The organism is Brevibacillus nigriterrae (genome assembly GCF_049846925.1).
Taxonomy (GTDB): domain Bacteria; phylum Bacillota; class Bacilli; order Brevibacillales; family Brevibacillaceae; genus Brevibacillus_H.
Map to the genome: position 1 here is coordinate 1 of NZ_JBNCMT010000004.1, position 57,671 is coordinate 57,671.

A 57,671-nucleotide genomic window follows, 5' to 3' on the forward strand; every position below is an offset into this window, starting at 1 on the left:
CCGCCGCTAGGGTCCGAAGACCCTCGCTCGACTTGCATGTATTAGGCACGCCGCCAGCGTTCGTCCTGAGCCAGGATCAAACTCTCCAATAAAGTTGAGTTGATTCTAAACTGCAAAACAATTCACTTGGCTAGTGTTTTGATTCACTATAAAACGCTTTATTGTTCAGTTTTCAAAGAGCATTTAGTTTATTCATCAACCACCTCGTTTGAGAGGCGGAGTTATAATATATCATGTTTCGTTCTATCATTTCAACCCACAATATTTGGTAGGTTCGCCGCTCGATCGCTAGAAATTCAGTTCAAGAATCTCTTACTCTCGTTGGCCGGAAGATCAATATATCATGTTTGTCTTCCATAACTCAACCATCAATATATGGTAAAACCCACTTGGTTATACTAGCACCTCGCGGGTGGATTTATAATCTATCATGTAATAGACTCATAAATCAAATGCATTTTTTGGAAGAAAGAGCTTTTATGAAATATTTAATGCCGATATTCCCCTATTCAATCTAGTTATTCAAGTGATCGTGATCCCTTCCAACAGCAAGACTCTAGCTGGTGAAGCCTCTGTTCCCACTAATTTCAGAGGTGCCGCAACCATAAAATATTCCCCTTGCTCAATCTCATTTAAGCGTAGGCCTTCCATTATGATTACACCGTTTCCAAACAAAGTTTTATGCGTAGGATGACCTTCTTGACTTCTTTCGATTCCCAATGCATCGATTCCTACTCCACGTACCCCTACTTGAGCAAGGTATTCCGCTCCGTCCTCACTGAGAAAAATAAACTCAAAATTGAACTGACTTTCGAATGAATTTTTGGTTTTACAAAGGATAAAATCCCCCTTTTGAATTGCATGTTTTTCAAGATCTACCTTAGTGATCCGATCTTCCACTTCCGTTAAATCAAGCACTTTACACTTCCCAACTAGACTCTCCAATGGGATTGTTTCAAATGCTGCTCCATCTGTAACCATATGGAGAGGCGCATCGATATGTGTACCTGTATGGACATCAAGATCAATACGGGTTTCTGTTACGTAACCATTTGATACTGACTTTAATTTGGGCTGCTTTTCCGGTTTATTTTTATAAACAGTCATCCCTTCAAAAATGGAGCCAGTTACATCATAAATCTTCATTTTAAGACCTCCATGCTAAACGTATGGGTATTACGACACTGCCCCTCTAAATACTGATCATTACTATTAAAATTTGAAACAACAGCGCACCAAAAGCTGCAAATTTGTTCTCTCCGCCCGTTTTTTGCAACTTCTGTTCCCGCAAACCCTGTTCTTCCAAGTGGCTGATCCGTTTGATTTGCTTGATCGCATGTACGTAATAGATGATATTTGCGAACAATCCAATAGCGATTTTGGGAATAAGGGTTAAGAATAAAAACTCGAGTGGCAGCCCAATTCATGCCTATCTTTTTCTGTTTCCAACTTTCCAGATAATATGGATGGTGGTGTACAAATACGGCGACATCTCGTTGGTCTATGATTTGCGGAAAATTCATTGTCTCCCTCCTTCCGTGGTCAGCTAGTTATCCTCCATAATCTATTTCTTCATGATATAGCTTTCTATTCTATTCTTGGTTGAAGTATCCTTTTGATTTCCCCCTCTGGTACAAGCATCACATGAAAAAAACTGCACTAATTGGTTAAAAATAATCATATTGCACCAACAGGAGGACCTGCTATGGATATTTATCAAGCAATTTGGGCGGCGGATATGAGAGGCAATGGGATTCGGCCGATTTTGCCCTCGGATAAAGGGGACATGTCTGAGGGATACGTGGTTGTGGATACAGAAATATGCAATGCTGAACACCGCATATTGAAGGAAGTCTATATACCCGAGAGAAAGAGAACCAGTTACCAATTAATCGAAAAGCTCTTTGATAACTACAAACTGAATCAGACCAGAGAAGAACTGAATACGGTGAACGAATCGAAGGAAGTGGAAAAATTTTTATGCATGGCAATCGAGTCACACCCTGGCAAACTGGCAAAGGAATTTACTGAAGATAAAACGAACAAAACCTTTAATGATCAGCAATGGTACTCCTATTTACATGATTTATGGTTTCGGCAATTTTATTGGGAGAGCGGAGTCGATTTATCAGGCTTCGAGCATGTCTTTGTGGGCGAGCAAAAAAAACGAAAACTCGTAGGTCACCATTTTTGGTATAAATACTGGCTTGAAGACAATGCAGATGTTAACAACCTCCATCGAGACCAGATTGAAATGACCTGTGCCAATCACCATGAGCAAAATCCTGCTACACCGTATGCTGTTACCGTGGGCTATCATTTGGATGCCTTTGACTATGAAAAACAGCGTTTTGTTAAAATCATCAAGAAAAAATGCGCCTTCCTTGTCGGGATTAGTGCGGAGGGCCTGCTGGCCTTAGGAACGGTACGGGCTTTGCCTCAAGAGCACCTGCCTGAGAATTTCGTACTCAACGGCGTGCCTTTTCAACTTGAACTATTTAGCAGTCCTGACGGTAAAAGCATAAGAACCTTTTATCCGAATTATATACCTCCTTCCTCCATCTCTCTTACTGAGGGACAAACTCAAGAAAGATCGCCACATTCATAAGGAATGGTGTAGCGATCTTTTTTCTATTACCACCAATCCTTGCGTGCATTACGTTTTGGAGGTGGAGGGCTCATCTTTCTCAGGATTTGCATTTTTGATAAAGAACGCCAATAGAAGTGAAACCACTGTCAAGAAAGTGGCAATCATGAATGCGTCATCGATTCCCATCACTGTTGCCTGAGCCACTAGTGCCATCTCCCTTTCAGTGGAAGACGCAATATGTGGACCTACTGTAAAATCCCTTACATCCGCAGTTGCTTGACTCTTCATCATAATCATCTGATTGGTTGAAGCCACATGTTGTTCCGCGGCTATTTCCTTCATGTGAGCCGCCGTTTGGTTTGTCATGACCGTGACGAAAAAAGCCATGCCAACAGCGCCTGCCATCATCCGCATGGTATTGACCATCGCCGTTCCATGTCGATTCAAGGAAAGTGGCAATGCATTTAACCCAGCAGTAAAAATCGGCATCATGAGAAGCGCCATGCCAAACATGCGGGCAGTGTAAATCCCTGTTACATAGCCAAAGGACGTTTCCGTATCCAAATCAGTAAGCGCATAGGTCGTAATTACCGTAATCACCAGACCCGTCACAGAAAGCCATTTGGCTCCGATCTTATCAAACAACCTCCCCGTGATTGGTGACATCAGCCCCATCAATATGCCCCCGGGCAACAGCATCAGCCCCGATACCAGCGGGGAAAAGCCCCGGACGTGCTGCATGTAGATCGGAATGAGAATCATGCCGGAGAATAGTGCCATCGTTACGATCACATTAATAACCGTAGTAAGCGAAAACATCGGGTAACGAAAGATCCGAAATTCCAGAATCGGGTTTTTCACGGCAAACTGTCGCCAGATGAACAGGATGAGGCTGATACCACCGATCAAAAGCATGGTGATTACTAGTGAGTCACTCCACCCTTTAATTCCGGCAGTCGCAAAACTGTAAAGGACACCGCCAAAACCAATCGTAGAAAAAATGACACTCCATACATCCAATTGAGGGCGGCTTGTTTCAGAAACATTTTTGATAAAAAAGAACGAAAATACCAGATTAGCCAAAGCAATCGGGAAAACGATATAAAAAAGCAGCCGCCAAGAATACGTTTGGACAATCCACCCTGACAAGGTCGGACCGATTGCTGGTGCAAAATTGATCGCAATGCCCAGAGTTCCCATCGCCGCACCTCTCTTATGAGGTGGAAACAACGTAAAGATCACATTTGTGATGAGCGGCATCAGGATACCTGCACCTACTGCCTGCACAACCCGTCCTATTAAAATCGTATAAAATCCGGGGGCGATCGCACAAATGAACGTACCGATCGTAAAAAAACTCATACACGCGATGTACAACTGTCGGGTTGTGAATCGTTCCAGCAGAAATGCAGTAATCGGAATGACAATCCCGTTGACCAGCATGTAAATCGTAATCAACCAATCGGCAGTCGCCGCTTCTATATGAAAATGCTCCATCAATTGGGGTAAAGCAATATTAATTAGTGTTTGGTTCAAAAAGGCAATAAATGCGCCAATAAACATGACGCCAAATAAAGGTCCCGTCCTGATTGCTTTCTCAGTCTGTGTCTGATCTTTGTCCATTGCCGATATCTTCTCCCTATGCAAGGAAATTCTGGTATCTGTACGTCTTCGATGTATTCTGTCCAGAGTCAGATCAGGTATACAGATGCTTTCTTATCGCATAAAAAAAGCACCGATCCATCGATCAGGTGCTCTTTCATTCTCCTAGGATTTCATTGACGAGGTGCATTGCTTGTTCTAAACGGTGTTGATAGTTTCCTGAAATCGTCTTGTATGGAACCCCATATTCATTCAATAACCCTTTTAGCATCTCATGATTCATCTCACGAACCTGCTGATCACCGAATGAACGGGTTCCATCATCAACCCATTTGATATCGGGTTCAAGAAAAAGCCAGAGGTCATACTTTTGCAATCGGGCGATCTCATCCAGTACAGCGTGACGTTTACCGAGATAAAGCCTGGAGTAATACTGCGTGACAATTGCTTCCGTATCAATGAAAAGCACTTTATTTGCCTTGGCTACTTGTTCCTTTTCATGATATTTATGTTCAAATGCAATCTCGGGATAATCATCTGGCAGCGTGATATCTTCACAACTCCCTAGCCTTTCATAGTAGACTCTCCCCCTTTCCTCTACGTACGTCGTGTTATAGAGGGTAGCGAGATTGCGAACCAAAGTAGATTTCCCGCAGCTTTCCGTGCCGACAACCACTACCCTTTTAACAAAATAGGGTTTCACGATCTCGGGTATCATGTCCCAGTGTTTTATGACTCCATCTGTTCTCAGCATTGTTCCTGAGATTGGATAGGTGACTCTTTTGGCATCAATCACAACGTGTTGTGCATCTGGATATAACTGACGAAAGATATCCGAATAGGCATGCTCGGAACTAAATACGATATCAATCGGCTTTCCGATCGCCGCTAGAATCCCTTCGGCACCACGGTACCAATCAGAAATGTCTCCTGTTTGTTCTTCATAGACGGCATGGACATGAACATGTGGCAAATCCTTTGTCAGTTGAGACCACCAGCGTGTTCGGATGCGTGCGGGAATATGCGGAATTTTGGAGTCTTTGCATAGTATTTTTTCAAATTCTTCATCATACGAAACGATAACATGTAATTCATCCACCATTGTTGAAGCTCGTATCATCGAGTAAACATGCCCCATATGTGGACAGGGAAGAAATTTCCCACCATACATGCCTACCTTACCCATTGTCATAGTTGAGCTGCCTCCTGAACTCTGCTGAGCTTAATCCAGTTGTAATAGCCATATAAAGAGTTAATAAGAAAAGCTGACCACATGACTACCATATTAAAGTCATTACCGCCCTGGGAAACCAGCGTCACGATCCAAAGTGAAATGGATAATACATTGACGGTGATCCAGAGTGCCCATTGTTCGGCATATCTCTTCAGCATCAATATTTGTGCGATAATCGAAAGGACAACGGCTGCCGAGTCAAGACGAACGGCCTGACCACCGATCGTATGAAGCAGTTCTGCGTACAAGGTACTCCCCACAACGGCTGTGAGAACAAGATACATCCACCCTCGCTTGCCGAGCCTCCTAACCGCAACATCCTCCCCTTTTACACTGTTTTCGGTACGATTTTTGTTCCACATGTAAATCCCGATAAACTGAACAGGCAGGTAAAACAAGGCATTCAGCATCGCCTCTCCGTATAAAGAATAACCGTACGAAATATACGCATAGGTTGCCGTTTGAATGATACCGAAGTAATAATTGGAGATCTTCCCCTTCGCTACCAGCACGACGCACATCATCCCGGTTAAGGAAGAAATCAACCCTAATAAGGAATCTTCAAACGCAAAGAAAAGATAGATATTAATGACCGTAAATATTGCTAACCACATTTTTTCAAATAACGTCCAATCCTGAAATACTTTAAAGTCCACTCCCATTCTCTTTTCCCCCTTTTCCCGATACACGCTGCCTCTCTAATGCATAAAGAAGCCACTTTATTGTCTATTTGTTGTTATCGATGTGTTATTAACAATTTGTTAATAACAAAATCATATTGCACAATATTGCCTTTGTCAACGTTTATTGGAAAAATTCTCATGTGCTTTCACTATTTCGTGAACTGCGCTACAGAACACCTTGGAAAAAAGTGTTATTTTAATTATGCGAACAAAAGGAGGTGGAGGATCGTGAAAAAGTTTTTACTTTTATCAGTAGTTATCGGAAGTCTATTGAGTGTAATTCCGAGCGCTTCTGCACAGGAGCCTTCTTGCTGCGTATGGAGTCATGGGTGGTATGTTTGCTGCACGTAAGTAACAGGCTGTTAACAACCTTTTCCTTAGACTATGCTGCAAGGCTTAGTCTCTTTTTTTTTCAATGGTTGGCTTCACACTTTTTGAAATGGATGGTGTATCTTCTCTTCATTCATTTTAAAATTGCTCTTGGTAATGAAGGAGGTGAATGATGGTGCGAAAATTTGCGTTTGCACCGACACATACATGAAAAGGCTCAATCTCCCGATGAGAGAGATTGAGCCTTCTTCTAGTTCTAGTTAGCGATGGTATCTACTCTTTCAGCTACGCCTTCGTTAATCTTAAGAATCTTAGATGATAGGAAATAGACGAGCACCGAAATTCCCACGATCAACAACCCTACCGTATGGAAGAGCTCTTTTGCTGTCACTGCTTCCCCGATGTAACCAACCAGAGCGTAAATGAAAAATCCGAAGATCGACGTCATCGTGTAAATAAAGCTGTTTACCCTTCCCTGGTAATGTTGCTCTACATTTTCATGAATGGTCGTACTGTACAAGGTTCTTGCTTGCAAAAGGCTGATTCCGAACACAAAGAATATCACGGCCCCACTGCCCAATCCTTGCATAAACGGAATGATCGCAAAGGTTCCCCCCATCAGCAATAACCCAATGGACATAAAGTTTTTACGACCGATCCAGTTCACGATAGCCGTCAAGGTCAAGCCACCAACGATGGCACCCCATGCAAAAAACGTATCGAGCAATCCGAGAATCTCCGGCCCCATGTTCATTTCATTTCGGACAAAAGGAACGCTCAAAATATTGTAAATCTGAATCGTAAATTCTGTCAGAGCTACCAGAATCGCTAAACGCAAAATGATGATGTTTTGTTTCAGGTAGGTAAGCCCATCCTTGATTTCACCGACAAAGGATTCGTATTTCTTGCCGACTTCATTCTTGGGCAGAATAAAGCCTTTGCGAATAAAAAAGACGATGAAACTTGATGCAAATGCTAGAAAGGCGTTTACCATGATCGTATAGGGCCCACCAATTTGAAAGATCAGGAAACCAGCCACGGCGGAGCCGATCATCATCCCGATTTGCATGGCTACGCTCGCCATGGAATTGGCTGATAGCAACTCTTCTTTCGTCAGAATCTCTCGCATCAGGCCTTTCGATGCCGGGAAGTATAAGCGCTCGGCAATCGCCGCCAAAAAAGAGATGCCGTATAAAACATAAATACTGAGAGAGCCTGAAGCAAACAGGAACGGAATGGAGAGAAACAGCAACCCTTTTACGAGTTGAATAAACACAACAATATAGCGCCGATCCCAGTTGTCGACGAATACCCCGATAAAAGGAGAAAGCAGAATCGCAGGCAGTGACGAAATAGAGAGCAGCCAACCTAGCGAGGCAGTAGATTCGGTCAAATCCAGAACCAGCCAGGAGAGAACAAACAAATGGATTCCCAGCCCTACACTTGAAACACTATGGTTTAACAGATACAGGAAAAAAGAACGTTTTTTTAACAACTGTAGCATGGAAGCATCCTTTCTCGCATACAGAATCTATCGATACGCATGTGTACTTTAGACCACTTGGAACAGAAGTTTATCAGCCGACCGTTGTGCATTGGATAGCGCATCATCCCGGTCGGTGCCTGTCGCAATGACATAGGCCGTACGAGAAAAGGAATCCTTCATGCCCTTGAGCTCCGTCCCTGGCTGCTGCAGTACTTCGATTTGCACAACTCCTGTCTCCGACTTCGCTTCCTCCACGCCTTGTACTTCCTCCAGTTTGCCGATGACTGGTGGAGTGACGTACCAGATCGCTGCCGAGGTTTCCATTTTGCTAATTTGCGGAACCTGATCCAGAACACTTTCTCCATAGGCCTGCTTCGCCCATAGATCCAATGTGTCTACACCACTTACCAGTTTGATCAGTTCAGGAATGTAATCTCCGCCCAGACGGGTATGTGTCTCTATGATTCTAGGACCGTTTGCCGTCAGCATAATTTCAGTATGAGAGGGCCCTTGAGTAATGTTCAACGCATCCAGGGCATGACAAATAAGCTCTTTGATTTCCAACTCTATCTTTTCTTCGTAAGGCTTATACGGAACGCAGTGACCTACCTCGACAAAATGCTTCTCTTCCTTGAATTTTTCCGTGATGCACATAATGACATGCTTTCCGTTTTCCGAGAAAGCCTCCACACTGAATTCTTTCCCTTCCAAAAACTGCTCGACAATCATTCCTGAGCCAAAGTTTGCTTTTTCGAACCAGATAAGTGCTTTTTCCAAATCTTGCTCAGTCATGATTCTTGCAACACCGATGCTTCCCCAGCCATCAACAGGCTTAATTATGAGAGGATATCCGTTTTCCTGCGCAAAGGAGACGATCTCTTCCTTGCTTGTGACCAACTGATTTTTAGTCAAATCAACGCCTTTTTCACGCAAAATTTGCCTCATGATATTTTTGTTGCGAGTAACCTGAATCACGTGTGGGTCATGATAGGGTAACCCCAAGGCTTTAGCAACATTTGCAGCGTTCTCCTGATCCATCTCATGAAAGCTAGTAATTCCATCAAACGGATCGAGCTTATGCAAGCATTTCGCCATCTCTATCCATTCCTCTACGGTTGAGTCTGCAGGGATTCCTACTACCCGATGATAGCTCTTATCCTCATTCTTTTTTACCTCTTCTGCTTTGATCATGACAGTCATGCGGGCTCCATAGTTTTTCAAAATCTTGTGCATGATACGAAACCCACCAATGACGAGAATATGTTTATCCATTTACAACAACGGCCCCTTTCGTTCTTAACCCTTCAGATTCTTTGATAAAGAGAATAGGATCTTTGATTCTTTCACTTTCATTAAAAGAAAATGATGCATTTCTAAACTTGTGTTTTCTTACTTTTGGCGGTAACGGTAGAATTACACCAATTTGCCGTGCAACAGCCTCCATCCATTCGTACTGCAATCCTCTTTCTGAGTGCCACTTCTCCAGCTCTGTTTTGTCCATGGACCTGTTTTTTTGCAGAGCCTTGCGAAATGCCTTGCATTCATGTGAAATTTGTTTGGACGCTCGATTCAACTGAGTGGAGATTAAATCCACCATCTCCTCCAGTCTGTCCGTCCCCTCTAGATGAGACAGCCCATGGCCCAATTCATGCAAACATTGATGTGCTGACTGAACCAGTTGCAGGACCAGCTCCCTGGAAAGCTCTTTTCCCTGGATGGTGCCCGCAAGCTGTCGAAGCATCTTTTTCATGGCATGCCCTGCTCCTTTTGAGCCAAGCTCTGCCCCGTCGAGTAGAAGTGCCACAATCGAACGGAAATGATTTGCCCATAAAAACTTGTCGGTATGGGACAATCCAGAAAATTCAGACGAGCTTCTAACCACATATGTCAACGGATAGAAGAAGCGGCTGGAATAGAAAGATGGCAGGTTCTCTCTCACAAAAGAAAGTCTCTCTAAAAAGAACGCACTATCAACTGCCAGCTTATCATTCATTTTCATGAATCCAATGGAAGCGACCGGGATAATTCCATGGCGGTACGGATAAAACACCTTCACGTAATACCCAACGGGCCGATCTTCCCCAAGATTCGTCTGCAGACTCTGATCCCAACTGATGACCCGATCTGCCGGAATTCCTAACCGCAACACATCACTTCTCAGATTCATTTCATGCGGAGCGAGAAAAACAAGTCTGTCTGCTTTGATATGCAATGCTTTCTCCAGGAATTCAAGCGTGAAGCTGAGTGCTTCTCTGCCATCTGTGTCCCCAAAACGGAAGAAAGAAAGCATCACTTCAAAGGATGTCGCTAACGGATATTTCCCAATTTCTTGCAGTCTTTTGCTGGAAAAAATCCGCTGCGCAGTCACATATCGTGCAGGAAAAACATGATACCCAGGTTCAAACAGGTGCATATTCGCCATCACGGCTGAACCGACAAAGTAGGTATCCTGGTTTTCACGAAGCAGTGAAGCTTCCGGCAGTACCTCATAACCTCTTTCACGACCCATTGTTAAAAAAATATCCCTGATCAAAACGTATCCCCCATTTTCTGACTTCGATAATTTCCTGTACTGGCTATGCTTCCAGGCACACAAGTTAAGAATATGTGAATTTTTGATTGTTATGTACTGGAAACTATAGCAGTGATTACCAAGATGATTCTGTGAACCGTACTACAATTTTCACATTTAATTTTCATTAACAAACGAAATCATTGATATGCCAAAATTCTTAAATTGTTCCAGTTTTTATAAAATAAATTTCCATAAATTGTGAATTGGACTACTGTTTTTTCCATTTTTGATGTGTTACTTTAGTGCTCGTAGCTAAAAAGGAGGTGAAATTCATGAAGGACTTGATCAAAAAAGAAGGCAAAAAACCGTTGGTAACTGGTGCAATTGGCTGCTGCAAGTAAACTTAGGAATCTCTTTGGGGGAACCTTTGTTCTTCATGAACTTAGGTTCTCCTCCTCTCTTTTTTTGCCTTAAATCTTTGTGACTCGTTCGTAGGAGGATGTTATGTTTACTAAACTAGAAGATGGTTTGCTTGCCAGATTTGAACCCCATAACAATCAGATTTTTGTCTTGTGTGACAACGAGCTATATACATTTGACGAAGCATCGCCAACCTACACAAATATAAAAACAATGCTCCCGGAACCGAGCACGTGGAACGAACCTTACTTGTCTACTCCCTACAGCGTCCAACTTCAGTTGACCAAGGGCTGTAATTTTAGCTGCACGTTTTGCTATGCCAATTCTCAAAGAGGAAATCGAACGATGGATATGCCCATCGAAAAAGTAAAATCAACAATTGACTCGCTTTTCGAGTGGGGTGTGCCCAATGTTTCGTATGTAGGCGGAGAGATCTTTTTCCGTAGTGATTTGCCGGAAATTATTGACTATGCCCATCAGCTAGGGCTGTCTCAGACGATGATTACAAATGGGATCATTCCCGGTTCACAGCCGGATAAATATAAATCTACTCTTGAAAAATTCCACAAAATTCAGGTTTCGATGAATGGCGTTCATGAAGTCTACGATGAGTCTGTTCAAACGAAAATGTTTGATCGTTTTGTTGAATATGCGAGGAACATTGCAAGCATCAATCAGAATGTCTGGATTAGCTGTGTGATCAATGAAAATAATGTGATGCAAATCAAAGAGGTATTGGAGACGACTCGCAAGATTGGAGCACGGGGAATTCGTTTTGCCGTTGTAGCCAAACAGGGGCGTGGAGCAGGAGCCGAAGCAGATTATTTCCGTCGGATTTTACCTTTGGCAGAGCAGGAATTACAAAAAACGATTCACGATTATCCCGAATTGGAGATTGAAACACATTTTAACCCACAATTAACGGTGCAAAAAGGTGATCCACTGCCACCGTATTTGCATTTCCGTGGAGAAGGCCACTTGGCCCTCTATATCAGCATGGAAGGTCATATTTATCCGTTCCCGTTTTTGGAAAGACCTGAGTTCATCGCTGGCAATGCCTTTACCGACGACCTGCCAACCGTTTGGAAAACAAGTGAAGTGCTGCATACCTTCCGTAACCCCGAGATTGTGAATAGCAATTGCAAGGAATGTCCTACCCCCTGTTCTCTCTCTTCTCTCTCTATGTCGTACCTATGGACGGGATCGCTTTCTGGCAAGGTTCCTTGCTACCGATGGGATTACCAGGCGTAAAATAAAAAAAACCACCCGGCACAAGCTAACGCTCGCGGTCGACTAAACGCAACATCCGTGTTGCATCGTCTTCACTCGAACGTCCTTGGCATCGTCGGGTGGGGCTCCAATGCCGAGACTAGCTCGGCAAACTTTTTATGGTTGAGTGGAGAAGGTAATATCTTCGAATAAGAATACCCCTTCCTCCTTATTAAAGGATAGCGAAGTAATATTCTGATTATCTTTCTTGATGCGCTCTATTAATTCCGCTTGGGTCGGATACGGTTTCGTCTGGACGGCCCCTTTTCCGAATGCATAAAGCGTTTTCCCATGTATCCCTGCACTACTTGCATTTGAAGCCAGTTTTTCATAAGAGGTATAGAGAAATCCGTCAAAATCAAATCCTTTGGTATCACTGATCAAAATTCTCCCTCTAGCCCGATAGGCGTACCGTACCCAGATCTCCCCATTGGCCTTATATAAGAAATCGGTATAAGGCGTGGTTTTATATCCTACCGAGTTGGCAAACATCGGATCGGTAAGTAGATCCAACTTGGTAATTGATTGCGTGCTGATGACAGAACCACCTTCAGCAGTCGGGAGATAAAACAGTGCGGGCTGCGCATTTTTTTGATAGATTGATCTGTTTAGGCTTTTGTCCAGGGCAAAAACATGCTGATAATTCCCTGTCTCAGCAATCTTTTGCAAGCTGTACGATGCAGGCTGTTGCCCCTTGTATCCACATACATAGATTCCATGATCAGCAATGATAACTGTTGTATTGGCAGAAGTAGCTGCAGATCGAACGTTTGCCAGCAGCCGGGTTGGTTTGCTCACTTTTTTGGCATTCTGAATCCCTAATTGATTCAGATTATTAGCACCCATCACGTATAAATCTCTGTTGGTCGTCAAAAACAAGATTTCATTTCGCCCAGTCATGACTTTTTCGACAGAAGTGATTGGCAACGAAACGGGCTTTACAGATGTTAGTACTGGCTTTTGGAAGTAAGTCATATCGCTTTGATCATACAAGGTTCCCTGGAAATACACTTTCTTATCGTCAGTCAGGAATACCATGAACTTTTCACCGGGAATGAGGTCTTTCACCTTCACAGGGATGGCGAGTGGCGTAGTTGATTTGCCTACGTATACCTTTCCACTTTTCAATACGTATGACTGTCCGTTAAGCTCTTCCACGTCCTGAATTGTGACCGTTGGTTGTTTTGCAGTTGATTGAGCAGGTGCAGGAGTTACAGCATTAGCTACAGGTATGTATGCAGTCAGAAGGAGCGACATGAGAATAGAGGTAGCGACGAATGGTTTCACGGGTAATGACTCCTTTCTACTTATTGATTCATTATTGATCTAGAATCCCCCGAAATAAAAAAAGGGCTACTATTAATAGTAACCCATTACAGCTCGATCGTAATCATTTCTTTCGGGAAGGTAGTCAGTACTTCAACGCCCTCTTTTGTTACCAGTACATCGTCCTCGATTCGGATACCGCCAATTAGAGGATTGTAGATTCCCGGTTCGATGGTGAAAACCATCCCTTCCAAAAGCTCTCCGGGAGCTCGACCATGAACAGACGGGTATTCATGAATTTCCAACCCGATCCCATGGCCCACCCTGTTGATAAAATATTCACCATATCCTTTGTTCCTGATGACGTCTCTCGCAACCCGATCTACCTCAGAAATTGGGGTTTGGGGGCGGACTGCTTCAATCGCACGCAGATTGGCTTCAAGCACCGTGCTGTACATGTCCATGAGCACATGGTCCAGCTCACCAATAGCAAAGGTTCTGGTCAAATCAGATACATACCCGTCTACGAAAACCCCTGCATCGATCAACAGCACTTCGCCTTCCCGAACCGTACGGTCTCCCGGAGTTCCATGCGGCATGCCTGCTTTTTTTCCGGTCAGTACGATTGTGGAAAAGGATGGCCCTTCCGCTCCCAGCTTTTTCGTTTGATATTCGAGCTCGGCAGCGATGTCTCTTTCGCTAACCCCTCTTTTTACCTTGGGCAGAGTAAGGCGAAGCCCCTCTTCGATTACCCAGATCGCCTTCCTGATTGCTGTCAGCTCTTCCTGGCTTTTGATCTGACGCATGTTTTGCAGCGGCTCTTCTACATCCACAATTTCTTTCGGACGCAATGCCTCTGCAACAGCCTTGTAGTTTCTGGCCGTGAGATGACCGGTTTCCACACCAAGACGATCAATCGTGGATGGCAGATGGCTCTTCCATACCTCATATGGGTTTTCGTCATCGTTATAGGTGTAGATTTTGGTTACCAGCGATGACTCTGCGGCTTTATCCCTATCCAATGCAGGCAGGAAGAGAAAAGGCTCCTCACCCTTTATCAAAACGAGTGCCATAAATCGTTCATGTGGGTCGGTAAAAAAGCCGGTCAGATAAAATACATTCTTCGGATGGGTAATCAATGCAGCATCAATCTCTTTTTTCTCCATATAGCGCAGCATGCGGTTTAGTCTGTCTTGCATATTTTTCACCTTGCTTTTGAAATTTAGGATAGTAGCAGTAAAGCTAGAGAGAAACGTGCTGTCCTGCTCCCAACTGAATGGCACGGTCATAAAGCAGCTTAGCGACAACGATATCCATGGTAGCCAGCCCCACAGACTTGAACAGGGTGATCTCTCCCATCCGCTCCCGCCCTGCTCGATTACCCGCAACAATCTCCCCTAGCTCTGCGTGGATTCGCTCCGGCGCAAACAATCCCTGAGCAATCGGGATGACGAGGTCTCCGGTTTCTTCCAAGGCTCCTTCTCGTGATTCCACCACAACTTTGTCCGCCATGGCGACTAGCTCCCCTGGAAGTTCCTGCATGGTTGGACGGTAAGCGCCGATGGAATTGATATGCATCCCCCGTGAGATGTTTTCCATTGAAAAGACCGGGTGTTCCGCGTTAGTCGCCGTGACAAGTATATCGGCTCCAGCAACTGCCTCATCCGGGTCAGTCAGTACACGCACCTGCTTGCCGACAGCGGCACCTTGGGCGATCTCTTCGGCAAAAGCCTCCGCTTTGGCCTGACTTCGGTTGTAGAGTTGAATCTCCTGAATGGGACGGACGGCCAGTATTGCTTCGATCAGACCGCTTGCCTGTGCACCGGTCCCAATCACTGTCAAATGGCTGGCATCCATCCGGGCTAGATGGCGAGTAGCAAGACCTGACGCAGCTCCCGTACGCACAACAGTCAGATAGGATGCATCCATCAGAGCCAGCGGTTCTCCTGTATTCGCATCGATGAGTACCATGATCCCATAGATGGTTTTCTTGCCTAACTCCCTGTTCCCGGGAAAGACGGAGACGAGCTTCATCCCCAGACTTTCCCTGCCAGGCTCACTTCCTGACACATAGGCTGGCATGAACAGAGAGAGACCGTTCGCCTGCTCTACCGGAATCGAGGTTCGCAAGGGTGTGATCGTTCGGTCCAGGGAGTATTCCTTGAGGGCTGTAGCGACCGCCTCGATTACGTCCTCCATTTTCGCCAGATTGCGTTGGTCCTCCCCTGTTAACAACAACATGCTCATCCCTCCTGCCTTATTTTCTTATCCGAGCAAGAAACCATCGGCCAACGGGTCAGTCGGATCAACGACAAATTGATGCAAACCAGTGATAAATGCCTTGCCTTCGATCAGAGGGATGACAGCATTGTGTGGACCGACTTGGGTGGTTCCGATTACCTTGCCGACAAACTGACTGTCCACAATTCCTTCATGAACAAACGAAGCACCTGCTTCCAGCAATCCGTGATGGTACAAGGCAGCGATTCGGGCAGCCGTACCCGTTCCGCAAGGGGAGCGATCGACTTGCTGATCGGCAAAAATCGTTACATTGCGCAGATCAGACCCTGCCTGCCTCGGCTCATCCGAGAAGATTACCCCATAGATATCTCGCAGCTTTGGCTCTAGCGGATGATAGACATCCATCGTCTCTTCAATCCGCTCCTTGATCGCCCTGCCCCAATCCTGCAATGCCGCCAGTTGCTGAATATCCACCTGAAGCCCTACGTCCTTTGCGTGGACAATCGCATAAAAGGCCCCTCCATAGGCAATGTCTACCGTTAATTCAAGTCCATTTACCAGAAGAGACACGCCGCTGGCCCAGACAAATGAAGGAACATTTTCAAAGGAGACCGATTTCACCTCATCACCTTCCATGTGAGCGTAGGCAATGATTTTTCCCGCAGGACTATCAATAATGACTCGTGGGCGATCGCCGTTTACCTGCAAATATCCCGTTTCAATCGCCACTTTTACGATAGCAATAATTCCGTGACCACACATGGAGCTAAAGCCTTCATTATGCATAAACAAGACACCGAAATGGGCATCCGGGCTGACTGGCTCCGTGATGACACAGCCGTACATGCCGTGATGTCCACGTGGCTCGAACATCAGCACGCGCCGAATATGGTCGTACATTTCACGAAAGTGCGCCCGCTTCTCCAGCATGGTATTCCCCTTGAGCGGAGGAAGCCCGGACTGGATAATCCGCAGTGGCTCCCCGCCTGTATGGGCATCAATGGTGGTAAACAATTTGTTTATTTTCATATAGAAATACCTCCACTCTTATGCCCTTGCTACAGGGAATATTTGATTGCGCACGTCTTGAGTTCACTATAAAAGTCCAATGCGGCCTGCCCTTGCTCTCGTGTGTGTGAGCTGGAGAGCTTCATCCCGCCAAAAGGAGCCTGATACTCAACACCTGCTGTCTCTTGGTTGACACGAACCATTCCTGCTTCTGTTTCCTCGAGGAAACGATGAGCCATTGCCAGATCACTTGTAAACAACGAGGCACTGAGTCCGAATACTGTCTGATTGCACAGATCGATGGCATGCTCAAAAGTCTCTGCCTCCAGAATGACAGCCAGTGGGCCAAATACTTCTTCCTGAACCAGCGCATGCTCGGCCTTCAAGCCTTTGACGACCAGCGGGCTGATATAATATCCTTCCTGCTCCGTACTTCTTTTGGTCTCAGCGACAACCGTTCCCTGCTGTTTTGCCATCCGGGAATAGTCGCCCACCTTTTGGAATTGGTCGGCTGATGCCACTGGTCCGAGATAAGCCGCTGGATCGAGAGCTGGAGCCAAGGTGATGGCCTCCATTGCTGATTGCAGTCGTTCCTGAAATGCAGGAAGAATACCTCGTTCGACGATGATGCGGCTGGTCGCCGTGCACTTTTGTCCCGCCGAGCGAAAAGCTCCGCTGATCACCATGGGCACAATCTTGTCCAGATTCGCATCGTTCAGAATGATCGCTGCATTTTTTCCGCCCATCTCTGTTTGATATTTGATGTTTCGCTTGGCGCAGACAGCCGCAATATTTGTGCCCGTAGACGTGGAGCCAGTAAAACTGATTGCGTTGACACCAGCCTCCTCCAGCAAGGCATTTCCAAGAATTCTGCCTTTTCCGATCACAAGGTTGAGCACACCAGCAGGAAGTCCCGTTGCAGCAAATATTTCAGCCATGCGTGTCGCTGTCAATGAAGCAATTTCTGCCGGTTTCCAGACTACCGTATTGCCACAGATTAAAGCGGGTGCAATCTTCCAAATCGGAATTGCTACAGGGAAATTCCATGGCGTGATGATTCCGACTACCCCAAGTGGAACTCGCTTCGTATACTGCAACACGTCCGTGTCGGAGGAAGGGATGATGCTTCCGTTTGCCCTGACTCCTTCCGCCGCATAATAGCGGAGCAAATGCACGCCACGCATTACTTCTCCACGCATTTCAGTAATCGGTTTTCCCATTTCTGTACTGGCAAGTGTTGCCAGTTCGTTCAAATGTGCCTCCAATGCTTGGGCCATGCGAAACAGGTACTCACCACGGGCAGGCCCGGCAAGTTTTCTCCAGGCCGGATAGGCTGCGCGAGCTGCTTGACTCGCCTCCATGATATGCAATGGTCCCGAGCAATGGATAAGCCCTACTTCCTCATTTAGGGCAGACGGGTTTTTGACAACAACCTGTTCCTGCTTGGGAGTCACCCATTCTCCGCCAATCCAGTTTTTGCTTTCCATTTTCATTTGCCCCCGATCCTAATTCTTATTTGCTCACTGCAAACTGGTATGCCTCACGAATCTTGGCGTATTCAGCTTCGTCGAGTGACAGACGTGGCGGACGAGTTGGGCCAACCGGGAATCCGCTAAGCTCCATCATGTATTTGATCGCTTGAACGAGCTGTGGACTAGCATCGAATTTGTAAAGCGGCAGCATGCGACGATACAGGGCAAGCGCCTCTTGCAACTTTCCTTCACGAGCCAACTGGAAAAGCTCTACGCCTTCCTTTGGCAAAGCATTGGGAACCCCGGAAATCCAACCAGTAGCTCCGACCAGCGGGCCTTCCATGGCCAGGTTATCGACACCCACCATCACTTCCAGATTGGTTCTGGCGAGAATTTCGTGCATGCGTCGAACATCCCCAGAAAACTCTTTAACGGCTACGATATTGTCGATCTTGGACAGTTTTTCCAACAGATCAGGTGTCAGGTCGGTTTTGTAATCATGCGGGTTGTTGTAGGCGATTATCGGCAGACCCACGGAGGCGAGTGCCTCATAATGGGCAATTACCTCTTTTTCCACTGGATTGTAGTTGATCGGTGGAAGAGCCATTATCCCGGCGGCACCTGCTTCCTTGGCGTGGCGTACCCAGCCCACAGCCTGCTGCGTGGATGGTGCCCCGGAACCTACTACGACTGGAACCCGTCCGGCAGCTGCCTTGATGACTGTCTCCACCACTTTCGCACGCTCTTCTGCGGTCAAAGATGCATATTCACCCAGTGATCCCCCTGGAATCAATCCGTGTACTCCCTGATCAATCAACCAGTTACTTAGCTCATGAAGCCGCTCATAATTCACCTCATAATCGTCGGTAAACGGTGTAACCAATGCAACATAAACTCCTTCAAAACGTGCCATGCTTGCTCTCTCCTCTCGAATGGGTAAGGTATGTTATTTTTTAGTCGTGGTCTTCTGCTGGCGGGATTAGCAGGAACCCTTCTGCCAGCTCATCTGCTGGATCGTAGAAAAACGTATGCATGCCCATCAACCAAGCAGAGCCACTGATTTGAGTCACACAGGCCGGCAAGCCCCCCACTTCGGTTTTCTCCAGCACCTGCCCGTGAAACAGGGAGCCCACAATGCTCTCATGTACGAACTCATCGCCGATGCCGATCTCCCCTTTGGCCAACATGACAGCCAACTTGGCAGATGTGCCTGTGCCGCAAGGAGAGCGATCAACCCCTCCTGGCGGTACAACCACCGCATTTTTTACATGGGCTTTCGGATGGGTCGGATCTGTATAGAACTCCACATGAGTCAATCCTTTGATGAATGGATACTCGGGGTGAACAACGGGAATCGTCCGATTAATCGCCTGTCGGATGCGTACCGCTGTTTCCACCACCTTGGAGGCATTCTCTGGAACCAGTGCCAATCCAAGCTTGCGAGCATCAGCGATTGCATAAAAATTACCACCGTAGGCAATATCGCAAGTGACCGTGCCTACCCCTTCTACCTCAACAGTGAAGTCCTGTTGGTAGAGGAATGCAGGAATATTACGAAAACTGACTTGCTTTGCCTTGCCGTTTTCCACATCGATTTGTACCTCGACCAGACCCGCAGGCGTATCCAGCTTCAACCTCGTGACAGGCTCCGTCACAGGGATCATCTCCGTCTCTACCAATGCCGTACAAAACCCGATCGTGTCGTGTCCGCACATCGGCAAATAGCCTCCTGTCTCTATGTAGATAACACCTACATCTGCGTCAGGATGGCACGGTTCCAGCAGAAGTGCTCCTGACATGACCTCATGTCCCCTTGGCTCAAACATCAGCACCCGCCTGATCCAGTCATGCTCTTCTTTCATTTGAATCAGGTTTTCTGCCATGGTCTTGCCCGTCAGCTTGGGCAAGCCGGAAATCACCGTGCGGGTTGGATTTCCGCCCGTATGTGTATCAATGGTGTGAAACGTTTTCCTTGCTCTCATCCTCTTGCCCCCTTTCATCAAAGCGGTCGTACCGAAGTGGTTCCACCGGAATAATTGTTTCGCTCTGACCGCACATAAGTTCCGATACCAGTTTTCCCGTGACAGCAGCCAGACTGATCCCGTCTCCCTCATGCCCAGCAGCAATGAAGAAGCCCGGAACCTCCCGAACCTCCGACACTACTGGCAAGTGATCCGGCGTCCAAGGACGAAGCCCGGCATAGGTGCGAATAAGGGTAAAGTCAGCCAGTTTGGGATAAAAGCGGATCATCCTGCGGGCAATACAGCGTGCAACCTCCGTATCTACCTTGGTGTTGAACCCGACGAATTGTCGTGAGCTGCCAATCAAAAAATTCTGACTCTCAGTCGGTTCAAAAACGAGAGCAACCCCGTATTTCTCGGTTTCCGGGTCCACCAGCCGTTTGCCACCAAATTTGGAGATGAGATAGCCGAACTCCATCACCTTGCGCAGTCCGATCGGCATCTGCCGGGAACCGACGATCAGGTGACCTTTCCGTGGTACAACAGGGATGTCGATCCCCACCATTTTTCCAATTTGCGGAGACCAGACACCTGCCGCATTCACCACTTGTTTGGCTGTCCATTCCCCGTTCGAGGTGTCGAGCTGAAAGGTACCGCTAACCGGATCACGTCGGATTGCTTTCACCTCTGTCCGCTTGATTACCCTTGCTCCATACCTTTTGGCCCCTTCAAACAAGGCAAAGGTGAGCAGGTACGGGTTGACTGTGGAGTCGGTAGCGCACTCCAATCCGCCGAGCAGATCGTCTGCGAAATAGGGTGACTCCTGCCGGATGTCAGAGCGATCCAGCATGCGAAAGGGCAGACCTGCTTCCTTTTGCCTCCGTACCCACTCTTCGGCTGCAGCCATCTCGTCCTCCGTCTCGCAAACCAAAATACTTCCTGGCGCACGGTATTCAAACGAATGATCAAGCTCTCGGCTCAACTCATCGACCAGTCGTTGACTCACAAGCGACATCTGACTGTCAAAGCCGGGGTCCTTGTCGATCGCCAGAATATTGCCGTCACAACGGGATGAAGTCCCAGAGGCGATCTCCCCTCGTTCCAAAACCGTCACCTGTTTTCCCGCTTTGGAAGCATAGTAGGCAATGGCACCGCCGATAATCCCACCTCCGATGACAATCACCTCAGCATGTGATGAATTACCCATAGTCGACTCTCCCCCAACAGCGTACTTTCGTCTTGCACATTTCACTTTTGGTCATTCACATCTCTTTTAAATTGCAAACCTTGTGCCAAACGGTTAAATCAGGGTTGAACTGTTTTTAATGTCTGAAAAAATTGACACAACACACTTTGGATGTATAACATTTTAGAAAGTGTATATATTTTTGAACACGATAAACAGAAAGGAGTGATTTCCTTGAAACACAAGCTTCCACCGATACAAAATGTCATGCAAATGGATTCGGGAGAACTGGATGCATCAAGGACTTATCCCTCTATTACGCTTGCCAGCCCGCTTTCCCAAGCGATTCCGCTGTTCCGACAAAGCCGCTTTGTCCTTGTGACAGACGAGCAAGGCGAAACTGTCGGTTATCTCGACGAACAGGAAATGTTGCAGGCTGTTTTCAGTGCCTATGAATACCTCGAAGCGTATTTTGAAACGATGATCAAAACGACAGATACCTCCATCTCAGTCATTGATGAAAACAGCAACATCATGGTCTGGACGGAAGGAGCCAATCAAATTTTCTCGGTAAAGACCGATGATGCGATTGGCAGGCCGATCACTGACTTTTTCCCTGTGGAAATGCTGCAGACGCTCAAAACATTGAAAACCGGCGAAGCCGTATACCGCCGCCAGCACCAGCCACGAGAAGATTTGTTTGTCCTGATTAATACCAATCCTATTCGACTCAGGGACAAAATCGTTGGAGCCGTAGCCGCCGAAACAGATATAACGAGCCAGGTTCGCATGAATCAGGAACTACTAAACGCCACCAGAAAGGTACACGACCTCGAGCAGGAAATGGCAAAACTGAGCCCATCCTCCGATCCGTTTCAACACATCAAAGGCACCAGTCCGGCAATTAAGCGGCTTAAAGTGATGATCCAAAAGCTGAAATCTACCGAAGCGACTGTGCTGATTCAAGGCGAAAGCGGGGTCGGCAAGGAGTTGTTTGCCAAAGCCGTTCACGACGTGCGAGAAGGTAAGGATGCACCGTTTGTAGCGATAAACTGTGGAGCGATCGCCCCGTCGCTGTTTGAAAGCGAGCTGTTCGGTTACGAAAAAGGAGCGTTTTCCGGCGCAGATCAAAAAGGGAAAAAGGGCCTGATCGAACTGGCCCGAGGCGGTACGCTGTTTCTCGATGAAGTGGGCGAAATGCCACTCGACATGCAGGTAAAGCTGCTGCGTGTCCTGCAAGAGAAAAAATACTATTCTGTCGGCGGCACGAAACAGATCGAAGCCGATTTCCGCATCGTTGCTGCAACGAACAAAGACCTTGAGGTGCTAATTCGAGAAGGAAAGTTTCGTGACGACCTGTACTACCGACTCAACGTGGTAACCCTGAAGATTCCGCCGCTGCGTGAGCGAATTGAAGACACGATTGAACTGGCTCATTTCTTCTTGTATGAGTTTTCTTTGCGATATAACCGTCCGATTCACTCCATCCTGCAAAACGTGATGCAAAGTCTGTTGGAATACCACTGGCCAGGCAACATTCGCGAACTGCGCAACACCATTGAGCGGCTGGTCGTATTCGCTACAGACGGAGTAATCAAGGAGGAAGATTTGCCTTATCCATTGCAGAGCAACCCTAGGCATATACAATCACCCGCAAGCGACGAGCTACTTTCTTTGCAACAGGAAATAGAAGAACACGAGCGTCGAGTCATCCTGCGGGCGATTGAGCTGGAGAAAGGAAACAAAATGGCTGCAGCCAAGCGGCTTGGTATTTCCAGAGCGACCTTGTACAACAAGCTGAATGGTTAGTCTCGCCTGCGCTTCGGCGGCAACAAATCAGCCAAGATACGGATCACTTCCATGACAAACCCCCCGTTTCCAGTCGTAAGCGTACTCGGAGCATGACCCCTCAAGCACCGAGGTACGCTTTGACAATCGTTTCATCTTCACGCAGCTTCTCTGCGGTATTCTCGATGGTGATTCTCCCGGTCTCCATCACATAACCACGATGCGCCAGTCGAAGTGCGGCCTTTGCATTTTGCTCAATGAGCAGAATGGTCGTTCCCTGCCGATTGATTTCTTTAATGATTGTCATAATTTCATTTACGATAATTGGTGCCAAACCCATGGAGGGCTCATCCAGCATCAGCAATTTAGGTCGGGCCATCAATCCCCGACAAATCGCAAGCATCTGCTGTTCTCCACCACTCAAGGTTCCTGCAATTTGCTTGCTCCGCTCCTGTAATCGTGGAAAGAGAGCAAAGGCCTGCTCAATACCCTGCTGGACAAATTGTTTATTCTTGCGAATGGTAAAACCACCAAGTTCCAGGTTCTCAATCACAGTTAATCCGGTAAAAATACGCCTACCTTCTGGCACATGAATCAAACCGGACTCAACGATTTTGTGAGGAGGCACCCCTGTGATTTTGCTCCCTTCGAAAAAAATTTCACCGTTATTTAGCCTAAGCAGGCCAGAGATCGTTTTCAGCGTCGTGCTTTTCCCAGCACCGTTGCTTCCCAGCAAAGCGACAATTTCGCCCTGTCTCACCTCCAGGTTGATCCCTTTTAGTGCCTGAATCTTTCCATAAGACGCCTGGACCTCTGTCAACGTCAACAACACGCTCACACGGCATCCTCCTTTCCCAGATACGCTTCCACTACACGGGGATTGGTAAGGACTTCGTCGGGTGTGCCTTCTGCAATCTTTTGCCCATAATCCAGCACAATCACGTTCTCGGATATTTTTTTAATCAAGCCCATGTCATGCTCGATGATCAGCACTGAAAGCTGGTACGTTTCCCGGATCAGGCGTATCATCTCGATGAGCTTCTCTTTTTCCTCATAGTTCAAACCAGCAGCAGGCTCATCCAGCAGCAGCACTTGCGGCCGAGTAGCCAGAGCACGAGCAATTTCCAGATACCGCTGTGCCCCGTAAGGCAGGTGCTTGGCAACTCGGTGTGCATATGCTTCAATCCCGACAAGCCGGATACAGTCCATTGCGGCATCTTCGATCAATCGTTCTTCTTCCTTCTGTGCCTTCGTTTGCAGCAGGGCGCCGATAACCGTTTGCTTCGTTCGGCAGTGTAAACCAGCCTTGACGTTGTCCAGTACCGTCAGATTGGGAAACAGACGCAGATTCTGAAAGGTCCGTGCGAGCCCTAGCCGGGTGATCTCACTCGGTTTTTTGTTCTTCAGCCGTACATGATTCAATTCAATCTCACCACTGGTCGGTTGATAAAAGCCTGTGATCATGTTAAAAACAGACGTCTTTCCCGCGCCGTTCGGCCCGATGATGCTGGTGATGGATTGTGGTTTCAGGGCAAACGAAAGGTCGTTCACGGCAACCAGGCCACCAAACCTAAGCGTTACATTTTTCACTATCAAGCTGGACATCGCTCTTCCCTCTCTCCCCAACCTCATTTTTTTCTGCCGTGTCTTTGCCATAACGGGCTGGCAGCAATCCTTGCGGGCGGTACAGCATCATGACGATCAACGCCGCTCCGAACAGCACAAATCGCCAATCCTCCAGTGAGCGAAGCAGTTCGGGCAAAGCAATCACCAGAACCGCACCAAGCACAACACCGGGAATACTGCCCAATCCACCGAGCACGACAGCAAGTAAAATCATGATTGACTGCATGAAGCTGAAACTGAGCGGAGCAATCGCACTCATTTTTACTGCAAAGATGGAGCCTGCAAGTGCGCCGATCACCGCACCGATCGAATAGGCAAGCAGTTTCATGTTGATGCGGTTAATCCCCATCGCCTCCGCAGCATCCTCGTCTTCACGAATATACATCCACGCCCGACCGATACGGGAGCGGCCCAATCGTGAGACAGCCAGCACAGAAATAATTGCCAAGATGAGAATCAGGTAGTAAAAATCCTGCTGCCCGGACAGCTTATACCCGGCGATAGAAGGGTGCGGAATTCCGTAAATACCCGAAGCTGATCCGGTGATGCTTAGGTTGATCGCCAATATGCGGATGATCTCACCGAATCCAAGTGTGACGATTGCCAGGTAGTCACTGCGTAGCCGGAGAGTTGGTGCTCCGATGATGACCCCAATAATCGCTGCAAATACAACCGCTACCGGAATTGTCAGCCAAAAGGACCATTGGTACACCGTCATCAAGATTCCGGTCGTATACGCTCCTACAGCGAAAAAGGCAGCATAGCCAAGATCAAGAAGGCCGGCAAAGCCTACGACTACATTTAACCCTTGTGCCAAAACCACATATATCAGTGCCATTGTGGCGACTTCCTGCCAGTAATTGCTGGCGACAAAAGGCAGCAGGCATGCCACGAACAAGACCAGGATTACTGCCCAGAATTTCACAGATCGTTTCATCTTACGCCTACATCCTTTCTGTCACCTTTGTGCCCATGATCCCTGTAGGTTTCAACACAAGAATCAAAATCAAGAGTGAAAATACAATTACGTCCTTCCACGAACCGCCAAACACAAACGTCCCAACTGTCTCAATCATTCCAAGCAGCAATCCGCCCAGCATAGCGCCAGGGATGCTGCCAATTCCGCCGAGGACGGCAGCGGTAAATGCTTTGAGCCCGATAATAAAGCCCATCATAAAATTGACTGTCCCATAGTAGGCACCTGCCATCACACCTGCCCCGGCGGCAAGAGAGGCACCGATAAAAAACGTAAGTGCGATTACTCGGTGAACATTGATCCCCATCAAGCTGCACGCTACCTGATCCAGTGCAATTGCCCGCATCGCCTTGCCGTATATGGTGCGCCCGATGAACAGCTGCAGCGCAAGCATCAACAATGCAGAAATGAGGATCATCGCTACTTGTGTATAGGTGATTTGTGCTCCAAATATATTCCACCCGGTATTGGAAAGCTGAAGCGGGTAGACCTGATACTGTGCTCCCCAAGCGATCATCGCTCCGTTTTCCAGCAATAAAGAAACACCGATTGCCGTAATCAGAATGGACAAACGGGGGGCAAGCAGAAGCGGGCGGTACGCCACCCGCTCGATCCCCATTGCTGCAATCCCGACTATCACCATGGATGCGAGAAAGACTACGGCAATGCCCATAATTGAGGCTCCGGACTTCCCGTCGTCAGTGAGCATACCAAGCAGACTGAATCCTACGAATGCTCCCAGCATGTACAGATCTCCATGAGCAAAGTTGAGCAGTTTGATGATGCCAAAAACCATTGTGTAGCCCAATGCAATCAGACTGTAAAAGGCACCGATCACCAAACCATCAGCCAGTATTTGTACAACGATATCCATGGCTGCATCTTTCCTTCCCCTCTATTTGGTCAGAGTGAATTTCCCTCCTTCAACCTGTAAAACAGCAAAATTCGAAGCGTCGAGCGTATTCTGAGCATTAAAGGTAATCGTTTGACCGAGTGCCTGAAAGTCCTTGGTCTCCTTGATCGCTTTTTTCAGTGCTTCCTTGTCTGTTGACTTTGCCCGGTTGAGAGAATCCGCCAACAGATTAATTCCATTGTAGGTCAAGGCAGAGAACGGTCCCGGGGAGAGGTTGTACGCTTGCTTGTACTCGCTGACAAACGCTTGCGCCCCCTCGATTAACTCCGCTGTAGGTGTAGCGGTAATAAGCAATCCCTCCGCATTCTCAGCACCAGCAATCTTGATAACATCCTCGCTAAAGGAACCGTCTCCTACCATAAACAGTCCCTGAACGTCCTTTTGCTTGAACTGCTTAAGCATCAATCCCCCGGCAGCATAATAACCTGTGAAATAGGTGGCATCCGGTTGCAGCCCTTTTAGCTTTGTCACCAGTGCATTGAAGTCTTTTTCTTCCGGATTGATGGCCTCGTAAGCGACAATGGATCCCCCGGTTTTTTCAATGGCGGCCTTCGCTGAGTCGGCAAGATCTTTGGCATACGCAGAGTTGTCATGGATGAGAGCTACTTTTTTGGCCTGTTTAGCACTCATGTAATCGGCTGCCTTTTGTGCCTGATCGGGAACCAACCCATTAATCAGAAACAACGTATCATAGCCTTGAGCAGGTAGCTTGGATGAGTTAGCCGCTGTTACAATCATCGGAATATTGGCATTTTTAAATACACCGGAAGCTGGTAGTGTCGCGCCTGAGCAATAGCCGCCGACCACTGCTACAACATTTTGTGAAACGAGTTTGTTGGCCGCAGCCGTAGCCATTTGGGGATCACAGCCGTCATCCGCTACTTCAACCTTCAGCTTTTTCCCCAAAATACCCCCTGCGTCGTTAATTTTTTTCACGGCCATTTCAACGGCATTATACATATCTTTCCCATCCGTAGCGTTGTTGCCGGTCATGGGAAAAATCACCCCAACCAAAATATCGCCGCTCTCTCCACTTGCGCCTTGAGAGCCAGTAGGTTGACCAGTGCACCCAACGAGAGCTAACGATACTGTCAATATCATCGAAGCAATCATGCTTCTCCATTTTTTCATAGCCATTCCCTCCTGTATTTAGCGATAATGAACCTTACTCGATAGAAGTCCATTTCCAGTCGATTCCGCCGAGCGCATCTGTCACAACGCCCTTGACCTTATCGTCCTTCACCCATGTGTGGGTGTAGAAATAAATCGGCATGATCGGCAACTCATCCATCAAGATTTGTTCTGCCTGTTGAAGAATTTCCTTGCGTTTTTGCGGGTCGGATTCAGTCGCAGATTGATTCAGGAGCTCCTTGTATTTCGGATTTTCCCAGCGGGTATCGTTGTTTCCGCCCTGCTTTTCCTTGAAAACTTCCAGGAAGTTGATTGGATCATTAAAGTCGCCCGACCAGCCCGAACGCCCCACCTGATAATTGCCCTGATGCAGCGATTCGAGGTACACCTTCCACTCCTGATTTTCCAACTTCACTTCTACACCCAGGCTTTTACGCCACTGGTCCTGAATCGCTTCGGCAATTTTCTTATGTCCTTCCGATGTATTGAAGGAGAGGGTAATCGGCGGCAGCTTGGAAATACCCAATTCCTTCATCCCTTCCTCCATCAGCTTTTTGGCAGTCTCGACATCATTGTCCTTGAAATATCCATCTGGATTAAGCGACATCGCCGGAGGAACGGCAGCCATCGCCGGTTGCTGATTCGCTTGCAAGACGTTGTCGATCAAGGCTTGTCGGTTGATCACGTAGGCAAACGCCTTGCGAATCTTGACGTTGTTAAAAGGCGCTTTTTCCGTGTTGAATTTGTACCAGTAGGTCGCGGCGACCGGATGAACCACCATTTTTCCTGATGCTTTCATGGCTGGCATGGCGTCAATTGGCAGTGAGCTGAGTGGATGCCCTGCCCAATCGATTTCTCCGTTTTCAAACATAGACAGCTCTGTATTTTCATCCTCCACCATGGAGAATTCGATACGTTCCAGCTTCACCGAGTCTTTATCCCAGTAGTTCTCGTTTTTCACGAGAATCATTTTGTTCTTATGCTCCCAGCTTTCCATTTTGAAGGGACCATTGCCTACATGGGTTTTTGCTTCTGCTGCCCAATTGGCATTGGCCTCGACCACTTTCCGGTTGATGGGAAAATAGGAGTGAAATGCCGTCAGCTCCAGGAAAAAGGGCGTCGCATTTTCCAGCGTAACTTGCAGCGTTTTGTCGTCTAACGCCTTTACCCCCACATCTTCCATCTTCCCTTCTCCCTTGTTTGCTTTTTCAGCATTTTTGACATAGTAGAGCTGATAGGCATAATTGGAAGCCGTTTTCGGGTCAAGAGTCCGCTTCCACCCATATTCGAAGTCGTGGGCTGTAAGTGGATCACCATTGCTCCATTTGGCATCCCGTAGCGTAAATGTATACGTTTTCAAATCTGCTGAAATGTCGATCTTTTCAGCAACTGCCTCATGTGGCTTGCCGTCTTCATGTATGCGGGTCAACCCGTCAAAAATTGCTTTGATGATGGCCATCGAGGTCGTGTCCTCTGCGATACTCGGGTCAGCGGTCGGTGGTTCTGAATGCAAATTCCAGCGAAGCACTTTTGGTTCGGCAGATGTTTCCGAAGCCGCTGGCGTCTGTTGTGCTGACTGTCCAGTCGCTGCTGGGGCCGACGTTCCTCCCACCTGACCTCCGCTTGCACAGCCGGACAATACAGCACCACTCATCATGAGTATGCTGGACAAAATGAACAACATCTTTTTCATTCCTATTCCCCCTGAAAATGATTTTTGAATATTTCGAATTGGATAAATTTGCAATACGTATGCCAACCTGTATACGCTCGCCTAGTACATCATCTGTGTCAAAAGATTTATACACCTTTATCAGACACCTGTATAAAAATCTAAACATCAAGAAAAACATTGTCCTTTTCCCCCTCTCATCCCCTCTCATCGGGGGACTGAAACGTCGGGGGGGCTGAAACGTTGGTATCCCTGACAGCTTGCATAGGAGTTAAAAAAACCCCGGCACTGTTACGTACCGGGACTTCGTACATCTTATAAAATAATCAATTCTCTTTTGGAGTGAGTAAGCAGTTCATTTCCTTCACTCGTAACCAGGATGTCATCCTCGATGCGGACTCCGCCTTGACCAGGCAAATATATACCTGGTTCTACTGTCAGCACCATGTCTGCTTTGAGCACCTTGTCGCAGATTTTTGACAAGAATGGTTCTTCATGAATGTCTAGACCTACTGCATGCCCCAGTCCATGACCAAAGCATTCCCCGTAACCATGTGAAGCAATGTAATCACGGGCAATGGCATCCGCTTCCGATCCGATGATCCCCGGCTTGATCCCGGCAATTGCTCTTTCCAGCGCACTTAGCACAATACCGTAAACCTCTTTCAGCTTGGGAGAAGGCTCGCCAATTGCCACCGTGCGAGTAATGTCAGAGCGATAGCCTTGATAGAGTGCACCAAAATCCAGTGTGATCATCTCACCTGTTTCGATCTTCTTGTCGGTCGCTACACCATGCGGAAGGGAGGATCGCACACCTGAGGCTACGATGGTATCAAACGCAGATGAACTCGCTCCCTGTTTGCGCATATACATTTCCAGCTCGTTTGCTACTTCCCGTTCACTTACTCCGGGTTTCAGCCATTGCAGGATATGGGTGAAAGCTGCGTCAGCAATCTGTGCTGCCGTACGTATTTTTGCTATTTCGTCCGTCGTTTTGATCATCCGCAAGCCTTCTACCATGCCGGATACAGGGATTAGTTCCTGCTTCCATTCCGCTTGCAATTTTCTGTGTTGGGCACTCGTCAGATGGTCTTCCTCAAATCCGAGCCGCTTGACTCCTGCCTGCTCTGCCAAGCGAGCTACTTCTGCAAATAATGACTCCTTGGTAACCAGCTTCAGCACTTCATAGCCTTGTGTCTGCTCCGTCGCCTGCGTCATATATCGAAAATCAGTCAACAGGATCGCCTTGTCCGCAGTTAGCAAAACAAAGCCATAGGTTCCGGTGAAATTGGTCAAATAGCGGCGGTTTTGCGTGCTGCTCACAAACAGACCGTCCATTCCTGCCTTCCCCATCTGTTCTCTCAAGCTTTGCAGTTTATCCATTCTTCTCTCTCCCTTCATGCGTTAAACACCATTCTAGAAATCTAGCAATTACCATACCAACCACCCTCTCCATGCTCGGCACGGTTATTGCATCACATTCGAGCAAAACAAGAGGAGGAGATCTCAGCATGGATCAGAATAACATGATCATTTGCCGATGCGAAGAAGTAACATTAGGCGAATTGCTCAAAACGGCGAGTTCCTATCAATGCACGGCTCGCGAGTTAAAATTGCGCACTCGTGCGGGGATGGGCTATTGTGGTGGGCGTACCTGCCGCACTCAATTACAAAGCATTTTAGAAAAGACAACAGGAAACCCACCCGATCACACCGTTCCACTGGCTTATCAGCCGCCGGTGCGCCCGGTCTCCTTTGGACTGTTTGGGGGGCAAAAATAAATGGATAGACGAATTATTGATCACCCAATTCTCGGCAAGAGAGAAGAAAAATCCACTCTCCACTTTCGCTACGATGGAAGTGTGTACGAAGCTTTGAAAGGAGAAACGATTGCAGCAGCTTTATTGGCAAGCGGTGTCCGAACGCTTCGGGTTCATGAAGAAACTGGTACCCCTAGGGGGATTTATTGCAATATTGGTCACTGCTTCGAATGCCGAGTGACGGTGGACGAAGTCCCTGGCGTACGAGCCTGTCTTACTCTGGTGAAAGATGGCATGGACATTCGCTCAGGTCAGGTTCTGCCAACTCCGCTCAAGAAAGGGGGCAACCACAAATGATCGATGTGCTTGTAGTTGGTGCTGGACCTGCAGGACTGTCGGCAGCGATAGCAATAGCTGAAAATGGCCTATCTGTACAAGTTGTGGATGAATTTTACCGCCCCGGCGGAAGGCTGTTGGGACAGTTGCATCAGGAACCGAATGGGGAATGGTGGAACGGTTTGGAAGAGGCAGCCAAACTATATGAGCGGGCAGTCCAGTTGGGTGTTTCACTCCTCTGTGGTGTCTCTGTCTACGATGTGCAGCAAGGTGATGACCGATGGACCATTTCTACCAGTAAAGGTGAAATAGACACAAAAACATTGCTGCTCGCAACAGGGGCATCGGAAACGCCGGTTCCTGTTCCCGGCTGGACACTGCCAGGCGTGATGTCCATCGGTGCAGCACAGGTGATGACCAACGTACAGCGAGTACGTGTAGGAGAACGAGGCGTGATTGCTGGAGTCAACATTTTGTCCGTGGCCATCGCTCGGGAGTTGTTGCTCGCCGGAATCAAAATCGATCGTATGTTGCTCCCCAGTCTGTCCATCGTAACCGAAAGTGCAGCAAGACCCATGGAAGTGATGAAGTCAATGCTGCGGTTTGCTCATCTCGCCCCTTCTCCACTAATTCGCTTCGGTAGCAGACTAATCAGTGGAACCTGGCTTGAGCCGCTCGGCATTCATTTCTATCCGAAAAATGGCGTGAACATGTGGGGAATCCCGATTCAACTGCGCAAGGCAATTGTGGAAATCGTCGGCAATTCCTGTGTGGAGGGTGTGCGAATCGCTGATGTCACTCCATCCGGCGAGGTGATTCGAGGGACGGAAGAGATCATCCCTGCTGACTTTGTTTGTATCGCCGGAGGGCTCAGTCCTCTTGCCGAGCTGGCAGCAGTCGCTGGCTGTCCGTTTGTTTATGAGCCGTCACTCGGTGGTCATATTCCCCTGCACAATGAGCAGATGCAAACTCCGTTGAAAGGGCTATATGTGGCTGGCAACATCACGGGTATCGAGAGTGCAAAGGTTGCAATTGCGCAAGGGACGGTCGCTGGTTTGTCCATCTCGGTTGAAAATGGCAAGCTTTCCACTAACGCAGATGAGTTGCAAAAGGCAATCCACGGCGTAAAATCAGTGCGTAGACAAGCAACCATTCAATTTCATCCAGACATTACAGAAGGTCGAAGCCGGGTAGCAGAGCGGTTTGCGGCAAATTGCAACAATTGACAGGCACTGGGCTCTAACCGGGCGCAGCTAGTTTTCCCCGAACTGCCAAGCTTTCAAGCCAATGGTTTCGCAAGTAAAGTTTTTGTCATTAGGGGAGCTGCAGCCCGTAATTTTTTTATCGTTTAATTCAAGTCGAATCCAGCTATACTCTGATCCTGCCAATTGGAACTCCATTGCCCACTTCTCTTTCGGAGAGGGAATGATTTCGAGCAGCTTTTTAAGCTCGGTTGCAGAGAAAGTTTTAGGCACGATAAAGGCGTAAACTTCCTCTTTTATTTGTGTGAATTTCTCTTCCGAGTACCCTTTGCGGAACGTTACTCCTTGAGGAAGTTGTTTGCTTTTTTCATCCATCAGCACGACATGGGGAGAATAGGTAAGCTGGTTTTTGAGTCCTAAGGGCGCACAATAATCTTTCTCCTCACCATTAGCTGGTGTCTGGCAAAGAAGCTTCCCCTTTTCGCTACGAATCGATAACTCCAACGAATCGATCTCAATAGCATAATCCACGATTGCATCTGGCTCTCCTACCCATTGAGTCAGCTTTTGAAAAGAGTCCTGTGTAAAGGGTTGTATGGTTTCATCCCAAACAAACGCCAGTCGCAGCGTAGACTCTTTGTCATGGAAAGGAGCGGGGTGCGGGTAATCCCCTACTGAATAGCCGTTCGAACGTATATCCAAAAATTCAACTCCAGAAGGCAGTTGACTCGTTTGTTTCATCAGTTGTTCTACTTTGGGATGCCAGTTGATTTCCCATCGATAACCATTTTTGTCATACCATTCGCTGCCGAGATAGGCAAGATAGGGGCTTATGATAAATACCGAACCAGCGAGCAAGAGCCCTACCACCTGATTTGCCAGTTTGGACATCAGCCAGCGATTGACAAAAATCAGAATGCCAAGATAGGTGACACTGAGCAACAAGGCCAGGAAGGGGTTTCCCTCACTCCCCATGAAACCAAATGCATACACCATGATGTATAGCCCAATTTGCAAAAGAGAAATGCCCATAATGGCATTAAACAGAACCAATCCTGCCCACCAGCGCTTCATACTATCCCCACCTTCAAAAACTGCTAATTTGTGGAGAAATTCGACATCTGTGAAAACTTTCCTTTTTTCCAGTCAATCTACCCTCATACGAAAAGAAAAGAGAATGCCCCGAGCGCAGGTTGCGCTGCCTGCGGGACATCCTCTACGGATCACTTATTTCTTCGTTTTGCTGCTTTTCAGTTCATAAGGTACATCCTTCGGCGCTCCGCCATTTGGCCAGTCATCTGCCTTCTTGGCGAAGTCTGGACGATCCTGGGAAAGGATATAGGCTGCCAAATCAGCCGCTTGCTGGTCTGTTAATGTACCTTGCTTGATTCCTCCCATTTCCCCGAGTGGCATGTTGCGCTGGATATATCCTGCCGCAGTAGAGATTCGGCCCATTCCAGCGCCAATATTAAATGAATTTGGTCCCCACAGGGCTGGCCCGGAAGTTGGTCCTGTACCTGACCCATCTGCTGCGTGACAGGTCATACAAGATTGCTGGTACAGTTTCTTTCCATTATCGATATTCGTCGTCGGTACGTTTTTCATGGAATTTTTAGCGATCCACGGTCTTTCCTTGGTGCCCACTGGCACATCGGTGGAAATGTAAGTCAGGTAAGCAACCATGGCTCTCATATCATCGCTGTTGTATGGAAGCGGCTTTCCATTCATACTTCTTTGGAAGCAACCATTAATTCGATCTTCGATGGTAAGTACTTTGCCTGCTCTTGGATTGTATTGGGGATAAACTGCGGTTACCCCGGTCAACGGCGAAGTGGAATCTAATCCAGCACTTCCGTGACAGCTTGAGCAAGAAAGTTTGTTGCCTACATTCTCCGGCAAAGCAGTACTCGTTTCATTCATCAGCTTATAGCCTCTCTGGATGGACTTCCCAACTGGCCCGTCTGGAACCTTATCCATACTAGGTGGCTTATAGTCCGTTAAGGCTTGTCCCGCACTTTTGGAATCTGCTGGTTTTTCTGCTGATTGGGTTGTCTCTTTGGATACCGGAGTAGTCGACGCATTTTCTGTAGCTGCGCAACCTCCTGCAATAAGAGCAGCAGCAGCGAACACGATCCACATGGGGCTTCTGCCAGGTTTTCTAAGTTTCATAGAATTCTCTCTCCTTTTTCTATCTTTTTTCCTCACTATGTACAGATAGCAATTGTGATGCCAACTGCTTTTTACTCTGGCATATGTGTAAAAAAGCCTGATTTTATCAGGTTTTCACAAGAGAGAGTGCGCTCAGGCTATGACAAAAAAACCATGACAAAATGTCACGGTAGGACAAAATGTCATGGTTTGATCTGGTACTCTTCGATTTTTCGATAAAGGTTCCGGACACTGATGCCTAACCTCTCAGACGCCTTCGTTTTATTCCAGTCAGTGACTTGCAGCATGCGGGCAATGTGCAGTTTTTCCAGATCCCTCAGCGACTCGACTTTGTCTACTTCTTCTACAGCAAGGGAGAACGCTTCTTCAACTGCTCCTACTGCCTCCACGCTTACTGCTGCTTCACCTGATTTCATTTTTGCCAGGGTATGAGTCGGAAACAGGTCTGATGCGGAAATATACTGCCCGAGCGAAAGCACGGCCCCCCGCTCCACAATATGCGCCAGCTCACGCACATTCCCCGGGTAATGATATTGCAGCAAAGCATCCTCTGCCTCTTTGTCAAAAAACTTGGTGATTTGGTTTGGCTGTAACCGATTGAGAAAGAACGACGCCAGTGGCAGGATATCTCCCTGTCTTTTACAAAGTGGCGGAATTTCCAGATCCACCACCTTCAGGCGATAGTACAAGTCAGAGCGAAACTGCCCATCCTCGACCTTCTGTGCCAGATTCAGGTTGGTCGCTGTAATAATCCGGGCATCAACCGTCTTTACGGTATTTCCCCCTACCCTGCGATACTCCCCACTTTCCAGAAAACGCAACAGCTTAACCTGCAGAGCATAGGGCATATCCCCAATCTCATCGAGAAACAGTGTTCCTTGATCCGCCATTTCCACCAGCCCTTTTTTCTGACTGATCGCACCCGTGAATGCGCCTTTTTCGTGTCCGAACAACTCACTCTCCAGCATGGTTTCCGGTATAGCCCCCATGTTGATCGGAATGAACGGCTTGTCATGACGCACACTTTTTTTCCAGATGAACTGAGCAAACACTTCTTTGCCCGTCCCGCTCTCCCCAGTCAGTAGAACAGGGTAGGGTGTCTGGGCGATCCGCTCCGCGGTAGACACCAACGCTTTCATCACGGGGCTTTCCGCTATAAAGGCTGGCATTTGTCCTTCCGTACGATCCTCGTTACTCGCTTGTCGTGACGCTTCTTCTTTTTGTTGTTGTTCCAGTGCTTTCGTAATGAGAGAATCCAGGTCCTTTAACTGATAGGGCTTTGTCAAATAATCAAAGGCACCTTTTTTCATTGCATCTATCGCCGTTTCAATGGAACCGTGTGCTGTTAAAACAATGACTTGAATGGAAGGGTGAGTCTCCTTGCAAATCTGGAGAAATGTCATCCCGTCCATCCGAGGCATCTTTAGATCCAGGAGTACCAGTTGGACTGATGTGTTTTTTATACATTCCAGTGCTTCAAGCCCGTCACCCGCTTCGAAGACTTGGTAGCCTTTGCGTGTCAATCGGGAAGAAAGCAGCTCCCGAAATTCGGGTTCATCATCGACAATCAAAATGTGGTGTTTCGCATCCATCTAGTGTCTCTCCTTTCGCACAGGAAGTCGAATGGTCACGGTTGTACTCATTCCCGATTGGCTTGTAATGTGCAGGTCGCCTCCGAACTTCTTCACGATGCCGTAGCAAACGGATAATCCCAGTCCAGTCCCCTTGCCTGCCGGTTTTGTGGTAAAGAACGGATCGAAAATTTTCAAAAGATGATCGGGGTGAATCCCTTTTCCATTGTCCACGATTTCCATGACTACTTCTGTGTTGTCCGGATTGCTTGTGTGAACCTGGAGAATCCCTTGACCTTCCATGGCATCCAGTGCATTGGTGAACAGATTGAGAAACACCTGTTGCATCTCACTGGTTGTGGCATTGACGAAAGCATCGGTTGCTTCGTAGTTTTTGATGACCTGGATCTGTTTCTTCCTGACTTCGTGCCGAATTAGTTCCAGTGTTTCTTCCAAACAACTATGAATATTGACTGGTTCATGGACAGTGGACGATTTTCTTGAAAAATGAAGCAAATGAGAAGTGATCTCCTTGCAACGAATGATTTGTTTTTGAATCGTATCCAGATATTTTTCAATCTCTCCACTGTCAGCGAGGCTTAACAGATCTTCCTCATCCAGTCGCTCCTTCAAGTCCTCTCCATAAACAGACAGAATTCCCAAGGGATTGTTAATTTCATGCGCAATCCCCGAGGCAAGCATCCCGATTGCCGCCAGCTTATCGGCCTGTATGACTGCCGCTTCCATTTCTCTTTTCTCCGTAATGTCCTCAATCACCTCAAGAAAAGGCGACTTTCGCTTTTCGGGATGGAGTCGGAACACCTGATGACGAAAATAGCGGAGCCTTCCTTGTTGATCAACCCTTGTCGAAATCATTTCTCTTTGATTACCGCTAACCATGGCCTCCGTATGAACAGGGCATGTTTCACATAAGTCGCACTGCTCCCCGAATGCTTCCCTGCAATGCTTACCCACCAGTTGTTCTGTTTGAAACCAGTCTTTCACGGTACGATTTACCCAGCCTACCCGAAAATCCTCATCGACGACGATCAACCCCATGCCCATTCCGCTCACAACCATGTCGAGCCGCTGCTTTTCTTCGAGCAGTTCATTGGTCTTCTGTTGCAGCCGTTCAGCCATGGCATTGACGGACTCTGCCAATCGGCCAATTTCATCGGAGCCGGACACCCGAATGCGGGAAAAGAAATTTCCTTCGGCGATGGCCCGTACACCTGAGTCGATTTTCTCAATGGGCCCACTAAAAAACAGAGCAAAAACAACACTAATCGCCGAAACGAGCAATACGATAAGCAACGTTGATAAGATCAAATTCATTTTGATTTGCTGAAATGAAGCAAGCGCACTTTGTTCTGCTTGTTCCAAAACCACTGTCCATTGCGTGCTCGGAACCCGCATCGTATAGCGGAAATTGCCCTTTGTGCCATCATCCATACGAATTGATTTGGATGCCCCGATCAGTTTTCCTTTCTCATCGAGCAGTGCAATTGTCGTATCTTTGCTCACTCGTGTATGAGTGGATAGCTGGTCAAACAACTGCTTCAAGTTGATTTGCACGAGAATGCCGCCATTCGGTTCACTCGGAAGATGGTCAGGAACAGCAAGGGTTACAATCATTTTCCCATCTGCATTGGGTAGAACCGGGCTAATATAGGTCTTTCCTTGACGGATTTGCTCCAATAGTTGCCTGTTTTGCTCTCCCTTTTGATGAATATTCCAGCGGCTGATGGTATACAGCTCATTGCCCGTACTTGAAAAGCGGGAAATACTCTCTACATACGGAACATTCTTCATAAAGGAATGAAATAGATAATACAGGTTCTCATCACTGGTTGGGCCCACAGCCATAGAATCTCTCAAAACAAACATGGATTGAAACGTCTGCGAAATGAGATTTTCAAGTTGATCCACACTGTTTTGCATCGTCGCCTGATTGGCTGAGTGGACCTGTTCAACCAGCTTCCCCCTGCTAATTTCCATATTGACCAGACCCATGAATACAAAGGGAACAATGGACATGAATAAACCAAACAAAAGGATTTTCGTCCGCAGCCTGCTAACGGTTTTTTTCCAAAAGTGTATTTTCATCGCACAGGTGCTCCATATCGTTGATGAATAATTGCCTCTTGCTGCTGTGACAAATGAATCCCTACCTGTTCCAGCGATTGTTCATTTACGGACAGGTTGACATTGTCGGGTATTTCCACAGACAAATCCTGAATAGCAAAACCATTTAGAAGCTTTGCAACAAGTGTGGCACTTTGCTTTCCCTGTTCAAAAAACGATATGCCATAGGCGGCAAACACCCCGCTCTTCACTTGCTCCGGGTAGGCACCAACAACGAAAAGCTTCTGTTGAATGAGCAGTGGCATTGAGGAAACAATCGCTTCCTCCAAAAGCAGGCTGGGCAAAGGAAACAGCGCCTGATAGTCCCCTGGCTCTATCGCTCGAATCAAGCTGGCTAACTCTTCGGGAGTGCCCACGGTTTGGACATCCAGTTGCAAATGAAGCTGTGACCCAGCTTTCCTCGCTTCCCTGATCGCCATTTCCGACAAGGGAGCTTGTCTGTCTGCTACTACCAGCATTCGTTTGACTGAAGGACAGAACATCTTGACGAGCTCCATTCGTTTGCCGATCAGCTTCATCTGCCCATTGTCAATTCCCGTAATCAGGTCCCCCGGTTGGATTAGCCCCCACTCCTTTGGCGAGGCAATCCCTATGAAGACAATGGGAACGTCAGGAAGCACCTTTTTGGCAGAAATCGTTTCCCATGCACCAGTCGTAACGATGACATCCGGTTTTTGTTCTTTCAGTTCAAGCAGGTGCTGCTCGGTAACCTTCTCGTCCCGACTGCCTTTGAAATCAACTTGAACATACTGCACCTCTCGTTTTTCCTCAAACCCCAGCTTGACGAGGCCTTCTTTCATACCCGCTATTTTTTCATATCGATCTGTATTGGCAATGACGATACCGATCCGATACGATTCTTGCTCTCTTTGATTGTTGTTAAAAATAAAGGCAATCATGACAAAAATCATGCCCAGACAAACGACTCCAATAAACGCTGCCAACCGAAGATGTTTTTTCATTTCTGCACACCACCTGAATCCATTATCCGAATTACCTCCACCGGTATGGTGTGAAAAAGCTCACACGAATCAGATTGTTAGGGAATGTTCATAATCAAGCCACATAAAATTTCTATATATTTACAACTATTCCAACCTGATCTATAATTAAGGAATAACTAAATGTGAAACGAGCGCAGCATTAGGAATTTATTCCTGGTGCTGCTTTTTTGCATTTGGTTAAAAAAATCCAGAAAGATTGTTGGGAGGAGATGTTGGCATGACTGCAAGTGAAGCGTTGTTTTTGGTAATCGGTGCTACGGGTGCGCAAGGAGGGGCAACCGCTCGTCAACTGCTGGATCGAGGGCATCGGGTACGGGTTCTGGTTCGTGATCCGGTAAAGGCAAAACATTTCGCAGATTGGGGTGCTGAGGTGTATCAAGGTGATCTCAGCGTCCCTTCGTCAGTCGAAGATGCTGTAAAAGGGGTAACTGCTGTGTTTTCCGTACCCATTCTGGACATGACCGATCCCGAGAGTGAATACCGGAACGCTGTCACATTGATCCAGGCCGCCCATCGAGCAGGTGTGCGACACTTCGTACAGACTAGTGTGGCAGGAACCGGGGATCACAAGACCATGACTCGTGCCGGAACAGGGTATTGGAATGATTATTACTGGGAAAGCAAGTGGCTCATAGAAGAAGCTGTTCGCAACGCTGGTTTTGAAACCTATACGATCTTTAAACCAACCTTGTATATGGAAAACTTCCTTCCCCCTATGGCCGATTTTATGTATCCTGATCTTCGTAATGGGGAAATCCTCTCCGCAATCAACCCGCAAACCCGCCTCCACATGATCGCTGTAGGTGACATCGGTGCCTTCGCCGTGTCGGCTTTCGAAAATCCCCAAACATTTGCTGGAAAGACCATTGAACTTGCTGCGGAAGCTTTGACCGTGGATGAAATCGCTGCTGTACTGTCCGACGTCAAGGGGCATACGATCAAAACGACTACACTTTCGCCCGAAGAAGCTCGTTTGCGTGGGCGTAGTTTGTATCGGGAGGATGAGTGGCTGAATGAGGTTGGGCATCATACGCCGATTGGTGAACTGGCGGAATATGGGTTGCGATTGACAACGTTTAGAGAGTGGGCTGAGAAGAATGCGGGGTATATTATTGTGAGGTAATTGGCTAAACAGCATCTCTAAGTTGAAGAATAGCAGACTTAAAAAACCAAAAGGGAAAAAGGCCGATCCATCCTCCAAGGGGTGTCGGCCTTTACATTAAAGATGATTAAGTTCTTTTGGGGCGCACTTCTCGATTCATTCGGCACTGGGTGAGGACGTAAGGATAGTTGTAATAACAACGATTGATTCTATGGAAGAATCTCTTCTATTGAGGCGAGTTTCACATCTTCCGTAAAATAGCATTTAATTTTAGGAAGTACCCGACTCATAAAATCTCCTTTCCGTTTTTCATCAATTATCAACACAAAAGAATCAACACTTTCTCTTAAGCTAAGTACATACGAATGATTCTTAAACTCATCATTTTTCTGAACAATTATGCATGTAAATAGATTATTAATCCCTAAAGATTCCATCACCTCATTAAAGCCAATTACTTGATACCAGACAAGTGTATTCTTCTGTAATGGTTGGGTCCCCCAAGGGAAAACCCACTCATTATTAATAAACTTAATTCTTGGCTGTATAAATGCTTTCTCTTGATGAGTACAATGTTTTTCTAAATGATCTTTTGTATGGAAAAAAAGTAAACTGTCTCCTTGTTCAAGAAAGGAGAGCATTATCTTTATCCTTTCCTCTATGGGAATTTTACCAACATAGAAGTTATTAAGGTAATAACGACTCATAGTTAAGTTGTCCACCTATCGCTGTCTTTTTCTTGTATTCTTCAACAACCGATTCTGCTAATTCCTTAGATGAATATGCCTATTATTTTTGTTTCGTCACAACCTCATCCGGCTATCTCATAACTATGCTGTAACAAATAAACTTTTTCCATTGCCCTCTCTCCTTTTCCGATTCGCTCCTTAGTAATTTCACCGAAAACTTATGTAAACCTTTCATTTCTAGCTCCATTACTATCGGCACTTCATTACTCATCTCTCCCTTACCCGAATAACCTTTACGCCTTGCACTAGGTGGGGATAAAAAAAGACCCTGAGGATTTTGCCCTCAAGGTCGAAGTAAATTACTATTCATTGATCGACTTCACGATACCTTTAATTTCAACATCACGAACAAAAAGACCCTCCAGACGAGTTAGTGCTCGTTTGGAGCCTAAAAGTAAACAATCAAATAATATTAAAAATCACTTAAATCAAAATCAAAAGTGAGAAAAAATGTAATATAAAATGAAATCTCTGAAACCACAAATGACAATATAAACATAGCAATTTTAAATTTCCAGTTTTTGAAATTAATAAAATAAATAAAAATTATTGAACAAACTACAAATGGAAGCACCTCTGTATATATACGGGGAATATTAGCTGGAAGATACTTTGGCAGCCCAAATTTAGTAATTAATAGAGCATAAAAGCTCCCAAACATTAATGAACAAAATATCAGTAGCATATTTTTTTTCATAATCTTCTCCTAATTCTCAGGAAATACAAATTTACTAGGGTCAAAGTTAATTGCTTTATAATCAATAACATGTATATTACTAGGATCCACTTGCCCTTTATTCATATCCTCTGAGATAAAGTGGAAGGAAATAAAGGAAAAGGTGGAGATATTTTCCTATACCACCTTTAATAGGAATTTGATTTAATAATCTTTTAGTTAGAAATGTTTTCTACTTTGTTAATAACTGAATGTTATATTACACCGTGATTTCTAGTTGAAATAAGCACATCCGTTGCCTGAAAGAACTTTAACTTCATTAATTGAAGTTCACATTTTTCGGGAACTTAGTATTATGATTGTACTTAATCCCACTGATTGATGCACCAACCATATGACAATTTGATAAGTTAGCATCACTAATATCAGCTTCACTAAGATTCACATGATCTAAACAAGCTCCAGTAAAATCAGCACCGATAAGAATAGACCCCTCCAAATTTGCCCCGTTAAAGTATGTATGCCTTAAATCTGAATACGATAAATCAACATACCTTAAATCAGCGTTCCAGAAAGTACCCCTAAAGGCATTAACATGACTCATATTTGACTTAACAAAAGAAGCATAATCCATATTTGCTTTTATCAAAGTCGCTTTTGATAACAATGATTCATTAAAAGAAACCGATGCTAAATTTGCACAATAAAAATCTGCTAAAGACAAGTCTAGTTTATCAAACTTCGAGCCTGGAATTTCTGCGCAGGAAAAATTTAATCCTCGTTGAGTAGTCTTAAAGAAGGTAAAATCTACATCCTCAATGATGAGTTTTTTCCTGACTCTCCATTGCTCTTCACCCATAGATCGTGGAGTTTAAGCAACTGTAAAATTTCCCTTTGATTCTTATTCAAATTACCCCCAACCTTCTACATGATTTAAGGCCACCACATCTACTGAACTTGCAATATAATTAGCGGATTATTATGCGTATACGAATATCGTTTCTTATTATCATTCAATGACAAAAGGAAACCCCCAGACGAGTCCGTTCAAGAATGGGAGTAGAAAAACACTACAAATCATCTAGACCATAGATTTTTACCAAATGATTTAACATATTTTCTTCTTTTAAAAAAACATCTTCAAGATCGATAGGTATATATGGTTGAGCATATTCTTCTCGGCAAAACTGATCCCATCTTAGAAGTGTTGCCTTTGCTTGTAAATAATTAGTTTCGTTACACCGGATAACAAATCCAAAGATATAATCATTATTTCTTAGTTCGACTAAAATAAAGCATCCAGGATCAGTTTTATGTCTAGCTATAAAAACCTCACTGTACCATTTGTTTTCTCCTACGCTTTCAAATAAATCGTCTAACTGTTGAACGTCAATCTCAATATCCATTGCTTTTCCAAGATCTTTAACTACTTCTATAAGATATTCACTTGGAATGTTGGTTTCATATTGTTTCAAAGGTAGTCCTCTTTTCTCTCAAATTAGAGCCTGACCACAGTAGCCTAATAAAAGCACCAATTGAAGTGGCAACATTTCTGCTACCACCTTTAATCTGTGTGAAACCAATCCTATGGCCCCATAATAGAATTAAATTTGATTTACCCTGTTAACTTTATCAAAAGAGAACTCAACCCATACACCACCATCGCTAAATCCACAATCAACATCAATATGCTTCTATTTTTTCCTTTTTATAAGAGATAAAAATATCTTTTGAGTAGGTTAAAAAACCTTCCTCACCCTCTTTTAATTCTTTATACTTTTTGACGTCTCTAATTTCAACTTCAATATCATTTCCAAATACATCAGTAAAGGTCAATAAGTAAATTTTGAACTTTGGAGACGATATTTCAAGTTTAAAGGAATCTACTCTTTTATTTTTTAGTGAACACCAAACCGTTCTGCTTTCTGCATTAATTTGATTTTTTTGATACTTCCTATAAGCAAATAAAAGTATTACCGAAAAGATTATCGGAATTATTATTAAAGAATTATCCAAAATACACACCATCTTTCAATTATCGACACTCTAATTCTATATTGAACACACCCTAGACATGTGGGTATAAAGAAAAGACCTTGAAGAGACTATCCTTCAAGGTTATATAAAAACAGACTGATTTCTTAGTTGAATGAAAGAATTGGGCCCCTAAATCATTTTACTATAGTTTGTAAAAACGGTAAGTAATTCATCATCCCCTCCCCTTTGATTAATAATATTTAGACATAAAACATCTAAAATACTTATTGAATTCATACAATCAGTTTTAGAAAATCCCACTAAAACTGGTTGATTCGCATTCCCATACTCATAATTTGATATGAATCCCCATCGAATCTGCGAATCAATATGTTGTCTTCGAAATACTTCCGCTAGATAAATGGAGATATCCCATTTTAGCATTTTTGTCTTATCAGAATATTTATAACGTGTCATCTTTCTTTCTAATAGTCTCTTTTTTGTATGCTCACGTTTTCCCTCTAACTTTTGAAGAATTTCTTCTTCTGATCGCGGAACGATAATCAATTGTGGCAGAAACCATCTCCAGAGAAGTGTTAGTGATTCAGGTGTAAAATTTAATAATGCAGTATCTTCACCGCTCTCATGAAACACCTGGTTTAAATTGCTTAATCGGTCGGGGATTTGAGAAACAAACCAATCAAAGTACTGCTCCGCTTCATTAACGGGTAAACTACGAAATGATCTTACTTCAAAAGGAGGTTTTGGTAGAGAGTACTCCATAACTTAATTCAAATCCTTACAATTTATTTTTTTCCACACAGTGTTAGTCACTGAGAATTTGCAATGATAATCATAAATTTAACTTTCGTCATTTTAAGTATTCTCCTACTTAAGTCGCTGTAAAATTGGAACCCGGATAACTAGTATCTATTACTGGATAAATTATACAACCAAGTATAAAAAAAAACCTCAAGAATTCTCTTAAGGTTTTTCGTTCCATTTTCATTCAATTATCGAAGAAACCCCAGACGTGTTTGGGGTTACCGAAATTAGCATTATTTCCTATTAATCTTCTTCTATCCACACATTAAATCCATTGTCAATCAATATAGGCTTGACTATATACTTATGTGGACTTCTTAATTCGTTGTTTAATAACCTGTCTACCAGCTACAACAGCAATAGACCCTCTATTTTATTAAAGGGCTTCTTCTGTAATTCCTTACCATAACCCACAATCAATCTCCAAGGGTTGCGATATTTCTCTTGCTTGCTAACGCTCTAGTACATAATTGAATTAGTTGATTAGAAAAATTATGGACTTCAACTTCAGCGTACTCATTTTTTAAAATCTCACAAATCTTGATAAATTCTTTGATTTCTTCTGTGTAAAATATCTCTTCTCCCCCGTAAGGATCCAATCCCAGTAATGGAAGGGTTATTTCCCCAAGGCGTATAGGATTATTCCTACAAAGAAAATCATATACTTCCTCATCAAAATGCACAGCATCTTCTTCTGATTTCAACTTCGTTATATCCTCGCTATCTTTCAATAACATGTAAAAGGTAATAGCCATTTCATCTCTCCTTCTTTTATGGATAAGCTGTTATATCACGCTTCCAGTCTCATCAATTACTACCTTAATCCAGTAAACATCTACATTATTACTACCGGTTAATGCATATCCTTAGAGGAATTCTTTTTAGCAAACGACTGGCTTAATCCTTCAAACAAAAAGTATCCCCAGACGAGACACATACTCGAATGGGGTAATACACACAATACATACTTTTATTTTTTAACTAATACTAATAAATTTCCTCCTTCCAACAACAATAGTTCATTATTATTCGTAATATATAGTACGCTTCCTCTACTAGGATAAATATCATCCATACTCTTATTTTCATGAATCGTAATCATTTTTAAAGTATCATTATCTATCTTGGGTAGATCTGAAAAGTCACGATCTCTTAGCTGTTCAAGCAGATCCAAAGGTTCTGATACTTGATAGTAGATCGGTTTCAGGGTTTCTTGATCTCCAAACTTCATTGAATCTACAGAGTATATAACTGTTTTCCCTATAAAATTGTCTTTCATTTCATCATCAGTATACTTTGCACCTTTACCATGAGCAAATATACGATCAATTTTCCATTCACCAAGTATATTTTTTACTGGCTCTAGTATCTTCGTCTCTTGATTTGATTTAGTAGGCTCAGTATGAATCCCTTTTGAATTTAAATTGTTTGTAGGTTTGTTATTTGAATAATTGGGGGTAATGATATTGTTTTGTTCCCCGCAAGCCGTGCATAAAACTACTATAACAATGAACATGATAACAATCGCTATCACTCTCATTAACTTTTGTCCTCCATCTCATTTTAAAAATTGCTTGGTATATTCGAATAGTCACCATATCTGAATATTTCCCATCCGTCATATCTTCTACGATATAGTCCTGGCAATTTCACACACCTACTTTTATACCCGGTTATAACAATGGGTTTTAATCTTCTTCTATCCACAAATTAAATCCATTAGCAATCAATATACTCAATACTGAATTCTCATCTTCAAACAATAAATTATTCCCTGCAATTCTATAAATATCATTCAGTACTACCTCATAATTTTTTTTTGTAATTTCAGCAAGTACTGTAGCTAAATTCCTGTCTGACATATGATCATAAAGAATTTTGATTAAAGAACCGTACTGTAGCTGTGAAATTCCATCTGGAAATGATTTTATCAACATTATGTAAGTGCTTTGCAAATGTTCCTCAATCATATTATTTCCCCTTTAAAGGAACTGGATCATGGATATAAACTTTAAAGTCAACTCCCTGGCTAGAAGCTCCTATCACAAACTTTTGTCAGCTGTCATAGTAATAATTTCATACTTATCTCCTGTTCTAAATAATTGAATCAATATACCTTAACGGATTTATTGTGATTATAAGTATACCGATTCAAACTAAGCGGATTATCCACTTGCCCTTTATACGTATCCTCTGAGATAATACGTACTCTAATACGTACTCTATCAAATTTACATTACTATAATTCGTTTTAAAAAACCTTAGTCCGATAAATTACCGAACTAAGGTTTCGCTTTGGTTTTGTTCAGCTTGGGGCTTTTTAAGACTGTCTACCTGATAGGTGTAAGACCAACGTTGTCGCTGGGTGGTTGGGACGTCAATTACATTTTTCTACTTCCAAAGTCAATAATGTTTCGACTGTAGGGATCAATGTTACACCAATATGTTGTTTTGTTTGAGCTATTTTGAATATCAATACTCCAAACTTCTTCTTTGCCTTTGTAAGAACTGATTGTAGTTAAATAAATATTCTCTACTTTGAACCCAATTTCATTTGAAAACTTTTCCAAAGCAATATTTATTGCCTCCTTACTATCGATCTTCCATTTATCGAGTGAAATTGTTCCGGGATCAAGTTTACTATGTTTTTCCATTTTCCGTATCGTCAGAACCTTTTTCTTTTTTGAATCGATACTTATTTCTAGAACCTTATTTGTGGTTTTTACCATTATTTTAATTTGACCCTCGAATTGGCCATCCAGATTCATGGTTACTTTACCAACCTCAAATGATTCGATTCCATGATACTCTTGCAAAATAGTGCTTATAAAAGGCAACATTCCTTTGGACGAAACTGGATCAATGGAATTTGGAATATCTCTATTGATTTCTGTAATAGCGCTCTGACATGCGGTAGCTAATAATATCAAAAAAATGGACATGGTTACATTTCTAATTATTTTTATAAACATCAAGCACCTCTCAATCTGTAAGTTCTATGACTTGATCTTTGTATTCGATTACTTTGTCGGAGTAATTTTTTGCTTTCCCTTCATCTACAGCGTTGTATCTTCCGATGACAGCTTTCCACTGTTCTTCGGTTAAAGTCGAAGCATCGACATCTTCACCATATAATTCTCTTGCATACATTGTTAATATCAAATCAATTGTTTCGATATTAAATGCGTCATCGGAATAAAGCTTCATTTCAATTTCTGTATAACTCATTTTATCAAGACCAAGTTGATAGGCCTCTGCCGGATTAACGGCAATCCATGCATCCAAAGCTGTTTCAGGAAAAATAGCCCCAAGTCCTGTAGAATGAGTCTCTTGAGTCCCAATCGTATGAACAACTGCAACGAAATCAGGTATTGACTTAGTTATTTGTTCCTTTACAATTATCCCGCTAATAATCCAAGAGGGAACATTATACTTACTTCCAACGTTATGAATGTGGTCGCTGTAGTTCTCAAATGCAGATGAGATTGTATAGTACGCATCACTTCTAAATATCGATAGTTTATATTGATTGAAAAGAATCCAATTTAACTTTGTCCAAGCAATCCTATCTTCTATCCAATCTGGAGCATGACCACTTGGATCAGTGTAGCGTGAAGGATTGTTCCATGCATACGTATAAAGATTCAACGACAGCGGATTATCCACTTGCCCTTTATACGTATCCTCTGTAATAAAGCGGCCAACTTTTGGATCATAATACCGTGCCCGTAAATAATAGAGATTCGATTCAGAATCAAGCGGCTCCCCACTGTATTTGAAAGGATTCTCCATACCTTCTGTTTGTTTGATTACATTTCCCCAGATATCATATTCATAGGTATTTAAATCTTCTCCCGTGGGGCTTTTAATTTTAACTACGTCACCATGAGTATTGTAATAATAGTACCCCGTTTTGTTGTTAACATAGTCTTTTCGAGAAAGTAACTCGTTACCCCACAGATTCCGTGCAATGGTGTTTCCGTTACCATCAAGCTCTTCTATAATTCTACCATTCAAATACACGTATTTTGTTTCTTTACCGTCTACTTTTTTGGAAGCACGCAGGCCGTCATTATTGTAGGTGTATGTTGAAGTTTTATCGGCTTTGGTATAGGATTTCAACCGATTTTGCAGATCATATTGGAAGCTTTCATTCTCAAACGTTAGATCCTCTTTTTGCTGCAGTACTTCTCTATTCCCGAGATCATCATAATCATACTTCTTTAATCCTTGACCGCTCTCTTGTTTAATTCTGTTAATCTTATCATATTCAAATAGTTTCTCAGTATCGTTGGTTTTTTGTTGATTAATATTCCCGAATCCATCAAATTGATTTTCTTCCATCCAACCATCGCTGTGCTTTGTTTTAATAATTTCACCAAATGAGTTAAAGTTTCGTTGGACTGTCGTATTGTTTGGATACGATACCTCTCTGCTTTCTCCCGAGCTATTCAAATCATATTCGTAACTGAACATTCCTGTCCACGGCGATGAGACAGATGCAAGTCGCTCGGCAGAATCATATGTGTAGTTAATTTTTGTTTTATCATCTTCATAAACCAGGGAGTCCATCAGATCATCAAGATCATTAATATTGCTCTTATTAATGGAGCCTTCATTTTCTTGATAATTGATTTTGTACTCTTTCCCGTGGGCTGTTAAATGATTCATACGATTAAAGCTGTCATACTGATAACTAATGTCGGCTCCATATCCATTGTTCATTTTCTTTAGCAAACGGGTAGCATCGTCATATTTATATTCTTCGAAAAAGGTTTCTGGTTTTGCTGTATTCTGTATATCTACACGTTCCACTTCATAATATGGTGTATATTTGTAGCTATACGTACTTCCATTCTTGTCTACATATGTTTTCACATTACCCGTTTCGTCATAGGTGTATAGATGTTTCTTGGTGCTTCCTTGGTTTACCTCGCTTAATTTCCATGACAAAACATTATAATCGTACGTGCTGGTAACAACCCCATTTTCAGTTACCTCAATTAAATTCCCTACTGAATCGTATTTGTAATTATATTCATTGTTCTCCGGGTCATTTATGTGGGTAGGTTGTCCATTCACATTCAGCGTATATACCCAATCTCTGGACTCACTGCCATTGCTCTCTGTCTTTTTATCCACGAATCCAAAATTGTTATGTTTATACTCCACAATGTGTTTCTGTACTTTGTCCCCTGTCACTGAAACATCCTTGTAAGCTAGCCCATAACGATTTGTGTATTTTTCAGATTTTAGTCCTCTCGGTGCTATCATTTTTGTTACATCTTCAAAAATATACTCTCCTGATGAGCTGTCGAGTGCTGCATTGGCATAAAAGTAGGAGCTGATCCCTTCTCGTCTGCTAATATAAATTGGCGAGCCATCTGAATTATAGTGGTACCTGACCTTTCTGTCTTCTAACGCATATGGATAACTTGAACTTACGTAAAGACCGTCATCCCCATAGGAATTGTATACCAGTGGCCGTTTCTGCCCATCTCGACTCGTTTGCTCACTGTATTCAACATCACCAAATGGTGTATAAAAAGTATCTATTTTTGATCCATCGGGAAGCGTCTGTGTCACACTGCGATCAGCATTATAACCATATGTTGTTTTTCTAGAAATTGTGCTTTTTGCAGGAGTAAATTCTTCGCTTGTTCTCCGTCCTAGAACATCATACGAAAAACTTACTTTACTTTGATCCGGGTACGTTTGTTCCTTCAGATTTCCCAGGTCATCGTAAAGATAAGAGAAGGAAAGTCTATCCGTTGCTGCCCCACTGTCCGTTACAACACCTTCAATATCGCTAAGTACCATGGTCTCAGGATGTAATCCATAGCTATCATACGATGGGTATTCTGTAACTAATGTTTTCGTGCCGCTGCTCGTTCCAAATATTTTTGTATCAATCTTTGTCAGCAACTTATCCTGGTAAGTGTAGATTTTTTTACTTTTGTCTGCCGTCTTACTATAAGTAATAGTTTCCGAATATAGAAGACGGTCAGAGTTGTACTCATAGACTTCAGACAGCTCTAATCCATCTGTTGACTTTTTACTTTTTGTTTTTAATTGTCTGTATAGAATTGTATTTTTTGTTCCTGACTCGTAATCATAATCTGTTTGATTACCCAATGGATCAATTTCTACTTTTATGTCCCCATTACCGTCGTATTCATAAGTAGTTATATTGGCGTATTTTTCCAAATTTCCTTGAACAGAGGAAAGCATGGATTCATTAGGATTAAGCAAGTACTGGTATACCGGTATATTTGCCAGTTCGGTAGTAGGTTCCAAGAAACTATACTGAGCAATCGGCTTGGTCTTGTTACCAGTATACAAATAACTGATGTTGGTCGTAGGATTATAGCTGTATTCTTTACTGCCATCATTTGCTCTCATCGTGAGTCCTTTTGAGGCTGTAGATTTTACCAGCTTCAAGAGATGGTTGCGGTCCTGATTTACTTCAAAAGTCTTTTCAACCGTTGCTCCTATTTCCGGATTTTCATGGGACCGAACAACTCCACCGTCTCTGTTCAAAGCATTTTCTAAACGTGGAATTGTTGATTTAGGAACCTTCCAAATTTCTTGTGATTTCATTTCATATGATTTAGTGAAGGAGTAAATCGTTTGCCCATTTAAAGCATTTGATTTTGGTATATAGCTAAACGTAACACTTGTAACCGGATAGTACTGCAAGAATGTCAGCGCATTCCGATCCTTAAACAATCGAACAACTCCGCGATCAAAGAAATCAATTTTATGATTATCAATCAAATCGCTGTAAGTGCCGTACGTATAGTTAATATCAAGTCCTTGAACAGGGTATTTCACCTTTTTTAGTTGTAAATTATACAACCAATGTTCATCCCAATCCCAATGACTTTCTGTTGTATCAATATACTCCTGATTTTCATAACCATTATGATCTAAAGGTACTCCCTCGCCATCCCAATCAAGAGAATAATTCGCATTAAGATTAAATCGTGTGTATCCAGTTGTTTCAGGGTTGTTGTATTCGTATTGAGCAAGTATCATTGGTGTTTGCGTATGGTCTTCCACTGATGCAAGCTCATAGTATTCACCTAAATCATCATCTGATTGATAATTTAACCCATAATGAATATGTTTTATTGGAACTGTACTTGACGAATCCTTAAAAACTTTTACGTCCGTAATGATTCCATCTTTATCTCGTATCAATTTAATAACACGCTTTACGCTGTCTGTAATCGTAATCGGTTTTGTATATTCATAGCTTGGTGGAATTTCATATGTGATGGTGTCACCGTACATATTTGTTTTAATTACTTTTTGAGTATATGAAGGGTCTCCGAAGCCATCCGTGAACTCATACTTCACTCCATTCAGGGTCAAAAAAGCGGAACAGTTATTGCAATCGTGCTCGAATTCTAACCCTGCATATGGATAGTTGACCCATTTTCCAGGAATGTCAAACTTGCCATCTCTCCACTCCAGAGACGTTCCATCTTCTAAATTAAACGTATATCTTCTCGCTCTATCTATAGATGTATGGTACGTATCATAGGGAGTTATGTTGGGAGAACCCTCTGATCGGTAAGTATCTACCGTAGCCGTTGACATGACAATGGATGGTATATTAAAATCCCAACCAATTGCAAAATCATGATCACCGCCATCACTTGGTAATTCAGCGTTCCAAGTAAAATTTGACCCTTCATCACTTGTAGCAGGTTTATTCACAAAACTATCCAGGGTATGATATCTTCGCTGCAACACAAAATCCATACCATGTTTTCCATCAAGTTCTATATCATTTTCAACCACATTTGCCCCCCGATATAAATCGTCCACCGGGTTGAGCGTTTTACTTTTGAAATACTGATACTCCATATCTTTCATGGTGTATTTTGTTTCCGTTGGCTCAGAGATTGATCTTTGAACAGACTGTGTTCTTGCATCCAACTGTTGCTTATTGCCTGGTTTATCCGGTTTATTTGGTTTATCCTTTTTGTCCTTCCATTTCTTATGCATCCACGAAATGACAGGTGTATACTTCGTTAAATGATTAAACTGATTGTTTGGCAATTGACGAATCTGTTCCATGACATATTCATCATTCCAGTTGAGTGTTTCGTTAATCTCATCTTTAGACAGAAGTCTTCTCAAGTTCGTGTAGAAATAAGAGGAAATCTGAATGGTTTTCCGATCATACAATTGGTTGATTTTCAGGACGTTCTTAACCGGAAGTTGGTCCCATTCCATCTGCAAGATTTCGTCATCTGAAAAGACCGGTTTCACACTCGTGTCTTCTTCTTGTTCTTCCACTGGAAGTTCATCTACGATCCATTCAATGGTACTCTTCGGATCTTTCGGCTTTTTGGTTTGATTGGCTGCCGTTTGTTTATTCGCATCACTGCTAGCGGAAACATTACCAGGAACAACACTGGTCAATAAAACGATGGAGACTAACATATACATTAGGATCTTCTTCATCTTAAAACCCCTATTATTTTGTTTTTTGTACCCTGCCTACCACAAGAAGAATGATAGGCAGAGCTCTTTATCCATCTGCTACATTACTCCGAAATTTTAAATAGACCGATATGTTTGCTGGAGAAACTGACGTAGTCATGTGTTTGGTTCACTGTTATGGCTTCTCCATTTTCATCGGTAACTACTGTCCATTCCTCTGTTTCTTCATCAAAGTAATACACTTTTAGGTCGCTTTCATTACTTGAGGAAACTGGCAACTTGATAATCACCTGATCCTCAACTTCTGTTACTGATTTACCGTTTACCTTTACCTCGTATTGATAAGCTTGTTCATTCTTTTCGTTATTCTTTTTCTTACTGTCTTTCGATTTTTTAAGTGAGATTTGTAACTTTTTCGCTCCCGTCTCATCTAACCACTCTGCGGGAATGATGATTCCTGCTTTTTGCCCATTTTCTATGGATAATGAGAAATTAGCTTCTATCATGCTTTTCACAGCTTTCGGCTGAATGGTAACTTGTGTATCTTCCTTATCATTTAGATAAACTGGCAGGATATAAGGGACATTGATAGCTGAAACTTCATGACTTAACTTATCCTGTAACGATTTCAGATTCTTTTTGGTCTCTTTCACTTTTTGGGCGAGATCGGAAATACTTGCCTTATTCGCTACCTCATAATTGTTTTGCTTGGCAATAAGCCCATGAATGGAATTATCTAGCTCGTTTGCCAAACCTTCCGGGATTTCAAAGACTTGTATTTTACTGACTACCTGGTCCAGTAGCGCGTTAAATGAATCAATCGTCTGATCAAATTCATCTGACGAATCATCCGGTAATTTTTCAATAAGCGTTCCGTAACCGGCATGTAATAAATGACTTGTGTATTGTGCTGCCTGTTCTGGACTGATTTCGCCGTTTTCCAGTTTTGTCGTAACTTCCTTCATCACGGAGTTAACGGTATGATCGAGTACGTCGAATTTGTTTAATGAGCTTTCTCCCGCACTCTCTTTTTTCTTCTTTAATCTGCTAGCAGAGAGTGTACTAGTTTCATTTCCAGCGGAAAGATAGGCTTCCAGCGTTTCAATGGCCCGATTAACCCCGTTGGATATTACATTCTGATCAGAAGACATGCTTATTTCTCTGGCTACCGTATTATTCAGATACACTTGCCATTCATTTAGAAGGGAAGGTGGCAAATCTGGCAAAGGTAAAACTCTAGGTTTCACTGAAACTGTTGGTGGATCATCCTTTGGTTTTGTTGGCGGAGGTAGCGGAGGTGGCTCCTCATCGATTACCTCAATTTCAATTACTGGAATGGGCAGCGGTGGAAGGAAAACGATTGAATAACTTTCCGTAGTAAAATTTGATCGGAATTCATTATTCTGGTTATAAACCGCTTCCGTTACAGAAAGATAAGGATTGTACGCTGCATCCATTACGGATTGTCCTGCAAATTCAATTGTATAAGTGGTGTCCCCTACTAGCTGTACATTGGGATTTACCTGGATAGAAGGTGTGTTTTTCATCCAATTCGCCGTGAATGGGATTTCCTCACCTTGTTGATTGGTAAAACGAATGATCTCCTCCACTGCTTCATCGCTTAATTCCGTCCCACCACTGGATAAAACAGGTTCAGTAAAGGTCAGGATAGGTGTAACATTAACCGATACATTGGTCGAGTTATCTGGTGGTTCCATTGAAATACCTGGCGGAGTGACATCCGGTGGTGGTGGAACATAACCCGAATTCAAAACACGGAAATCATCGTAACCCTTAAAGTGGTAATCGCCCCACTCGCCATACATCGTGATCACGGTTGGACTCCACTTGTCATCCCCATTTCCATACGGAACAATGACAGGTACCAGTGTTTCTCTTTCGTACTTGAGCATCATATCTCGAATTCCGTTTTCGTCTTCATCACCGATCGGATTCTTCACATATCCATATTGAGGATCCTGAACATGCACGATCTGTGAGTTTGTCTGTACGGTAGAAAAGTTGATCCTCTCTGGTTCAAACGGTGCAGGCAGCTCGATGAAATTGGTTGCCATTCCCGATCCATGATCTAGCTGTAAACTGTCTGGATGAAAGGTGATTCTTGCAGGAATATATACCTCGAACCTGGTTTCATAGACAGCTGCCCAGCCTGCTGTATCCTTTACCTCAATTCGGTATGTATGCCATCCTGGCTCAGTAAATAAATAATTGCTTCCATTTGTTACATTCTTGCCGTTGATAGTAGCAGTAATAGAACTGACTCCAGAGATGGCATCAAAGGTCTGAAAGCGTATCGGAAATTCTTGCCCCCAGAAATACTCTCTTTGCAGGTACACATTCGATATGACCGGTTTGGTCTTATCTATGTAAAAGGGATGTTCTAATTTTTCAACATTTCCTGCGTTATCTTCGGCTTCAGCCGCAATATAGTGAGTCCCTTCTTCTCTTACCCAAAATGGCTCGATATACGTTTCCAGCTCTCGTGTATCGAATCCGAAATCTACTCGGGCCAATTTCGAAATCAAATCTTCTGCTCCAACAGAGACCTCAACATCTGACCGAAGCCATCCATTTTCTCCTTCCAATCCAGTCGTTTGTACCTTTAATTCAGGCTTGGTCTTATCAATTTTAATTTTTTTGGAGACTTGTCCGAGTTCTTTTCCCTCTTCATCTTTTAAATAGACGGTTGCTGTATGTTTTCCTTCATCTGAGTATGAATAACTGTTTGAAAAAGGAGTGATTGCTCCATCGTCTATTTGAATACTTGTTTCTGTTTTTTCCGGGGCATCAGCAGTGATCGTAATATCTGATATTTTCCAAAGCTTTTTTCCTTCTTCGCCGCTGATCTGCACATCAAACGAGGTCGATTCCGCAGCGGGTTTCACTTGAATTTTTGTGGTATCTGCAAATATTTGATTGGGAATACAGATTGCAGATAGCAACGACACACTCAATAGAATTTTTGCTATTTTGGCAAACTTCATTTCATCACCTCAATAAAAGCTACTTTAAGATTTTTTTCACAGTCAGATTTCCGTTTTCGTCATACTCAAACACAACAATGTCGACCCCATCCTCCACAATTCTTTTCAGACGGTTTCCTTCATAGATGTATTCATATTTTTTCAGATTGGAAGTGGTGCCAGTTACCGTACTTAAATCGCTTTTGGCGTACAAACTGTTCTCTGCCAAAACACCAACGATATTTTCATCGTCCAGATTAAGGTCAGAAAAGGTATAGGAGGTTTCTTTTGTCTTTCCAACTGGCTTTTCATTGAGATAAACATGATAGGTGATGGAAGGATCATCCAAAGGTTCTCCACTTACTGGGCTCCAAGTCAGCTCAATCGAAGAGGATGTCAAGTTAACCTTCAGATTTTCCGGCTTAGCAGGCGGGGTATTCGCTCGAATAAATCCATACCCGTTCAATGCTCGCCATTCCCCACTGTTTCTCGCAAACATCGCATAGTAACTTTCCTCATTTGATTGGGTATCGGAATCTGTAAAAACAGGTTCGTCACTGGCATATACGGATACCCAATTCTCGTTTATCCATTTTACATAAGCAAAATTACTTCCACTCGACGTGGTCAACACATTATTATCACTCATTGCATTCAGCTCTACCGTATTCTGTGTTCCACTGTAGCGGGCATAATTATAGGTTGCTAGATAACCCGACTGGAAACTCCATGGTGACCAAGTGCCATCCCAACCAGCAACTCTGAAAAAAGTAAAGGAATCTCTTGGTACATCGAAAAGTGTAAAATTTGCCACTTCTCCACGATAAATGGTTTCCCATGTCTCACTTGATTCATCCCACTTTTGCAGTTCATAGAAATATGCTCCACGAGTCCAATTCAACGTAACGCTTGTTTCATCCATCCTGCTCACCCAGATGCTAGGCGCTTTTAGATGAAAGCTAGGTTGTGATGTGGTAGAATCACTACTTTTTTGGGATGGCTTCCAGGTCGGAGGGGCAGGAGAAAGATCAGGCAGCTCCGATTCGGGAGGCAGACTCGGTACAACTTCCTCAGTCTGATTTTCCTCTGCATAGACCCCGGAAGCAGGAATAAACAGTGTTGCAAAAGTAAGGGCCAACGCAGATAGAATGTGAATAACTAGTTTTATCATTTATGGATACATTCCCCTTTCATAAAATGAACTGCTAGTCTTTTGGTGCTTTTTCTACTAAATGAAACCGTAACTTTCATGTAATCCCCCTTTAAATGACAAATAAAAAAAGGCTACCTCAAAAAGAAATAGCCTTCGTTACCAAATGAATTTACGTTGATTCTGGATGCTTGG

Annotated in this window: 47 protein-coding genes, 1 rRNA gene and 1 riboswitch (1 of these 49 running past the window's edge); of the genes, 7 read left to right on the top strand and 41 right to left on the bottom strand. The window is 44.2% G+C overall.

All coding sequences use genetic code 11. The annotated features are described in order from the left end of the window. The 3 genes from ACPW7N_RS03960 to ACPW7N_RS03970 all read right to left on the bottom strand — a co-directional run. Positions 1-92, bottom strand: a 16S ribosomal RNA gene (locus ACPW7N_RS03960); the annotation flags it as partial. 430 nt (positions 93-522) lie between these two features. After that, the gene (locus ACPW7N_RS03965) at positions 523-1,146 is read right to left on the bottom strand and encodes a cyclase family protein (protein ID WP_425649725.1); all 624 of its coding nucleotides are present in this window, start codon (positions 1,144-1,146) and stop codon (positions 523-525) included. Beyond that, positions 1,143-1,523 carry a hypothetical protein gene (locus ACPW7N_RS03970; protein WP_425649726.1) on the bottom strand — a complete coding sequence of 127 codons (381 nt, stop codon included), beginning with the start codon at positions 1,521-1,523 and terminating at the stop codon, positions 1,143-1,145. The genes ACPW7N_RS03965 and ACPW7N_RS03970 overlap by 4 nt, the downstream gene beginning before the upstream one ends. A gap of 182 nt (positions 1,524-1,705) precedes the next feature. Between ACPW7N_RS03970 and ACPW7N_RS03975 the strand changes: the two genes are divergently transcribed. Further along, a complete protein-coding gene (locus ACPW7N_RS03975; protein ID WP_425649727.1) occupies positions 1,706-2,608 on the top strand; it encodes a hypothetical protein in 903 nt (300 codons plus the stop codon). Positions 2,609-2,656: 48 nt separating this feature from the next. Here ACPW7N_RS03975 and ACPW7N_RS03980 read toward each other — a convergent pair whose 3' ends face one another. From ACPW7N_RS03980 to ACPW7N_RS04005, 6 genes are all read right to left on the bottom strand, one after another. Next, positions 2,657-4,213: a DHA2 family efflux MFS transporter permease subunit gene (locus ACPW7N_RS03980; RefSeq protein WP_425649728.1), complete on the bottom strand. Its 1,557-nt coding sequence runs from the start codon at positions 4,211-4,213 to the stop codon at positions 2,657-2,659. 136 nt (positions 4,214-4,349) lie between these two features. Next, positions 4,350-5,384 (bottom strand): multifunctional transcriptional regulator/nicotinamide-nucleotide adenylyltransferase/ribosylnicotinamide kinase NadR, encoded by a 1,035-nt coding sequence (gene nadR / locus ACPW7N_RS03985; RefSeq protein WP_425649729.1) that lies wholly within the window; start codon positions 5,382-5,384, stop codon positions 4,350-4,352. Beyond that, on the bottom strand, positions 5,381-6,088 hold the full coding sequence (gene pnuC / locus ACPW7N_RS03990) for a nicotinamide riboside transporter PnuC (protein ID WP_425649730.1): 708 nt from the start codon (positions 6,086-6,088) through the stop codon (positions 5,381-5,383). Before pnuC ends, nadR begins: the two co-directional genes overlap by 4 nt. Positions 6,089-6,695: 607 nt before the next feature. After that, on the bottom strand, positions 6,696-7,943 hold the full coding sequence (locus ACPW7N_RS03995) for an MFS transporter (RefSeq protein ID WP_425649731.1): 1,248 nt from the start codon (positions 7,941-7,943) through the stop codon (positions 6,696-6,698). Positions 7,944-7,991: 48 nt separating this feature from the next. Further along, positions 7,992-9,197 (bottom strand): ATP-grasp domain-containing protein, encoded by a 1,206-nt coding sequence (locus tag ACPW7N_RS04000; RefSeq protein WP_425649732.1) that lies wholly within the window; start codon positions 9,195-9,197, stop codon positions 7,992-7,994. Then, positions 9,190-10,458 carry a hypothetical protein gene (locus ACPW7N_RS04005; protein WP_425649733.1) on the bottom strand — a complete coding sequence of 423 codons (1,269 nt, stop codon included), beginning with the start codon at positions 10,456-10,458 and terminating at the stop codon, positions 9,190-9,192. Before ACPW7N_RS04005 ends, ACPW7N_RS04000 begins: the two co-directional genes overlap by 8 nt. A 486-nt stretch (positions 10,459-10,944) precedes the next feature. Here ACPW7N_RS04005 and ACPW7N_RS04010 point away from each other — a divergent pair, with 486 nt between their 5' ends. Then, positions 10,945-12,111: a radical SAM protein gene (locus tag ACPW7N_RS04010; RefSeq protein WP_425649734.1), complete on the top strand. Its 1,167-nt coding sequence runs from the start codon at positions 10,945-10,947 to the stop codon at positions 12,109-12,111. 135 nt (positions 12,112-12,246) lie between these two features. Here ACPW7N_RS04010 and ACPW7N_RS04015 read toward each other — a convergent pair whose 3' ends face one another. From ACPW7N_RS04015 to ACPW7N_RS04050, 8 genes are all read right to left on the bottom strand, one after another. Then, positions 12,247-13,416, bottom strand: coding sequence for an RCC1 domain-containing protein (locus ACPW7N_RS04015; RefSeq protein WP_425649735.1), 1,170 nt, complete (start codon positions 13,414-13,416; stop codon positions 12,247-12,249). Positions 13,417-13,502: 86 nt separating this feature from the next. Then, complete coding sequence (locus ACPW7N_RS04020) at positions 13,503-14,594, bottom strand: M24 family metallopeptidase (RefSeq protein ID WP_425649736.1); 1,092 nt, start codon at positions 14,592-14,594, stop codon at positions 13,503-13,505. 43 nt (positions 14,595-14,637) lie between these two features. Next, positions 14,638-15,636, bottom strand: coding sequence for an ornithine cyclodeaminase family protein (locus ACPW7N_RS04025; protein WP_425649737.1), 999 nt, complete (start codon positions 15,634-15,636; stop codon positions 14,638-14,640). Between the two features lie 24 nt (positions 15,637-15,660). Beyond that, positions 15,661-16,665, bottom strand: coding sequence for a proline racemase family protein (locus ACPW7N_RS04030; protein WP_425649738.1), 1,005 nt, complete (start codon positions 16,663-16,665; stop codon positions 15,661-15,663). Between the two features lie 29 nt (positions 16,666-16,694). After that, entirely contained in the window at positions 16,695-18,131 is a 1,437-nt protein-coding gene (locus ACPW7N_RS04035) for an aldehyde dehydrogenase family protein (RefSeq protein ID WP_425649739.1), read from the bottom strand. A 25-nt stretch (positions 18,132-18,156) separates the two neighbouring features. Next, positions 18,157-19,029: a dihydrodipicolinate synthase family protein gene (locus ACPW7N_RS04040; RefSeq protein ID WP_425649740.1), complete on the bottom strand. Its 873-nt coding sequence runs from the start codon at positions 19,027-19,029 to the stop codon at positions 18,157-18,159. 40 nt (positions 19,030-19,069) lie between these two features. Continuing rightward, positions 19,070-20,098: a proline racemase family protein gene (locus ACPW7N_RS04045; protein WP_425649741.1), complete on the bottom strand. Its 1,029-nt coding sequence runs from the start codon at positions 20,096-20,098 to the stop codon at positions 19,070-19,072. Further along, complete coding sequence (locus ACPW7N_RS04050; RefSeq protein WP_425649742.1) at positions 20,067-21,284, bottom strand: NAD(P)/FAD-dependent oxidoreductase; 1,218 nt, start codon at positions 21,282-21,284, stop codon at positions 20,067-20,069. Before ACPW7N_RS04050 ends, ACPW7N_RS04045 begins: the two co-directional genes overlap by 32 nt. A 252-nt stretch (positions 21,285-21,536) precedes the next feature. Here ACPW7N_RS04050 and ACPW7N_RS04055 point away from each other — a divergent pair, with 252 nt between their 5' ends. Then, complete coding sequence (locus ACPW7N_RS04055; RefSeq protein WP_425649921.1) at positions 21,537-23,072, top strand: sigma 54-interacting transcriptional regulator; 1,536 nt, start codon at positions 21,537-21,539, stop codon at positions 23,070-23,072. Positions 23,073-23,172: 100 nt separating this feature from the next. On the opposite strand, the gene ACPW7N_RS04060 is transcribed toward ACPW7N_RS04055, so the two are convergent. The 7 genes from ACPW7N_RS04060 to ACPW7N_RS04090 form a co-directional block, all read right to left on the bottom strand. Beyond that, positions 23,173-23,880 (bottom strand): ABC transporter ATP-binding protein, encoded by a 708-nt coding sequence (locus tag ACPW7N_RS04060; RefSeq protein WP_425649922.1) that lies wholly within the window; start codon positions 23,878-23,880, stop codon positions 23,173-23,175. A gap of 5 nt (positions 23,881-23,885) precedes the next feature. Beyond that, positions 23,886-24,656 carry an ABC transporter ATP-binding protein gene (locus tag ACPW7N_RS04065; protein WP_425649743.1) on the bottom strand — a complete coding sequence of 257 codons (771 nt, stop codon included), beginning with the start codon at positions 24,654-24,656 and terminating at the stop codon, positions 23,886-23,888. Next, a complete protein-coding gene (locus tag ACPW7N_RS04070) occupies positions 24,622-25,614 on the bottom strand; it encodes a branched-chain amino acid ABC transporter permease (protein WP_425649744.1) in 993 nt (330 codons plus the stop codon). Before ACPW7N_RS04070 ends, ACPW7N_RS04065 begins: the two co-directional genes overlap by 35 nt. A gap of 7 nt (positions 25,615-25,621) precedes the next feature. Then, a complete protein-coding gene (locus tag ACPW7N_RS04075) occupies positions 25,622-26,527 on the bottom strand; it encodes a branched-chain amino acid ABC transporter permease (protein WP_425649745.1) in 906 nt (301 codons plus the stop codon). Between the two features lie 21 nt (positions 26,528-26,548). Beyond that, positions 26,549-27,697: a branched-chain amino acid ABC transporter substrate-binding protein gene (locus ACPW7N_RS04080; RefSeq protein ID WP_425649746.1), complete on the bottom strand. Its 1,149-nt coding sequence runs from the start codon at positions 27,695-27,697 to the stop codon at positions 26,549-26,551. A gap of 34 nt (positions 27,698-27,731) precedes the next feature. Beyond that, complete coding sequence (locus ACPW7N_RS04085; protein ID WP_425649747.1) at positions 27,732-29,390, bottom strand: peptide ABC transporter substrate-binding protein; 1,659 nt, start codon at positions 29,388-29,390, stop codon at positions 27,732-27,734. Between the two features lie 294 nt (positions 29,391-29,684). Further along, entirely contained in the window at positions 29,685-30,752 is a 1,068-nt protein-coding gene (locus ACPW7N_RS04090; protein ID WP_425649748.1) for a M24 family metallopeptidase, read from the bottom strand. Positions 30,753-30,880: 128 nt separating this feature from the next. Between ACPW7N_RS04090 and ACPW7N_RS04095 the strand changes: the two genes are divergently transcribed. The 3 genes from ACPW7N_RS04095 to ACPW7N_RS04105 are packed head-to-tail and all read left to right on the top strand — an operon-like array spanning position 30,881 to position 32,691. Continuing rightward, complete coding sequence (locus ACPW7N_RS04095) at positions 30,881-31,150, top strand: (2Fe-2S)-binding protein (protein ID WP_425649749.1); 270 nt, start codon at positions 30,881-30,883, stop codon at positions 31,148-31,150. Further along, positions 31,151-31,486, top strand: coding sequence for a (2Fe-2S)-binding protein (locus tag ACPW7N_RS04100; RefSeq protein ID WP_425649750.1), 336 nt, complete (start codon positions 31,151-31,153; stop codon positions 31,484-31,486). Further along, on the top strand, positions 31,483-32,691 hold the full coding sequence (locus tag ACPW7N_RS04105) for an NAD(P)/FAD-dependent oxidoreductase (protein ID WP_425649751.1): 1,209 nt from the start codon (positions 31,483-31,485) through the stop codon (positions 32,689-32,691). Before ACPW7N_RS04100 ends, ACPW7N_RS04105 begins: the two co-directional genes overlap by 4 nt. Before the next feature lie 27 nt (positions 32,692-32,718). On the opposite strand, the gene ACPW7N_RS04110 is transcribed toward ACPW7N_RS04105, so the two are convergent. The 5 genes from ACPW7N_RS04110 to ACPW7N_RS04130 form a co-directional block, all read right to left on the bottom strand. Then, the gene (locus ACPW7N_RS04110; protein ID WP_425649752.1) at positions 32,719-33,741 is read right to left on the bottom strand and encodes a hypothetical protein; all 1,023 of its coding nucleotides are present in this window, start codon (positions 33,739-33,741) and stop codon (positions 32,719-32,721) included. A 153-nt stretch (positions 33,742-33,894) separates the two neighbouring features. Continuing rightward, positions 33,895-34,836 carry a c-type cytochrome gene (locus tag ACPW7N_RS04115; RefSeq protein WP_425649753.1) on the bottom strand — a complete coding sequence of 314 codons (942 nt, stop codon included), beginning with the start codon at positions 34,834-34,836 and terminating at the stop codon, positions 33,895-33,897. Positions 34,837-35,018: 182 nt separating this feature from the next. After that, positions 35,019-36,428, bottom strand: a complete 1,410-nt coding sequence (locus tag ACPW7N_RS04120; RefSeq protein ID WP_425649754.1) for a sigma-54-dependent transcriptional regulator — start codon at positions 36,426-36,428, stop codon at positions 35,019-35,021. Then, positions 36,429-38,513 (bottom strand): ATP-binding protein, encoded by a 2,085-nt coding sequence (locus tag ACPW7N_RS04125; protein WP_425649755.1) that lies wholly within the window; start codon positions 38,511-38,513, stop codon positions 36,429-36,431. Beyond that, entirely contained in the window at positions 38,510-39,514 is a 1,005-nt protein-coding gene (locus tag ACPW7N_RS04130) for an ABC transporter substrate-binding protein (protein WP_425649756.1), read from the bottom strand. The genes ACPW7N_RS04125 and ACPW7N_RS04130 overlap by 4 nt, the downstream gene beginning before the upstream one ends. Before the next feature lie 259 nt (positions 39,515-39,773). Between ACPW7N_RS04130 and ACPW7N_RS04135 the strand changes: the two genes are divergently transcribed. Next, the gene (locus ACPW7N_RS04135) at positions 39,774-40,679 is read left to right on the top strand and encodes an SDR family oxidoreductase (protein ID WP_425649757.1); all 906 of its coding nucleotides are present in this window, start codon (positions 39,774-39,776) and stop codon (positions 40,677-40,679) included. A gap of 188 nt (positions 40,680-40,867) precedes the next feature. Here ACPW7N_RS04135 and ACPW7N_RS04140 read toward each other — a convergent pair whose 3' ends face one another. The 12 genes from ACPW7N_RS04140 to ACPW7N_RS04195 form a co-directional block, all read right to left on the bottom strand. Further along, positions 40,868-41,365 (bottom strand): hypothetical protein, encoded by a 498-nt coding sequence (locus ACPW7N_RS04140; RefSeq protein WP_425649758.1) that lies wholly within the window; start codon positions 41,363-41,365, stop codon positions 40,868-40,870. Between the two features lie 1,037 nt (positions 41,366-42,402). After that, positions 42,403-42,942: a pentapeptide repeat-containing protein gene (locus ACPW7N_RS04145; protein WP_425649759.1), complete on the bottom strand. Its 540-nt coding sequence runs from the start codon at positions 42,940-42,942 to the stop codon at positions 42,403-42,405. A gap of 211 nt (positions 42,943-43,153) precedes the next feature. Further along, on the bottom strand, positions 43,154-43,558 hold the full coding sequence (locus tag ACPW7N_RS04150) for a hypothetical protein (protein WP_425649760.1): 405 nt from the start codon (positions 43,556-43,558) through the stop codon (positions 43,154-43,156). Positions 43,559-43,766: 208 nt separating this feature from the next. Beyond that, positions 43,767-44,099, bottom strand: coding sequence for a DUF2500 family protein (locus ACPW7N_RS04155; protein WP_425649761.1), 333 nt, complete (start codon positions 44,097-44,099; stop codon positions 43,767-43,769). Positions 44,100-44,249: 150 nt separating this feature from the next. Further along, the gene (locus tag ACPW7N_RS04160) at positions 44,250-44,843 is read right to left on the bottom strand and encodes a hypothetical protein (RefSeq protein ID WP_425649762.1); all 594 of its coding nucleotides are present in this window, start codon (positions 44,841-44,843) and stop codon (positions 44,250-44,252) included. Between the two features lie 458 nt (positions 44,844-45,301). Next, positions 45,302-45,640 carry a hypothetical protein gene (locus ACPW7N_RS04165; protein ID WP_425649763.1) on the bottom strand — a complete coding sequence of 113 codons (339 nt, stop codon included), beginning with the start codon at positions 45,638-45,640 and terminating at the stop codon, positions 45,302-45,304. Positions 45,641-45,855: 215 nt separating this feature from the next. Beyond that, positions 45,856-46,425, bottom strand: coding sequence for a hypothetical protein (locus ACPW7N_RS04170; RefSeq protein WP_425649764.1), 570 nt, complete (start codon positions 46,423-46,425; stop codon positions 45,856-45,858). A 148-nt stretch (positions 46,426-46,573) separates the two neighbouring features. Then, entirely contained in the window at positions 46,574-46,855 is a 282-nt protein-coding gene (locus tag ACPW7N_RS04175; RefSeq protein WP_425649765.1) for a hypothetical protein, read from the bottom strand. A gap of 411 nt (positions 46,856-47,266) precedes the next feature. Continuing rightward, positions 47,267-47,857, bottom strand: coding sequence for a hypothetical protein (locus ACPW7N_RS04180; RefSeq protein ID WP_425649766.1), 591 nt, complete (start codon positions 47,855-47,857; stop codon positions 47,267-47,269). 10 nt (positions 47,858-47,867) lie between these two features. After that, complete coding sequence (locus ACPW7N_RS04185; protein WP_425649767.1) at positions 47,868-53,195, bottom strand: RHS repeat domain-containing protein; 5,328 nt, start codon at positions 53,193-53,195, stop codon at positions 47,868-47,870. A gap of 251 nt (positions 53,196-53,446) precedes the next feature. Beyond that, complete coding sequence (locus ACPW7N_RS04190; RefSeq protein ID WP_425649768.1) at positions 53,447-56,347, bottom strand: Ig-like domain-containing domain; 2,901 nt, start codon at positions 56,345-56,347, stop codon at positions 53,447-53,449. A 19-nt stretch (positions 56,348-56,366) separates the two neighbouring features. After that, positions 56,367-57,497: a fibronectin type III domain-containing protein gene (locus ACPW7N_RS04195; protein WP_425649769.1), complete on the bottom strand. Its 1,131-nt coding sequence runs from the start codon at positions 57,495-57,497 to the stop codon at positions 56,367-56,369. Between the two features lie 169 nt (positions 57,498-57,666). Next, positions 57,667-57,671, bottom strand: a riboswitch (cyclic di-GMP riboswitch); it runs 82 nt beyond the window's last position.

Excerpts from the sequence above, each read along its gene's own strand:
- ACPW7N_RS04065 (WP_425649743.1), bottom strand. The coding sequence starts at position 24,656 with ATGTCCAGCTTGATAGTGAAAAATGTAACGCTTAGGTTTGGTGGCCTG.
- ACPW7N_RS04175 (WP_425649765.1), bottom strand. The coding sequence starts at position 46,855 with ATGATTGAGGAACATTTGCAAAGCACTTACATAATGTTGATAAAATCA.
- ACPW7N_RS04180 (WP_425649766.1), bottom strand. The coding sequence starts at position 47,857 with ATGTTTATAAAAATAATTAGAAATGTAACCATGTCCATTTTTTTGATA.
- ACPW7N_RS04080 (WP_425649746.1), bottom strand. The coding sequence starts at position 27,697 with ATGAAAAAATGGAGAAGCATGATTGCTTCGATGATATTGACAGTATCG.
- ACPW7N_RS04050 (WP_425649742.1), bottom strand. The coding sequence starts at position 21,284 with ATGGGTAATTCATCACATGCTGAGGTGATTGTCATCGGAGGTGGGATT.
- ACPW7N_RS04095 (WP_425649749.1), top strand. The coding sequence starts at position 30,881 with ATGGATCAGAATAACATGATCATTTGCCGATGCGAAGAAGTAACATTA.
- ACPW7N_RS04125 (WP_425649755.1), bottom strand. The coding sequence starts at position 38,513 with ATGAAAATACACTTTTGGAAAAAAACCGTTAGCAGGCTGCGGACGAAA.
- ACPW7N_RS04170 (WP_425649764.1), bottom strand. The coding sequence starts at position 46,425 with ATGAGAGTGATAGCGATTGTTATCATGTTCATTGTTATAGTAGTTTTA.
- ACPW7N_RS04140 (WP_425649758.1), bottom strand. The coding sequence starts at position 41,365 with ATGAGTCGTTATTACCTTAATAACTTCTATGTTGGTAAAATTCCCATA.
- ACPW7N_RS04195 (WP_425649769.1), bottom strand. The coding sequence starts at position 57,497 with ATGATAAAACTAGTTATTCACATTCTATCTGCGTTGGCCCTTACTTTT.
- ACPW7N_RS03975 (WP_425649727.1), top strand. The coding sequence starts at position 1,706 with ATGGATATTTATCAAGCAATTTGGGCGGCGGATATGAGAGGCAATGGG.
- ACPW7N_RS04075 (WP_425649745.1), bottom strand. The coding sequence starts at position 26,527 with ATGGATATCGTTGTACAAATACTGGCTGATGGTTTGGTGATCGGTGCC.
- ACPW7N_RS03995 (WP_425649731.1), bottom strand. The coding sequence starts at position 7,943 with ATGCTACAGTTGTTAAAAAAACGTTCTTTTTTCCTGTATCTGTTAAAC.
- ACPW7N_RS04160 (WP_425649762.1), bottom strand. The coding sequence starts at position 44,843 with ATGGAGTACTCTCTACCAAAACCTCCTTTTGAAGTAAGATCATTTCGT.
- ACPW7N_RS04115 (WP_425649753.1), bottom strand. The coding sequence starts at position 34,836 with ATGAAACTTAGAAAACCTGGCAGAAGCCCCATGTGGATCGTGTTCGCT.
- ACPW7N_RS04035 (WP_425649739.1), bottom strand. The coding sequence starts at position 18,131 with ATGGAAAGCAAAAACTGGATTGGCGGAGAATGGGTGACTCCCAAGCAG.
- ACPW7N_RS04010 (WP_425649734.1), top strand. The coding sequence starts at position 10,945 with ATGTTTACTAAACTAGAAGATGGTTTGCTTGCCAGATTTGAACCCCAT.
- ACPW7N_RS04120 (WP_425649754.1), bottom strand. The coding sequence starts at position 36,428 with ATGGATGCGAAACACCACATTTTGATTGTCGATGATGAACCCGAATTT.
- pnuC (WP_425649730.1), bottom strand. The coding sequence starts at position 6,088 with ATGGGAGTGGACTTTAAAGTATTTCAGGATTGGACGTTATTTGAAAAA.
- ACPW7N_RS04090 (WP_425649748.1), bottom strand. The coding sequence starts at position 30,752 with ATGGATAAACTGCAAAGCTTGAGAGAACAGATGGGGAAGGCAGGAATG.
- ACPW7N_RS04190 (WP_425649768.1), bottom strand. The coding sequence starts at position 56,347 with ATGAAGTTTGCCAAAATAGCAAAAATTCTATTGAGTGTGTCGTTGCTA.
- ACPW7N_RS04000 (WP_425649732.1), bottom strand. The coding sequence starts at position 9,197 with ATGGATAAACATATTCTCGTCATTGGTGGGTTTCGTATCATGCACAAG.
- ACPW7N_RS04110 (WP_425649752.1), bottom strand. The coding sequence starts at position 33,741 with ATGAAGCGCTGGTGGGCAGGATTGGTTCTGTTTAATGCCATTATGGGC.
- ACPW7N_RS04145 (WP_425649759.1), bottom strand. The coding sequence starts at position 42,942 with ATGGGTGAAGAGCAATGGAGAGTCAGGAAAAAACTCATCATTGAGGAT.
- ACPW7N_RS03965 (WP_425649725.1), bottom strand. The coding sequence starts at position 1,146 with ATGAAGATTTATGATGTAACTGGCTCCATTTTTGAAGGGATGACTGTT.
- ACPW7N_RS04020 (WP_425649736.1), bottom strand. The coding sequence starts at position 14,594 with ATGCAAGACAGACTAAACCGCATGCTGCGCTATATGGAGAAAAAAGAG.
- ACPW7N_RS04100 (WP_425649750.1), top strand. The coding sequence starts at position 31,151 with ATGGATAGACGAATTATTGATCACCCAATTCTCGGCAAGAGAGAAGAA.
- ACPW7N_RS04085 (WP_425649747.1), bottom strand. The coding sequence starts at position 29,390 with ATGAAAAAGATGTTGTTCATTTTGTCCAGCATACTCATGATGAGTGGT.
- ACPW7N_RS04135 (WP_425649757.1), top strand. The coding sequence starts at position 39,774 with ATGACTGCAAGTGAAGCGTTGTTTTTGGTAATCGGTGCTACGGGTGCG.
- ACPW7N_RS04070 (WP_425649744.1), bottom strand. The coding sequence starts at position 25,614 with ATGAAACGATCTGTGAAATTCTGGGCAGTAATCCTGGTCTTGTTCGTG.
- ACPW7N_RS04045 (WP_425649741.1), bottom strand. The coding sequence starts at position 20,098 with ATGAGAGCAAGGAAAACGTTTCACACCATTGATACACATACGGGCGGA.
- ACPW7N_RS03980 (WP_425649728.1), bottom strand. The coding sequence starts at position 4,213 with ATGGACAAAGATCAGACACAGACTGAGAAAGCAATCAGGACGGGACCT.
- ACPW7N_RS04055 (WP_425649921.1), top strand. The coding sequence starts at position 21,537 with ATGGATTCGGGAGAACTGGATGCATCAAGGACTTATCCCTCTATTACG.
- ACPW7N_RS04165 (WP_425649763.1), bottom strand. The coding sequence starts at position 45,640 with ATGGCTATTACCTTTTACATGTTATTGAAAGATAGCGAGGATATAACG.
- ACPW7N_RS04025 (WP_425649737.1), bottom strand. The coding sequence starts at position 15,636 with ATGTTGTTGTTAACAGGGGAGGACCAACGCAATCTGGCGAAAATGGAG.
- nadR (WP_425649729.1), bottom strand. The coding sequence starts at position 5,384 with ATGACAATGGGTAAGGTAGGCATGTATGGTGGGAAATTTCTTCCCTGT.
- ACPW7N_RS04040 (WP_425649740.1), bottom strand. The coding sequence starts at position 19,029 with ATGGCACGTTTTGAAGGAGTTTATGTTGCATTGGTTACACCGTTTACC.
- ACPW7N_RS04030 (WP_425649738.1), bottom strand. The coding sequence starts at position 16,665 with ATGAAAATAAACAAATTGTTTACCACCATTGATGCCCATACAGGCGGG.
- ACPW7N_RS03970 (WP_425649726.1), bottom strand. The coding sequence starts at position 1,523 with ATGAATTTTCCGCAAATCATAGACCAACGAGATGTCGCCGTATTTGTA.
- ACPW7N_RS04105 (WP_425649751.1), top strand. The coding sequence starts at position 31,483 with ATGATCGATGTGCTTGTAGTTGGTGCTGGACCTGCAGGACTGTCGGCA.
- ACPW7N_RS04130 (WP_425649756.1), bottom strand. The coding sequence starts at position 39,514 with ATGAAAAAACATCTTCGGTTGGCAGCGTTTATTGGAGTCGTTTGTCTG.